Here is a 56,995-nt window from a genome sequence, read left to right on the forward strand (position 1 = left end):
GTCTCGCACACGACCCGGCACCGGGACGACCGTACGGTGGCCGGTGTGGATCTGGGACGTACCCCTACCGGGTGGGAAACGGCCGCCGGGCCGCCGATCACCATCCGCGGGGAGACGCACCCGTTCAGGACGGAAAGCCGTACCTTCCATGAAGGCGGACAAAGCTGGCCAGCGTGAGGACCTGCCGACGCTCAAGTCCGGTCACGGTGCGCTGGAACAGGATGACCTCCTCCCGCCCGCCCGGTCCGATGGGCTGTACGAGACGGCCGCCGAGCCGGAGCTGTTCGACCAGCGGCGGGGGGACCTCCGGGAACGCGGCCGACACCACGATGCCGTCGTACGGAGCGCGGTCCGGCACGCCGCGGCCGCCGTCTCCGACGAGCAGCTCGACATTGCCGATGCCCTGCCGGGCGAGGTTCCGGCGCGCCTGCCGGACCAGATCCGCCCACAGGTCGATGGTCACGACATCGGCGGCCAGGCGAGCGAGCAGCGCGGTCTGGAAACCGAGACCGGTGCCGATCTCAAGCACGTGTTCCGTCCCGCCGAGACCGAGACCTTCGATCATTCTTGCCGACAGCGAGGGCTGCGTGGTCACCAGTCCGTGCCCGATCGGGATGGGCTCGTCGTGGTAGGCGATCGCGACACGGTCCGCGGGGACGAATCCCGCTCGCGGCGTCGCGCGTACGGCCTCCAGCAGACGCTCGTCGCGGACGCCCATCGCCCGGACGGCCCGGATGAGATCTTCGGGAGAGGTGCCCGCGGTCATCATCTCGTCCATCGGAGCACGAGAGCGCCGTCCGGCTCCAGGTCGACCCGTGACCCGAGGTCACGGCCGACCCGGTCGAGAACCGCCCGCAGCCATTCGGAGTCCTCGGCCGAGGCGTGCCGGAGGCGCATCCGACGGGCCCGCATGGGCACCATCCGCAGGCCGGCCGTCCTGCCCGACTCCGGCTCCACCGACACGAAGTACAGCAGCCGAAGGTCGTCCCGGTACTCCTCGTAGCCGGTGATGCCCTCGTAGTCGTCGATGAGGTCACCGCAGCCGTACAGAACGAGCCTGCCCCGGTAGACCTCGACGGGCCGGGGGTGGTGCGAGGAGTGTCCGTGCACCACGTCGACACCGCCGTCGACCAGGCGGTGCGCGAAGCGCCGCTGCTCTGTGGCGACGTGGTAACCCCAGTTGGAGCCCCAGTGGATGGAGACGACCGCGACGTCACCGGGGCGCTTCACCCGCCGCACCCGGCCGGCCACCTCGGCCGCGGCGGTCTCCGACAGCTCCGGGACGAAATCGACACCCCCTCGATCCGGGGCCGCCGCCCATTCCGGCGGAATGCCGCTGGACTCCGTCCCGCAGGAGAGGATCAGGACCCGCCCGCCCCCCTTGACGGTGACGATCGCAGGTCGCCGCGCCTCGTCCACCTCCCGGCCCACCCCCACCGCCCGCAGTCCCGCGCCGGCCAGGGCGTCGAGCGTCTCCTCCAGACCTCGTCGGCCGAAGTCCATGACATGGTTGTTGGCCAGCACGCAGGCGTCGGGCCGGGCGACCAGCAGACAGGGAAGGTTGGCTGGACTCATCCGGTAGTTCACGGCCTTGCCCACCGCGAAATCATCGCTCCGGGTGACGCTCGTCTCCAGGTTCACCACCCGGACATCGGGCGCGACCTCCGCCAGCACCCCCAGGGCATCCCCCCACGGCCAGGAGAAGCCGACCGGCCGGGGAATCCGGCCGTTCACCGCCTCCGCGAGATCGACATATGTCCGAGCGTCCCGGACATGGCTCTCCCGCAGCGTCGGGTCACCGGGGTACGGAAGGATCTGATCGACGCCGCGGCCGAGCATGACGTCCCCGCAGAGGAACAACGTCACCGGATCGGTGCGCATACCTCCATGCTAGGTCGCCCACCTCGGAGAGCGAAGCCGCCGCTCAGATGGAGGCCTCCAGCACCCGGACCAGGTAGCGCCCCTCCTCCGTCACCGGCCCGACCTGGCCGATCAGCTCACGGAGCCCACGGTCGTCGATGTAACCCATCCGGTAGGCCACCTCCTCCAGGCAGGCGATCTGCACGCCCTGCCGCTTCTCCAGTACCTGCACGAAGACCCCTGCCTCCAGCAGGCTGTCCGGCGTGCCGGTGTCCAGCCAGGCCGTACCCCGGCCCAGGTTGACCAGCCGGGCGCGGCCTTCGGCGAGGAAGCGCCGGTTGAGGTCGGTGATCTCCAACTCGCCCCTCGCCGAAGGGGTCAGCTCCGCGGCATAGCGCAGCGCGACGTTGTCGTAGAGGTAGAGGCCGGTGACGGCGAGGTTGCTCTGAGGCCGGGCCGGTTTCTCCTCGATGTCGACCAGCCGGCCCTCCGCGCCGACGACCGCCACCCCGTACCGTTCGGGATCGGCGACCGGGTAGCCGAAGACCGTGCAGCCGTCGAGCTTGCCGACCTCGTCGCGGAGCACCGAGGGGAGTTCGTGGCCGTAGAAGACGTTGTCGCCGAGGATGAGGGCCAGCCGGTCGTCGCCCACGAACTCCCCGCCGACCACCAGGGCGTCGGCCAGCCCGCGGGGCGCGGTCTGGACGGCATAGCTCAGGCGCAGGCCCAGCCGGGAGCCGTCGCCGAGCAGCGCCCGGAATCCCGGCAGGTGCTCGGGGGTGCTGATCAGCAGGATCTCCCGGATTCCGGCCAGCATCAGCACCGAGAGCGGGTAGTAGACCATCGGCTTGTTGTAGACCGGCAGCAGGTGCTTGGAGGTGATCGTGGTCAGCGGCCGGAGCCGGCTGCCCGAGCCCCCGGCCAGCACGATGCCCTTCACGTGTGGGCCGCCGGGTCCGGCGCGGCCACCGAGGCACCGCACGCGAGCACGCGCACCTGACGGGAGCCGGTGAGACCGGCCCCGCCGGTCACCAGGATGCGCATTCGCCGCCCTCTTTCCGCAGTGCCGCGTTCGGTCAGTTGGAGGTGCGCATGCGTCTGCGGAACACCACGAGCGAGATGCCCAGCAGGAGCACTGCCATCCCGAGCAGCACGGCCACCTCGGTAAGGACCGAGCCCAGCCCCTTGCCCGGTTTGGTCAGCGTGATCAGCGCGTCCATCCCCCAGCCGTGCGGAACCAGGTAGCCGATCATGTTCAGGGTCTCGCCCGCGACCTCTCGCGGCCACAGGCAGCCGCCCAGCATGCCGAGCACGATGCCCAGCGGAGGCCCGATCGCGGGAGCCTGGGAGGGCGACCGCACCAGGCTGCCGACCAGCACCGCGGCACCGGTGGACACCAGGCAGAACGAGCCGACGACCGCCGCGACGCCCAGCGGGTCTCCCCAGGACACGTCGAACATCAGCGTGCTCACCACCATGATCAGGCAGGCCTGCACGATGGCGATGATGAGCCTGCTCAGCACCTCTCCGAGCAGCACCGAGCGCTCCCGCACCGGCCCGGCGAGGGACCGGCGGATCATGCCCAGCCTGCGGCTCTCGGCCAGGGCCGCGGCGACCGCCATGGAGTTGACGAAGGTGAACAGCAGCACGTTGGCGGGCGCGGTGTAGGCGAACCCACGGGGCGTGGAGCTCTCCGCGGCGCCGCTGGTGCTCACCGCCACCCGGGCCGAGGAGGCCTGGGCCTTGCGCACCAGAGCCTCGGCCTCGGCCGGGGACGCGCCCGCCGCCTCGGCCGCCCGCACGGCTTCGAGCACCGCGGCCACCTTGCCGACCGCGACGTCGATCATGCCGCGTGCCGCCATGCCGCTGCCGTTGGTCTGGGTCATGACCAGCTCCAGATCGGTGGAGCCTGGCGGGATCAGCAGACCCGCGGCGAGGACGCCGGTCCGCACCCCGGACCGCACCTGCTCCTCGGCGTCCATCCGCTCGATCGCGAGGTCGTGACTGGTCTCCAGCTGGCGCAGTACGGCCGTCGCCACCGGGTCGGAGTCCCTCGCGACCACCCCGATCGGTATCCGATCCTGTCCGGACCCGCTTCCGCCCAGGGCCATCCCGACGAAGAGGATGGTCACGAACGGCATGACCACCATGAAGAACAGGCCCACCTTGTCGCGGGAGTGACGGCGCAGGTTGGCCGCCACCAGAGCTCTGACCGGGCTCGGGCTCAACCGAGTAGTCCTTTCCGAAAGCCGAGGGCGGCGATGCCGCCGGCCACGAGTGCCATCCCGCAGAGTGCGGCGATCGGGCCGGCGACCGTCGCCAGGCCCCCGCCACCACCGGCGAGCTCGGTCAGTCCCGTCGACGTCCAGCCGTTCGGGGTGAGCAGCGCCACCTTCTGCAGGAGGTCCGGCAGGTTGTACATCGGCACCAGGCTGCCGCCCAGGAAGGCGAAGACGAAGGAGACGCCCATGATCAGCCCATCGGCCTGGGAGTCGGTCTTCGCCCTGCTGGCCACCAGCATGGTGATCGCGGCGGCGGCCAGCACGTGCGCGGTCCAGAGCGCGAACACCGCGAGCGGATCACCCCAGGTGGATCCGAACAGCAGCACCGAGGAGGCCCAGACGGCGCAGACGCTGACCAGTGCCAGCAGGAAGCCGACCACCCCCTTGCCCACGATCGGGATCCACGGCCGGATGGGCGCGGCACGCATCCGGTTGAGCGTGCCGAGGTTGCGCTCGGTGAGCAGGCTCCTGACCGAGGTGCCGACCACGAAGAAGGCGAAGAGCGCGGCCATGCCGGAGCCGTAGTAGACCGACAGGTCGACCTTTCCGCCCGCCATGGGGTCACTCTCCAGGGTCAGCGCCGGGCCGCTCGCGCCGTTGCGCTCGACGAACTCCTTGACCTTGTCCGCGGGGACGCCGGCGTCCAGGGACGCCTTGACCGCGAGGGTGCGGGCGTCCACCAGGGCGGAGATCCGGTCGACGATGCTGCTCGCGACCACTCCGGCCAGCGGCGTCTCCGGGGAGGTGAGTACGGTGACCTTCCCCCCTCGTCCGGCGCCGACGTCCTGGCTGAACCCCGAGGGGAACACGATCGCCGCGCCGATGTCCCCGTCGTCGAGGGTCTGTTGCGCGTCCTTCTCCGTCGCGAAGTCGCGCAGGGTCAGCATGCCGTCGAGTTCCTTGGCCGACAGCACCTCCCGGCGCACGCTGGAGGGGAACTCCCCGCCGTCGAGATCGACGAAGCCCACGGTGGCGCGCAGGGGCGGATCGTCCCCGCCGAGGGCGAACCCGAACAGCGAGGCCAGCACGATGGGGGCGAGCAGGGCGGTCAGCACCGCCGTACCGTCCATGAACCTGGCGCGCAGTTCGAGACGGCTCACCACGAAAAGAGCTCTCAGCATCGTCAGTCCCGCAGCTTGTTGCCGGTGAGGTGCAGGAACGCGGCCTCAAGGTCGGGTTCGATGACCTCGACGGCCGTCACGACGGCGATGCCCCGCACCGCGGCGATGAGGGTGGGCAGCAGGTGACTTCCCTCGTTGACGATCAGCCGGATGGACGAGGTACCCGCCCGCACCGCCTCGGTGACCCCCTCCACGGCGCGCAGCTTGTCGGTCGCGACGTCCAGGTCGCCGTCGAGGACGAGCTCGACCCGGTCCGCGCTGCCGAGGGTGGAGACGAGTTCCTTGCGGGTGCCCTCGGCGATGACCTTGCCGTGGTCGATGATCCCGACGCGCTTGCAGACCCGCTCGACCTCCTCCATGTAGTGCGAGGTGTACAGCAGGCTCATGCCGTCGGCCACCAGTTGCTCGACCCCGTCCAGGATGGCCTTGCGGCTCTGCGGGTCCACCCCGACCGTCGGCTCGTCCAGGATGAGCACCTCCGGCCGGTGCAGCAGGGCCGCGCCGATGTTGATCCGGCGCTTCATCCCGCCCGAGTAGGTGTCGATCTTTCCGTCCGCCCGGTCCGACAGGCCGACGAAGTCGAGCACCTCGTCGATCCGCTTCGCCAGCTCCCGCCGGGGCAGCCCGTAGAGCCTGCCGAAGAAGCGCAGGTTCTCCCTGCCGGTCAGGTCGGGGTAGAGCGCGATCTCCTGCGGGACGTACCCGATCTTCGCCTTCGCCGCGAGCGGATCGGCCGCGAGATCGTGGCCACAGACCTGTACGCTCCCCGTGTCCGGCTGCAGCAGGCCCACCAGCATGGAGATCGCGGTGGTCTTGCCCGCCCCGTTGGGACCGAGCAGGCCGTAGGCCTCCCCCTTCTCGATGAAGAAGCCGACGTCCTGTACGGCGAGGATGTCGCCGTACCTCTTGCTCAGCCCCGTACAGCTCAGGGTGGCCGTCATCGGCTTTCCTCGGCGGCGCAACCCTCGATCGTGTCGGGCGCGGTGGCGTTCGCCACGTTGCCGGCGAAACCCTGCCGGGTGAAGTCGGCGTCGACCTGGACGTCGAGCGGGGTGTTGCCGGTGATCCGGTTCCAGGAGATGTGGTTGTCCAGGGATTCGTCGCCTCCCCAGTCCTTGGACGATCCCAGCACGAACGCCCCGCCCATGACCGAGGGGCCGCTCGGGTGGTTGTCGTGGATCCGGTTTCCCACCACGGTGACGCGGTGGGCACCGATCAGCGCGAGGCCCACCCCGGAGATCGGCGGGCCCGCCTCACCGAGGCCGTTCGGGTTGCCCTCCCCGCTGAGCAGCCCGTTGCCGCGAAGCTCGTTCTCCGCCACCAGGCAGTCGTTCACCCCACCCGGCAGCTCGCCCTCGTAGGTCTGGTTGAGCAGGAGCAGCCCGGCGGAGTTGCCGTGGCAGGTGTTGCGCAGCATCCGCGCCTTCGAGGAGTTGTCGACGAAGATCCCGAAGGCGTTGGCGGAGGTCTCGTTCTCCGCGACCAGCGCGTTCGCCTCGGGGCAGAAGCTCAGCGCGATGCCCGCGTACTGGCTCCCCGAGGCCCGGCAGCGCAGCACCTCGACGCCGCTGCACTCGCGGACGTAGACGCCCCAGAAGTCGTTGTCCCGCGCCTCGACGTCCTCGACGACGAGCCCCTGGACCGTGTGCGCGTAGACGCCGGAGCCGGAGAAACCGCTCACCGCCAGCCCGCGTACGGTGACGTCGCGGATGCCGTCACCGTGCACGCTGATGCCGCTGACCACGTCCTCCGACGCGTCGTGCAGCTGCGGGATGCCCACCTTTGCCACCGCACCGGGTACCAGCCTGGTCAGCTCCGGCCCCTCACCGACCAGGGTGACCCCGCTGTGCTTGATCCACAGGCTCTCCGCGTAGTCGCCCTCGGCCAGGCGGATGGTCGCTCCCGGCCCCGCCTCGTCGAGCGCCCGCTGGATCGACTCTCCGGGCTTGACGAAGGTCTCCCCCTCCGCCTGGACAAGCGACATCACAATGCTCCCTTGGAATCGACGGTCACTATCGCCAGCGCGACGAGCAGTCCCGCGCTCAGGCCCCACCGGGCCGCGCCGGCCACCGGGGCGTCGTTCTCCCGCGGCGCCAGCCGGGCCAGGGCGGCGCGGCGGCTGGCGCCCCTGATGGTGTACGACGCGCCCGTGGTCAGTGTCAGCTCGGTGGACGCGCCCAGCGCGGACGCCGCCTCGGCCAGCAGCGGGGTGGCCCACCCCTGCTCCTCGCCCCGCTCCTCGAAGTCGTGCCAGTCGAATCCGGCCGGCCGGCCGCCCACCGCCTTGATGAAGCTCTCCTTGATCGCGAACGAGGCGGCGTCCGCGAGGGGCGAGCCGGCGTGCAGTGCCCGCTCGGCGGGCGTGGTGACCCGCCTGCGGTAGGCGGCGCCGCCGTCGGAGACGGTCCTGGCGATCCGGTCGGCCTCCACGATGTCCACGCCCACCAGGACCGCCGAGCGGGTCACGCGGACACCCCTGCCGTCCCGGCCGCCTCGACGAAGGGCGCCAGGAACCGGTCGAGGCAGGCCGAGTACTCGTCGGCGCGCTCGATCATCGGGATGTGCCCGCACTCCCTGACCAGGACCATCTCGTACCGCGGGTAGTCGGCCAGGGCCTTCACCCAGGCGTCGGCCGGGGTCATCCGGTCGTGCTCCCCCCACACGTACATCGACGGGCAGGTCACCTTGTCCATGGCCGGCAGCACCTTGTAGACGCGGGTGGCCTTGATGCTGCGGGCCATGCTCACCATCGCGGGCGGGTGCCGTAGCAGGGTGGCGGTCGCCTCCAGCTGCTCCTCGGTGAAGAGCGGCTCGCCGTGGAACAGGGCGCTCAGCATGCGGTCGCGGAACTCCTCGCCTGCGGGCTGCACGCTCGCCCTGCGGTCGAAGCTCAGGCCGACGTCGGGGTCGGGGGTCAGACCGGGGGCCCCGCTCACCACGATGCCGCGTACCCGCTCGGGAAAGCGGCCCGCCAGGTCGATCGCGACCAGGCCGCCGAGGGAGTTGGCGCAGATGATGACGTCCTTGACCCCCGCGGCGTCACAGACCTCGAGCAGCACGTCGCCGAGTCGTTCGATCGAACCGACGATCTTGCTGTCGAGCGCGCAGATGGGCTCGTTGGTGCGGAGCACCGGCCAGCCTGCGCTCTCCAGCCGCCGGTAGGGGTGATCCCAGATCCAGCCTCCGGCGAACAGGGCGGACATGAACACCACGGTTGGCCGCTCACCGTCGTCAAGCCGGTGCTCGGCGGTGAAGGGGGACCAGGGGGAGGGGGTGGACAAGATCGCACTCCAGTCACAATAGGGATTCGCGCTCGGGAATCCGGCCACAACCGCAGGCCGCGCCCTCGTCCGTGGAGAAGACGGTCTCGCAGTCGGGACAGCGAGCGTATTCGCGGACCGTGGCCGGCAGCCAGATGCTGGTGAGCGCCCGGGTGCACAGCCCACCCTTGAAGAAGCGCCGCATCGCCCGCTGGTGGGGCCGGCCGTGTACGGCGCGGACGGACTCCGGGCGGTCGAAGGCGCTCAGGGTGAACTTGCGCCTGCCGATGTCGAAGGTCGAGGCGCCGAGGAATCCCTTCGAGGCGCGCAGCGCCTTGACGACCTCCACGCTGAGCAGGTCGACCTCGGCCGCCTGCGCGCCGTCGCCGACCTCCAGCCAGGTCAGCGCCAGGGCGCCGGGACGTGCGGTACGCCCCAAGGTGGTCCGCGTGCTCACCCCGAACTCCCGCTCCTCGTCGGACTCGGGCACGAACCTGGCCTCGAATCCCAGCGCGGCGGCGACGGCCAGCCGGTCGAAGCACCGCTGCACGCGCACCGTCTCACCGTCCCTGACCAGCAGGTCGGTTCCGGTGACGTGGACGGGCCTGCCGACGGCGGGCATGGCCAGGTAGGGGGCGCGGTGGTCGGCCTCCAGCGTCCAGGAGAGCATGGCGCACTCCTCGGTGACGGCCAGGTGCTCGACATGGAGGCGCAGGTTGCCGAACCGGGCCAGTACCTCGCCGGCGTGGGCGGCCAGCGCCTCCCCGCTCAGCGGGCCCGCCGTGTCCGGATCGTCGAAGACGTCCACCGACGCGGCCACCGCCTCGGCGTCCCCGCTCTGCCAGGCCTTCAGGTGGCTTTCCGCGATCTGTCGCATGTCCATCAGATCCCCCCGAGGGGACCGTCGCCTTCAGGCGACGGGGGAATCAGGAGCGGGAGGGCCGTCAAGGCCCGAGTGTGTAGTGACCCGACAGGTCCGCGCATTCCGCGTCGCCTCTTTCTGAAATTCGATACGGTGGGAACAAAAGTTCGAGCGAGGGCGGTGGTGTGTGCGTAGGTCCTATAAGTTCCCGTTGCGCCCCACCGCCCGCCAGGTCGCCACGCTCACGGCATGTCTGGATGATCACCGCGTCCTGTACAACGCCGCGCTGGAGCACCGCCGCACCGCCTACCGCAAGGCGGGCGTGAGCGTCCGCTACGGCGACCAGTCCGCCGATCTCAAGCACATCCGCGCCGACGACGCGGACGGCCAGGGCCGGTGGTCGTTCTCCTCCCAGCAGGCCACCCTGCGCCGCCTGGACAAGGCGTTCGCCGCGTTCTTCGCCCGCCTCAAAGCCGGGCGCACACCGGGCTTCCCCCGTTTCAAGGGCAAAGGGTGGTTCGACACCGTCGAGTGGCCCAAGGACGGCGACGGCTGCCGGTGGGACTCCCAGCCCGAACACCCGAGCGCGACGTTCGTCCGCCTCCAGGGCATCGGGCACGTCCGCGTCCACCGGCACCGCCCGGTGCACGGCACCGTCAAAACGATCAGTGCGAAACGGGAAGGCGACCGCTGGTATGTGATCCTGTCGTGCGACGACGTGCCCGCTGAGACCCTGCCCGCCACCGGCGCGGTCGTCGGGATCGACATGGGAGTGGCGTCGCTGGTCACCACCAGCGACGGCGAGCACCTGGACAACCCGCGCCACCTGGCCGCGTCCGCCGACCGCCTCGCGGCCGCGCAACAAGACCTCGCCCGCACCCAGCGCGGCTCCAAGCGCCGCCGCAAGGCCATCGCCCGCGTTGCCGCCCTGCACGCCAAGGTCCGCCGCCGGCGCCTCGACGGTGCTCACAAGGCCGCCCTGCACCTGGTCCGCGATTACGACGTCATCGCCCACGAGGACCTGCGGATCACGAACATGACCCGCTCGGCGTCCGGCACCGTGGACGCTCCCGGCCGCAACGTCGCCGCCAAGTCCGGCCTCAATCGCGGCATTCTGGACGCGGGTTGGGGGGTGTTCCTGCGCATCCTCGCGGACAAGGCTGAAAGCGCCGGTCGAGAGCTGATCGCGGTGAACCCCGCCAACACCTCCCGCACCTGTGCCCGCTGTGGGCACTGCGCGAAGGAGAACCGCCTCAGCCAAGCCGGGTTCCGCTGTCAGCGGTGCGCTCATGCGGCGCACGCCGACGTGAACGCGGCGATCAACATTCTGAGGGCAGGGCTTGCCCTTCGCGAGGCTGTGGAAGCGGCTTAGCGAGAAGCCGCTCCCTTCAGGGAGCGGAGGAGTCACGTCAGGCCTCACCGTCGAACCTCATCGTCAAACCCCATCGGGGTGGTCGTCTTCGGGGAGCCGCGCCGAGAGCAGCGCGACCGCCAGCGCGCAGGCCGCGGTGTGGCTGATGGATATCCGGATCCGCTCCCTGTCCCCCGCCGCGTCGGCGAGGGCGCCGCTCAGCCGTACGCCGGGCGGGTGCCCGTGCAGACAGACCGCGCTCCGGGAGCACAGCGGGGTGGGCCGGGGCAGCACCTCCGCCTGGCCGAGACGCTCGGCGGTCTCCGCGACGTCCAGCAGGCGCAGCACCGCCCGCTTGGCCGCGAGGCGGCCCGCCCAGTGCTGGAGGGTGCGGCCCGTGCCCGACCGCAGACGTTCCGGGCGGGTGTAGACCTGCTCCAGCCGCATCTCGCCGAGGAGTTCCTTCGGCCGGGAGAGCCCGGCGAAGGAGACCATGGCGCAGCCCCACCGGCTCACGCGCCCCGCTCCTGGGCCAGCCGCCGCGGCGTGCCGGGGTCGGTCATGCTCAGGCAGCGGGCGCCGACGCCGCGCGACAGCCCGGCGAGCACCTTGCTGTCGCCCACCTCGACGCAGAGGGTGGTCGTGGTGGTCCGCAGCACCGTCTCGGTCCACCGCACCCGCTCGGTGAGCTGGGTGATCAGCGCCTCCCTGATCACGTCCAGATCCGTGGTGGGTTCGGCGGTGACGTTGGGCACGACCGGGACGCGGGGCGGCGCCATCGGCGCGGCACGCACCGCCTCCCGCCAGCCGGGTACCGCCGGGGCCATCAGCGGGGAGTGGAAGGCGTTGCTGACCTGGAGCGGCACGATCTTGCGGGCGCCGCTCGCCAGCTTGCCCAGCCGCTCGATCGCGGGCAGGGCGCCGGAGACCACCGTGTGGCCCGGCGCGTTCTCCAGGCCCACGACGAGCGGCTCGTCCGCGGTGGCGGCCTCGGCGGCCAGCGCCTCGACCTCCTCGACCGCCGGCCCCATGACCGCGCTCATCCCGCCCGTCACCCCGACCTCGGCCATCAGCCGGGAACGGATCTCCACCAGCCGGAGCGTGCCCGCCAGATCGAGCACGCCCGCCGCGTACAGCGCGCTGAGCTCGCCGACGCTGTGCCCCGCGACCAGGCCGGGTTCGTGCCCGTCGGCGCGCAGCACGGCCAGCGCCGCCAGGTTGCACACGGTCACCGCCGGCTGGGCGTGCTCGGTGGCGACCAGGCGGTCCAGCGGCCCCCTGGCGCAGAGCGGCGAGATCGGCTGCCCCAGCAGCTCGTCCGCCTGGGCGAACACCTGCGCGGCCACCGGCTTGCGGCGCAGCCAGGCGCCCATGCCGACACGGACCGTACCCTGTCCGGGAAACAGGAACCCGAGCATGAGATCCCCCTGTCCCCCGGCTAGAGCCGCCGCCTGCGGCGGTTGGCCGCCTCGGCCGGCTTCTCGGTGCCCAGGAAACCGATCAGCAGCTTGTTGACCTGCTCGGGGGCGTCGAGGGGGATCCAGTGGCCGGCGTCCTCGATCCGCTCGTAGCGCCAGGGGCCCTTGACGTACTTGGCGGAGCCGGTCATGCCCTCCTCCATCATGGCCTTGTCACCGGCCGACCAGATGCCCAGCGTGGGGGCCAGCACCGGCGGGAAGGGCCGCTCGGGACGGAGCTCGGACTCCGGCGAGCGGTTGGCCCGGTACCAGTTCAGACCGGCGGTCAGCGCGCCGGGGCGGGCCAGGTCGCGCAGGTAGCGGGTGTGGTCGCCCTCGCGCCCCATGATCTGCTTGAACAGCCGCCACCCGTTGCGGCGCAGCAGCGTCTCGCTCACCCCGGGGAACTGGTAGAAGAGCATGTACCAGGAGGCCGCCCGCTGCTCCAGCGTCGGGGTGGAGAACACCCCCGGGTGACCGACCGACAGCACGGCCAGGTGGTCGACCCTGCGGGGCATCAGGAACGAGTACATCCACGCGATGGCCGCACCCCAGTCGTGACCGACCAGGTGCGCCTTGCGGATACCCAGTGCCAGGGTCAGTTCGACGACGTCGTTGACGATCGTCTGCATGTCGTAGGCTTCGATCTCCTGCGGCTTGCCGGACTCGCCGAACCCTCTCAGGTCCGGGGCGATGACCCGGAAGCCCGCCTCGACCAGCGCCGGTATCTGGTGGCGCCACAGGTAGGAGGAGTCCGGGAACCCGTGCAGCAGGACCACCGGATCGCCCTCGCCCTGATCGACGAACGCGATGTCGACGCCGTTGACGTGCAGCGTCCTGTTGACCAACGATTCCATGCTCATGCGGTCTCCCTAAACAACCGTTCGGCGAAGAACTCACTGAAGCCGAACTCCGGCACATCCTCCGGGGGCACCATGTTCAACAGCCCCGTCACCTGCAGTGCGACGTTCTGCGACATCAACCGGCGGGCGCGCCTGCGCCGCTCGGTGGCCTCGGGCCCGAACTCCGCGTACAGCTTGCTGATGATGGCCGCGCCGAAGTTCAGGCGGTCCATCCGTGCCTTGCGCTCCTTCAGGTAGGGGTCGAAGGCCCCCACCGACCAGTCGTCGCTCTCCAGCAGGATGTCGGCGACGGTCCTGGCGTCGCGCATGCTGCACGACAGGCCGGTGCCCAGTACGGTGTCGCCGTTCCCCGCCTCGTCGCCGATCAGCACGACCCCGTCGGTCAGCGGCGGCCCGTCGGGGATGAGCGTCATCGACGGCCAGACAGCCAGCGGCCCGGCGGGGATCGCCTGGGTCACCGCCTTGCCCCGGTCGGGCAGGCAGTTGAGCTCGAAGGCGTTCAGGAAGTTCCGCACCGCGTCGGGTCCGCGGTAGCGGTGCTGGGTGCCGGTCGCGAGGTTGAGGTAGAGCCGCGCCCGGCCGAAGCCCTGCGGGAACACCATGAACATGACGTCGCCCTCGGTGCCCATCGCCTGCACGTCGGCGGGCCAGTCGTCCAGCCCCTCGACCATCATGCCGCCGCCCCAGTGGTGCACGGAGCCGCTCATCGAGACGCCGATCTGCCTGCCGACGTTGCCGACCCGGCCGGTGGCGCCGAGCACCATCCTGGTCCTGATCTCGTGCTCGGTGCCGTTGTCGAGGTAGCCGACCCTCGGCTCCACGCCGGGGGTGACCTTGATCTTGGCCGCGTCCATCACCAGCCTGGCGCCGTACTCCGCCGCCTGCGCCGCCATCAGCTCGCACACCGCGTGGTGCGGGAACGACTGCGGGCCGCCGACCTCGGGCATCGACCGGGTCATGTCGATGGCCTCGACCTCGTCCGCGGGAATGGCCTCGTCCCAGGTCATCCACTCGCGGATCTCCCAGGCGCCGCCCGCCGCGAAGCAGTCGGCGACGCCGAGCAGCTGTGCCTCCCGAACGCCCCAGGGCGCCAGCCACTCGCCGCGCACCAGGTCCTGGTAGACCTTCTGCTTCTCCAGCAAGACGACCGACAGACCACCCGCGGCCAGTTTGCTGGCCGCGGACGCGCCCGCGATTCCGCCACCGACGACGACGACATCGGCGTACTCAACGGTCATGTCTGCCATCCCTCCCAATACGTGCGTTCTCTGGCTCGGTACCGCTTCGCCGGTCGGAAGTCGGTACCGATCGTGTAGGCGACCGGCACCATGCACACCTGGGTGACCCCGGACGGGATGTTGAGCAGTTCGCCCACCTGCCGTTCGAAGGGCACGTGCATGCAGGTGATCGTGCTGCCGAGACCCCGGCTGCGCAGTGCCAGCTGGAAGGACCAGATCGCCGGGAAGATCGAGCCGTAGAAGGTGCTCGCCCGCATGGCGCCGAGCCGGACCTCGTGTCCGGTGTCCGCCGCGGGCTTGGCCGCCATCTGCCGCTCCCAGGCGGCGTCGATGGCCGCGATGTCCGGCGGCCGGCCGAGCACGCAGGGGATGACCAGGACGGGCACCCTCGCGATCCCCTCGGCCAGCGCGACCACCGAGGCGTTGTTCCGCCGTGCCGCCTCGCTGTTCCTTCTGCGGCCGGCGCTGGTCCATACGTCGTTGCGATGGAAGTTCCAGGAGACCCGCATCATCTCGGCGAGCTTCTCCTTGATGGCGGGCTCGGTGACCACCAGCCAGCGCCAGTGCTGCTGGTTGTTGGCGGTCGGGGCCTGGACGGCGACCTCCAGGGCCTCCTCCACGACCTCGCGCGGCACCGGCCGGTCAAGGTCGAGCCGCCGCCGGACGGACCGGGTGGTGGTGAGCAGCCGATCGGTCTCCGAGACGTCGAACGGCGGGCCGGCCTCCTCGCGTGGCACAGACCGGTCAAGGTCGAGCCGCCGCCGGACGGACCGGGTGGTGGTCAGCAGCCGATCGACCTCCGGGCCGGCCTCCGGGGCCGGTTTCATGGCATCGCCCCCAGCAGGACGGCGCCGCGCACCGAGTCGGCCGCCGCGGTCAGCACCAGCGCCTGCTCGACCGCCTCCGACAGGTGCGGCTTCCTGACGTAGGACTCCACCTCGCCGGCGTACGGGTGTTCCAGGCCGTGCAGCGCGGGGGCGATCCCGTCGCGGATCGCCAGGGCGGCCACGGCGAGGTTCATCGCGCCCGTGGCCGCCTGGCAGTCGCCGGTCTGTGCGACCGAGGTGGTGAGCAGGCCGTCCGGCACCAGTTCGAGCAGGACCGCCGCCTCGTCGGCGTCGTACCGGCCGCCGGTACCCGCGCCGACGACCAGACCGGCCTTCCCCACGGAGAGGCCTGCCAGGCTGCGCCTGATCGACTCCCGCTCGCCCTGCTCCCCGGTGCCGGCGTGGCCGCTGCCCAGGATCCGCGCGTACGCGCGTCCCCCGCGTGCGGCGCAGTGCTCGGCCGACTCCACCAGGATGGCCACGGCTGCGGACCCGGGAACGGACCCCGTGCGCTCCCGGTCGTAGGGGGTGACCACGGTGTCCCCGGCGGCCGTCGCCGTCGTCTCGTCCGCCGCCACCACCAGCACCACGTCCGCCTTGCCCGCCTTGATCATCTCAATGGCGCAGTCCAGCGCGATCGAGGCCGAGGCCTCGCCGTTGCAGATCGTGGTGGTCGGGCCGCGCAGGCCCAGGGTCTGGCAGACCGCGCCGCCGGTGGCGTTCAGCACGACGTTGGAGAAGCTCAGCACGGCCGGCTTGTTCGGGTCGACCGCGACGCTCTCGTCGAATCCGCCGGTGCTCTCCACCGAGCCCGCCGCGGTCGCGAAGATCAACCCGACGTTGTCCAGCGCCGCCCTGGGCAGCTTGATCCCGGCGTCCTCCCAGGCCAGCCGGGAGGCCGCGATCGCCATCCTGGACAGGTGGTTCATGTGCCGCCAGAGCGAGCGGGGCGCGAACGTCCGTCCCTCCAGCGAGGGCGCCCGGCCGACGGCCTGGCGGCCCTCCGCGAGCGCCTCGGCCAGCTCGGCGACTCCGGTGCCCAGCCCGCTGACCGGGCCCAGCCCGGTGATCACGGCCGGCCGGTCGGGCAACTCCTCGTACTCGCGCTCGCCACCCGGGGTGGTCAGCGCGAGCGCGACGTTGTTGCCGCCGAAGGCGTAGTTGTTGGAGACCACGGTCTCGATCGGCATCCGCCTGGCCACGTTGGGCACGAAGTCCAGGTCCGTCGTGGTGTCGGCGTCGAAACCGATGGTCGGCGGCGCCATGCCGTGCCGGAGCGCCAGCACGCTGGCGACCGCCTCGACCGCGCCGGCCGCGCCCAGGGTGTGACCGACGAAGGACTTGATGCTGCTGGTGGGCACCCGCGGCGCGCGGTCGCCGAAGACCGCCCGCATCACCTTGGCCTCCATCGCGTCGTTGGCCGGCGTGCCGGTGCCGTGACCGCTGACGTAGCTCACGTCGTCGGTACTCATGCCCGCGTCGGCCAGCGCCCGGCGTACCGCGCTCGCGCCGCCCCGGCCGGTGGGGTCGGGGGCGGTCGCGTGGTAGGCGTCCGCGGACAGCCCGTACCCGGCGACCTCGGCCAGCGGGGTCGCCCCCCTGGCCAGTGCCCGGTCCAGCGGCTCCAGCAGCAGGAACGCCGCGCCCTCGCCGAGGTTGAGACCGTCCGAGCGGCTGTAGGGCGCGCAGGGTCCGGTGCTGAGCGCCTGCAGCCCGGCGAATCCGGCGTAGGTCCCGAACAGCAGCGGGTCGACGCCACCGGCCAGCACCACGTCCGCCTCGCCGGTGAGGATCTTGTCCTTGGCCAGGCCGACGGCGTTGCCGCCGGCCGCGCACGCGGTCGACACCAGGATGCGCGGCCCGCGCATGCCCAGCCGCCCGGCCACCACGTCGCCGGTGCGGTGCATGGGCTGGTAGCGGCCCGCCGCGTCGGGGGTCGCCTGGCACTTGCCGAGCACCAGCCCGAACCGGTCGGCCTCCACGTCGCCCGCCGACAGCCCCGCCTGGCCGACGGCCTGGCGTGCCGCGACGAGGGCCAGCTGGGCGGTGCGGTCCAGGGCGGCATCGGATTCCGGCAGCTGCCCGGTGATCCACTCGGTGGGGACCTGACCCGCGTACCGGGCGGTGAACACGGCGAACGCCTCGTCGTCGACCGGGGTGACACCACCCTGGCCGGCCATGAGCCGTAGCCAGAACTCTTCCGGGTCACGGCCGATGGCGCAGATGACACCCAGACCTGTGATGACGACGGGGCGCGACGCCATGCTCACTCCTTCTCCGACGATCAACCGATCAGATGATCGGGATGCTCCAGCTCTTGGGCGTGATGTAGGGGCTGGTCAGCGTGGTGACCTCGGCGTCGCCGACGGTGAACCGCAGACCCGCCGCGGCGAACTCCGCGTCCACCCGCGCCAGGCCGAGTGTGGTGCCCAGCCCGAGGCTGTGCACCGCGTACACCACCTCGCCGATGTCCTGACCGGCGGCCAGGACCCGGGTGCCGGGCTCGGGGACCGACTCGCCACCGCCGAAGCCGAGGGTCCGGCGGCCGGTGGGGCCGTTGAACGCCTCCAGCACCGCCTCCCTGCCGATGAACGACTCCTTGGTGATGTCGACGAGCCAGTTGGCGCCGCCCTCGATGATGTCGACCCCGCCGGTCGCCTCATGCCGGATCACCGGCTGCCGGACCTCCAGCATGGCGATTTCCAGCGCCTCGTTACCGGCGGGCACCGCCTGCTCCAGCGACTGCCGCCACAGCTCGGCGGCCGACTCGGTGGGCACGATCATCTGGTAGCCGTACTCGCTGGTGAACCCGGTCCGCCCGAACACGATGTCCACGCCGTTCCAGGTCGTGTCCACCACGGCCTCGAACGGCAGCGAGGCCAGCTCGCCGTCGATCAGCCGGCCCACCACGCCCCAGGCGTAGGGGCCCTCCAGTCCCAGGATGGTCAGCTCGCCGGAGCGGTCGACGATGTCGACGCCCTCGTCGTTGTGCTTCTGCAGGTGTTCGAGCAGGCGCGGCCCGGCGCCGCAGGAGCTCTCCAGGAACATCCCGTTCTCCCGGCCCCACACGACCACCTGGTCGACGATCTGCCCCGACTCGTCCAGGACGAGGCTCATCATGCAGCGCTCGGAGGTCAGGTACTCGACGTCGCGGGCGAGGACCCGCTGCGCGAAGTCGACGGCGCCGTCACCGCTGATCTCGATCAGACCGAGCCCGCTCAGGTCGAGCAGCGCGGCCCGTTCCCTGATGGCCTTGTACTCCTCGGCCGGCGTCGAAAAGCGCAGTGGGACGGTCACGTCCAGCACCTCGCCGAAGACGGTCTCCTCCGGGTGCGCGTTCGCGAGCACGGAATCCATTTCTCACACCTCTCCATGAGTGCTGCCGGCCGCCGGGTCGGCGATCGTGATGATTCCTTCGGCGGCGATGTTCCCGTCCACCCGCGCCGAGACCCGGTACTCCCCGAAGCCTCTGCCGCCCGCGCTCCGCTCCGCGGTCAGGACCAGCTGGTCACCGGGGACGATCCGGCGGCGGAAGCGCATCGACCTGACCCCCGCCAAGTAACTGATCTTGCTTGTCCCGGTGAGCGAGAAGACCACTCCGGCGAGCTGGGCCATCGCCTCGATGACCACGACGCCCGGCAGGATCGCCTCGTCGGGGAAATGCCCCTGGAACCAGATCTCGGTTCCGGTGACGTTCTTGATCGCGGTGCCTTTGACGCCCGGCTCGACCTTGTCGACGCGGTCGAGCAGCAGCATCGGCCAGCGATGCGGGATCAGCTCCCTGATCTGGTCGTTGTTCAGGCTGAGCGACTCCCTGGACGACTGGGCAACGGTCATACCGCGGCTGCCGCTCGCAGTTCGGGCCTGATCGTCTCCGCGAGCCGGGACACCGAGCCGAAGACCGCCATCTCGCTGTCGTAGAGGGCCACCCCGAACTCCGCCTCGATCGCGACGTAGAGCTCAAGGATGTCCAGGCTGTCCAGCTCAAGGCCGCGGCCGAACAGGGGCTGGTCGTCGGTGATCCAGTTCGGCTCGATCTCCAGATCCAGCCGGTTCACGATCATCTTCTTGATCTGGTCACACGCCTGCTGACGCTGGGCGGCCCTGGCGCGCAGCTCGTCGATGGTCATCTTTCCTCCGTGCTCGTGCTGTCGAGGCTCGTGCTTTTGATGACAGGCTCAGCCCAGGCCGCCGCCGTGGGCGACCATCACCTCTCCGGTGACGTACGAGGCCTTGTCCGAGGCGAGGAAGCTCACGATCGACGCGATCTCCTCGGGCCTGCCCATCCGGCCCAGCCGGATGCGGGACTCGTACTGCTTCCTGATCTGGGCGGGAACGCTGCGGGTCATGTCGGTGGCGACGAAGCCAGGGGCCACCACGTTGACCCGGACGCCGTGTGGCGCCGCCTCGTAGGACAGTGCCTTGCTGAAGGCGATGATCGCCCCCTTGGACGCCACGTAGTTCGTCTGGCCCGGGAAGCCACCGTCGAGCCCGCTGACCGACGACAGCGTCACGATCGAGCCGCGCCGCTGGTGCTGCATGATCCGGAGAGCCTCCCGGCAGCTCAGGAAGGTGCCGGTGACGTTGACGTCCATCGGCTCGCGGAACTGCGCAAGGCTCATGGCGACGAGGTGCCGGTCACGGGTGATGCCCGCGCTGGTCACCAGCACGTCCAGCCGGCCGAAGTCGGAGCGCAGGCCGCGGAAGAGCTGCTGGACCTCCTCCTCCTTGGTGACGTCGGCCTGTACGGCCGTCGCACCGCCCCCCTCCTGCTCGATCTGGGCGACGAGGTCCTTGGCGTCCTGCTCGGCGCGCAGGTAGTTGACCACGACGTGAGCGCCTTCCCTGGCCAGATCGAGCGCCACCGCCCGCCCGATTCCGCGCGACCCGCCTGTTACCAGTGCCACCGAGCCTTCGGTAAAGAGCATCCTCGTCTCCAGGGTGTCAGTGGTGAGGTGAAAGGGAGCCGACCTGATCGTCCGCTTACAAGGGGAGAGGCTACTGAAGGCGGTTTTCAGCCCGATATCATTCGGATATCCGGCTATTGACGCTGATGACAGCGGTGCGGAACGCTGACGCCATGGAAGAGCTCGATGTCGAGGTGTTGATTGTCGGAGGCGGCCCGGTCGGCCTGTCCGCCTCGATCGAGCTTTCGAGGTACGGAATATCCTCGCTGCTCGTCGAAAGGCACCAGAAAACCTCCCTTTTTCCCAAGGCCCGGCTTATTTCCACCAGGACCATGGAACTGGTCCGCGCGTGGGGAATTCAGGACGAGGTCGAGCGCGCGGGACTGCCTCGTGAGGAGACCCTGGCGGTGGGCGTCGGAACGTCGCTGACCGACGACGACTTCCTGCGGGCGGTCGCGCCCCTGCACGAGGACGCCCCGCAGAGCCCGACCTACACCTACATCTGCGCCCAGGACCGTTTCGAGGTGATCCTGCGCGCGCTCGCCGAGGCGCAGCCGGGCGCCGACGTCCGGTTCGACACGACCATGACGGAGATGCGGAAGACTCCGGACGGCGTCGAGGCGGTGATCGAGTCCGCGGGGGTCCGCCGCGGAGTCCGCGCCCGCTACCTGGTGGCCGCCGACGGCGGCCGGAGCACCACGAGGGAGGCGCTCGGCATCGCCATGACCGGCCCTCCCCCGCTGGGCAACATGATCAGCGTCATGTTCGACGCCGACCTGGGGCCGCTGCTCCGTGATCGCCAGGCCGCGCTCTACTTCCTGCTCAGTGACCCGCCGTGCGCGGTGGAGGCGGTGGACAACCGGCGCCGATGGATGATCCAGACCGGGTACGACCCGGCGCACGGCGGCAGCCCCGACGACTTCACCGAGGAGGTCTGCGTCGCGGCTGTGCGGTCCGCGGCGGGCATCCCCGACCTGGCGGTGAACATCGTGGGCGTCATGCCCTGGCTCCAGCAGGCCGTGGTCGCCGACGAGTTCCGCAGCGGCCCGGTCTTCCTCGCCGGGGACGCCGCGCACGTGTCCACCCCGCAGGGCGGGTTCGGCATGAACTGCGGCATCCAGGACGCGCACAACCTCGGCTGGAAGCTCGCCGCCGTGCTCCGGGGCACCGCGGGGGCCGGCCTGCTCGACACCTACACGCCCGAGCGGCGCCCGATCTCCGACCGTACGGTCACCGAGAGCCTGAACAACGCGCTCATCACCTTCCAGATGATGGAGGGCCGCCTGACCATGCAGGAGTCGATCGACCAGCAGGCGGGCCGGCGCAGCTCGGAGGGCCTGGTGCTCGGCTTCCACTACGACTCCGCCGCCGTCGTCGCGGACGGGACGCCCGCCCCCGAACCCGCCGACCCCTACCGGACCTACCTGCCGACCGCCCGCCCCGGCCACCGCATGCCCCACGTCTGGCTGTCGCGGCGGGGCGGCCGGGTCTCCACCCTGGACCTGCTGGGCGGCTCGTTCACCCTGATGACGCCCGCGGGCACCGGCTGGGCGCAGGCCGCCAAGCAGGCGGCCCAGGACGCCGGGGTCGCCGTCACCGCCCTGGAGATCTCCGCCGACGGCTCGGCGGAGCTCACCTCACCGACGTGGGCGGAGGAGTTCGGCGTGGGCACCGCCGGAGCCGTCCTCGTCCGCCCCGACGGTCATGTCGGCTGGCGCTCCCCCGGCGCGGCGGCGTCGGCGAACGCGCTGACCGACGCCCTGGGCACCATCCTGGCGAGGTTGTAGCCGTCGTGGCCGGCGAGCTCGTCGGCCGATCCCCGGTAGGACCCCGAGCAGAGCCGCGCGGCCGCCATCCGCAGGGTCAGCGGGCATCCCGAGGAACTGGCCGCGAGCCTGGCCATCGCCTGCGGCTCGGCCTCCATCCTGGCGGCGCCGACCAGCATGACCGCCAGCGCCCTGGACTCCTCGAACCCCAGCGGCCGAACGAACTCCCGGTGCGCGCCCTGGCGGGCCACGAACTCGTCGAGCGGATCCCGGCTTGTGACGATCACCCGGCAGTGCGCGCCGCCCGGCAGCAGGGGGATGACCTGGGCGCTGTCGCGGGCGTTGTCCAGCACGACGAGCAGCCGCCGGCGCGCCGTCCTGCTGCGGTACAGGGCCAGCTTCTCGCTGAGGTCCTCCGGGATGGCGTGGCCGGCCACGCCGAGCGCCCGCAGGAAACGACCGGCCACGACACCGGGGGCCAGGGCCGCCGTGCCCTCGTCCCCCTGCAGGTCGGCGAAGAGCTGCCCGTCGGGGAACTGGGCGATCCTGCGGTGCGCCCACCGCAGGGTCAGCGCGGTCTTTCCGAAGCCGCCCAGCCCCGTCACGACCACCGTTCCCGGCCCGGTCGTCTCCGGGGAGAAGCGGAGCGCGTCGTCCAGGACGGCGAGTTCGGCGGTGCGCCCGGTGAACGGCAGGGTCTGCGGGGGGAGCTGGGAGGGGATGACGAACTCCTCGGCCCGCCGCACCCCCGACACCTCCATCAGCGCGGCCTCGTCCCGCAGGATCTGGTCGTGCAGCCGTCTCAGCTCCGGGCCGGGTTCGAGCCCGACCTGTTCCACCAGGTGCCGCCGGCCCTCCTGGTAGGTCCGCAGTGACTCGGCGCGGCGCCCGGAGCGGTACTGGGCCAGCATCAGCTGCGCCCGGGCGCGCTCCCTGAGCGGATGCTCCTCCACCACCGGAACCAGTTCCGCGATCACCTTGAGGTGGTTGCCGAGCTCCAGCTCCAGCTCCAGGCAGGCCTCGATCGCCTCCAGCCGTGACTCCCGCAGCCGGGCCGCGTCGTAGCGCATGCTGTGGATGTCCTCGAACGGGGTTCCCCGCCACAGGGAGAGCGCGTCCCGCAGGACGGTGATCGCGCCCTCCCGATCTCCCCCGGCGGCCTGCCGGCGCGCCCGTGCCACGAGGTCGTCGAAGCGGAGCCTGTCGATCTGCGCGGGGGCCGCCCTGAGCAGGTAGCCGGGGCTCGACGTCATGACGTCGTCCGCCCGGTCCCCCAGCGCCCTGCGCAGCCGCGACACGCAGATGGCGATCTGCCCGCGGGCGCTCCGCGGGGCGTGCCCGCCCCACACCGCCTCGATCAGCCGGTCCACCCCGACGACGCGGTTGGCGTTCAGCACCAGGCTGGCCAGGATCGCGCGCTCCCGGGGGCCGCCGATCCGAAGCTCCTCGCCCTTCCTGAACACCCCGAGCGGTCCCATGATCCGAAACTCGAGTGGTTCGCCCATCACTGGACCCGCATCAGGTACTTCTCAAGCTCGTCGGCGGCCCGAAGGGTGCCGCCCGAGGCGTGCAGATCCTTCTGCATCTCTCCCGTGCACCGCTGGATGACCTCGCTGCCCGCCACCTCCAGCACCGCCTGGAGCAGCAGTTCCCCGGTGACCTCCTCCGGCGGGATGGACCGGCCGAGGTTCAGCTCCTCGATCCGCCGGGCGGCCACCGCGTCGATGGACGAGGTCGGGACGACCACCATCGGGCAGCCGGAGTGCAGCGCCTCCATCACGGTGCCCATGCCCCCGTGGGTGACGGCCACCGAGGCGTGCTGGAGCACCTTGTGGTGCGGCATCCACCGATGCGCCTCGATGTTGGGGGGCAGCGGGCCCAGGTCCGCGGGGTCCATTCCGTCCGCGACCGTGATCACCACATGCCATGGAACGCCGGTGAAGGTCCGTACGCACATCTGGAAGAAGTCCGGATACTCGTTGAAGACCGCGCCGAACGAGACGAGCACGACCGGAAGCCCGCCGGCCGGCGGCTGCCACTCGCCCAGGAAGTTCCGCTCGCCCAGGCACGGCCCCACGAACGCGAACCGCTCGTCGAAGCTGTCACCGACGTACTGGAAGGACCGCGGCATGTTGATGATGCTGAAGTCCTGGATCTCCCACCACAGCTCCGCGGGCGGGACGTCCACCCCGTGCGCGCCCGACAGGGCGCTGATCCGGGCGAACATGTCGTCCACCCAGTTCGGCATGGACTGCTCGGCCCCGTCGGAGTTGTAGATCGCGTTCAGGTACGAGAAGTTCGCGTTCGACGCGAACATCGGGATCAGCTGGGTCGCGGGCCGGTTCCATTTCCTGGCCAGGATGCGCCCCGCGTAGAGGATGGAGGTGTCGTAGACGATCATGTCGGGGAGGTCGTCGGCCGGGTAGGACTCCAGGGCCGCCAGCATGTCCGCGCTCTCGTCGAGCAGGACCGAGAGCAGGTAGAGCGGGTCGCGCGCCAGGTTCAGGAAGTCCGAGTCCCGGTACTTCGAGTCGTAGCGCAGCGCGGTGGCGCCGGCCTCCTCCACGATGCCAACCATCATGTCTCCGGTCAGATAGGAGACGCGGTTTCCTCTGCGGACCAGCTCCGTCACCACGGCCAGGTTGGGGATCACGTGACCATGGTCGGGATGAACCAGGAAGAGGAAATGTTTCGCCATCTTGGAGAATCCTGTCTCTCTGGGATGTCTGACCTGGTAAGCAGTGATTTCGCGGCAAAAAAACTAGCCCATCGGCGACAAATTAGTCACTGCGACCTGTCGGCAATGCTAGTTAGGGCCCATTTGGGGCAACACCCCTAACCGTCTTCCGCGGACGCCCCCGCCCGGAATCGAGTTCACAGCGCGATAACGGGAAAAGAGCGCCACCCTACCCGGGTCACCATTCGCCCGCAACGAACGGCGACGGAGACTGGGGTACCGAATGGGGTGTTAGGGGTTACCCCTAGCCATTCCGAGACCACTGCCGGCCACCTCCCGGGGTGCCGGTTTCCACCTGGATACAGGGGATCCCCCGCTTCTCGCCGGTCATTATGCTGAGCCGAGCTTTCGAGAAAGGGACTGCGATGACCACGCGTGTCTGGGACTATCTGCGGGAATACGACAGCGAGCAGAAGGACATCATGGACGCCGTCGAGACGGTGTTCCGGTCAGGGCAACTGGTCCTCGGTGAGAGCGTCCGCTCCTTCGAGACGGAGTTCGCCGGCTACCACGGGGTGCGGCACTGCGTCGGCGTCGACAACGGCACCAACGCGATCAAGCTGGGGCTGCAGGCCATGGGGGTCGGCCCCGGCGACGAGGTGATCACGGTCTCCAACACCGCGGCGCCGACGGTGGTCGCGATCGACGCGATCGGTGCGACCCCGGTCTTCGTGGACGTGCACCGGGAGAACCAGCTGATGGACACCGCCCAGGTGGAGGCCGCCATCACCGAGCGGACCCGGTGCGTCCTGCCGGTTCACCTGTACGGCCAGTGCGTCGAGATGGAGCCGCTGGAACGGCTCGCGGCCAGGTACGACCTGATGATCTTCGAGGACTGCGCGCAGGCGCACGGCGCCCGCCACCACGGGCGCGCCGCGGGATCGATGGGGAAGGCGGCGGGGTTCTCCTTCTACCCGACCAAGGTGCTCGGCGCCTACGGGGACGGCGGCGCGACGCTCACCTCCGACGACGAGGTCGAGCGGAACCTGCGCAGGCTGCGCTACTACGGCATGGAGAAGACCTACTACGTCGTCGAGACCCCCGGCCACAACAGCAGGCTGGACGAGCTGCAGGCCGAGATCCTCCGCCGCAAGCTGCGCCGGCTCGACCGGTACATCGCCGACCGGCGCGCGGTGGCGGCCCGTTACGCCGACGGCCTCGGCGACACCGAACTCGTCCTGCCCGCGCTCGCCGAGGGCAACGACCACGTCTACTACGTCTACGTGGTGCGCCACCCCCGCCGCGACGACATCATCGAGGCGCTGAGGGCGTACGACATCCAGCTGAACATCAGCTACCCGTGGCCGGTCCACACCATGACCGGGTTCGCCCACCTCGGCTACGGCAGGGGCAGCCTGCCGGTCACCGAGGAACTGGCCGGTGAGATCTTCTCGCTGCCGATGTACCCGTCACTGCCCGGCGACGTCCAGGACAGGGTGATCAGCGCGCTGCGAGAGGTGCTGGCGGCGTTGTAGTCAGGGTGGTCAGGCAGAACAGCAGGCTGCGCGCCTGGATGTTGAGGTAGAAGCTGTGCCGCAGCAGCTCTCCGAGCTGGGACACGCTCAGCCAGCGGTACTCGGGGTGGTCGATCCCGGCGGCCTCGTCGGTGTGCACGATGAGATAGCGGTTGCGGGCGCGGTGGAAGCGCCCGCCCTCCTCCGACAGGATCGTCTCGAACCGGACTTGCCCGGGGCCGGCCCCCAGCACCTCGTCCAGGAAGGGCGGGCGGGCCCCGGCGGGCAGGTGGTCGTAGTTCTCCGGGGTGCACTGCACGGTCGGCCCCAGCTCCACCACGTCGGCGTAGCCCGGCTCGACCCGCGCGTGCACCAGGGCGTGCAGCACTCCGTCGATCTCGCCGACCAGGAACGCGATGACCCCGGTCCCGGAAGGTTCGATCATGGGCTGGTCCCAGCGGCCGACCTCGCGCCCGCCCGCCTCCACGCTCACCCCGACGACGTCGAAGTAGCGGCCGGTCTCGTGGGAGATCAGCTCGTCCGTACGCCGCCATCCCCGCACCTCGTTGAGGGGGATCAGGCTGACCTGCGGGTCGGTCCTGGTGCGCATGTCGGTGATCCAGCTCAGCACCTCCCCCATGGTGTGCGGGCCGGCCTCGCCCGGATCACAGGAGCGGACGAGCGCGGCACGGAACGCGTCGCCGGGCTCCGCGGAGAGCGCGGACGTCAGCGCCGACGTCAGCGCTGCCCCCGAGAACGGCATGCAGGCCAGCACGGTCCGCGCGTCCATGTTCACCAGGTCCGGCACCGACATCAGGGTGTGCAGCTGACCGAGGGTCAGCCAGCAGAAGCCCTCGGCGACCTCGATCTCCCCGGTGATCTCGACGATCATGTTCCGGTTGCGCTTCCGGTAGAACCAGGCGCCCTGCTCGGACTGGCGGATGTCCGCGACCACCTCGTGACCGGAGGTGTCGAGGAAGTGGTCGAGATAGGGGACCGGCCTGCCCCGGTGCACCCGGGTGTAGTTGCTCCGGGTGGCCTGCACGGTGGGAGAGAGCTGCAGGCCGTTGTGGTTGCCCGGTTCGTGCTTGGCCTGCATGAGGCAGTGCGGGATCCCGTCGATCTCCTTGACCAGGATGCCCAGGATGCCGATCTCCGGCTGGTTGATGATCGGCTGGGACCAGTGGGAGACCGTCCGGCCGGGAACGTGGACGTCCAGGCACTCGACGCTGAAGAACTTTCCGGTCCGATGCCGGATGTTCCCGGTGTGCCGCTCCACCTCCCAGCCGGACAGCCCGTGCAACGGCGCCTTCCGCACGTTCATGTACGTACGGCTCGCCGTCTCGGCCAGCCAGCGGTGGAAGTCGTCGAGTGTCGCGAACCACCCACCCGGGGAGAGCACGGATTCCGCGAGCCGCACCTGCAACGGTGAACGAGTCTGCCGCCGAGAGGGTACGGCCATACTGACTCCTTTGATACGAAATTTCATCTTCCGGCGGCGGCTCGGGAGCTCCGCCGAGCCTCGACCGGCTCCCGCACGCCGCCGTCACACCTGCCGGAAGGTCTCCTCGATCCGCAGGCACTCCTCGTAGTCGGGCAGCATGTCCAGCGCCCGCGCCTTCGCCAGGGTGGGCGCCTCCCGGTCCCGCTCCGACTGGATCAGTGCCGGGTCCCCGGGCAGCCGCAGCCCGATCTCCGGGTCGAGGGCCGAGAGCGCGAGCTCGTTCTCCTTCCGGTACCGCTGCGAGAGCAGGTAGGACATCACGGTGTCGTCCTCCAGCGCGACGAAGGCGTGGCCGAGCCCCGGCGGGAGGTACACCGAGCGGAAGCTCTCGCCGTTCAGCACCACCTGGTCCCACACCCCGAACGTCGGGGAGCCGACCCGGAGGTCGACGACGATGTCCAGCGCGCTTCCCCGCGCGCAGTGCACGTACTTGGCGGTCCCCGGCGGGGCGAGGGTGAAGTGGATCCCGCGGAGCACGCCGCGCGCCGAGGCGCTCTGGCTGGTCTGCGCGACCGGGAAGAGCGGGTGCCCGACCGCCTCGACGAACGCCGCCTCCTGGAACGGGGAGACGAAGAGACCCCGCTCGTCGGGGAACACCTCGGGAGTGAATTCGAAAGCGCCGGTGACGGCGAGCGCGCGGGATTTCATTACGGCTGCGCTGCCGGGGGGTGTTCGGTCACAACAGTCGCCAATCGGTCAAGGATGACGGACGGTCACGGAGCGCGGTCCAGCATGCTCGGACCTCCGGGGCGGGGTCAACAAGGTAGGGGTCGCCCGCGAGCAAGATAGGGGTCGCCCGGAGCGGGTCAGCGCGGCACCTCGTCACCGCGGATCAGCGAGGAGACGGTGCGCTCCAGCGCCTCGCGGAACGGCACCCGGGCCTGCCATCCGGTGACCGTGCGGAAGGCGACCGGGTCGGCGACGACGCTGTGGAAGTCCATCCCGGTGGCGTCCGGCGGCGCCGGCACCGAGACGACCGGGACCGCCGGGGCGCCCGTGCGGGCTGCCACGGTCTCCGCGATGGTCGTGAAGATGTCGTGGACGCTGCGACCACCGCCCGTACCCACCAGCCAGTGCCGGCCCGCGAGGGAGTCGGCGTGGTCGAGCGCGGCCAGGAAGGCGCCGGCCACGTCCTCGACGTAGAGCAGGTCGCGCTCGGCCTTCCCGTCGTTCCACACGGTCAGCGGCTCACCCGCCAGCGCGCGGCGCGCCATGGTGGTCACCACCCCCCGGTCGGTGGCGGTCGGGGAGACCCGGCCGCCGAACACCGTGCCGAGCCGGAGCGTGACCCCGCGCAGCAGGCCCTCCTTGGTGGCGGCCTTCAGCTCCCGCTCGGCGGCCAGCTTCTGCCGGTCGTAGGCGGTCACCGGGGCGTCCGGCTCGGTGCCGTCGACCCTGGCCTCCGCCCTCGGGCCGACCTGGGAGGTCGAGCCGGGGAAGAGGACCACGGGGGGCGGGCCGTCCCGGCGTTCCGCCCGCAGGGCCCAGACGATGTCGCGCACCACGCCGACGTTCACCCGTTCCCCCGGCGCCTCGTCCTCCGCCGCCCGCCAGGTCCCGTCGCCGCCGGTGTAGAGCAGCAGGTTGATCACCGCGTCCGCACCGGCGATCGCCTCGGCGACCTGGCCCGCGACGGTGAGGTCCGCGGTACGGACCTCGACCTCGGCCGGGTGGCCCGAGCCGACCACGGCGGGCCTCCGTGCCACCAGCCTCAGCCGGACGTCCCGCCGGGCCAGCTCCGCCACCAGGGCGGAGCCCACGAAACCGGAGGCGCCCAGGACCACGACCAACGGCCGGTCAGACAACGCGCACCTCGGGGGTGTAGAGGATCCACTTGCCGCCCGCCTCGCGGAACTCCTTCTCCTTCTCCATGATCTCCTGCGCGTGGTTCCAGGCGAAGAGCAGCGCGTACGACGGGTAGGGGTCGCGGAACGCCTCGGGGCTCCGTACCGGGATGTGCGCCCCCGGGGTGAGCCTGCCCTGCTTGCCGACGGTCGTGTCGCAGACGAAGGGGACCAGCTCGGGGCCGATGCCGCAGTAGTTCGTCACCGTCGCGCTCTTGGCGGTGGCGCCGTATCCGACGACCCGCTCGCCCCGTTCCCGCAGCTCGCCCAGGAGCGCCGTCAACCGCTCGCGGATGAGCTCGACCCTGGAGGCGAAGCCCGCGAGCGTCGCCGGCTCGGTGACCCCGGCCGCGCTCTCCTCGGCCAGCAGGTCGGTCACGGCCTGACTCACCGGTCTCGCCCCCGGGCGTGCCAGGGTGTAGCGGACCTCGCCGCCGTGCACGGAGAGCCTTTCCGCGTCGACGAGCTCGAATCCGAATCTCCGCGCCATCTCCTGGACCGAGCGGACCGTGAAGAAGAAGAAGTGCTCGTCGTAGATCTGGTCGAACGAGGTGCGCTCCAGGATGTCGGCGAGGTACGGGTCCTCGAACACGAAGATCCCGCTGTGCGCCAGCAGCGTGTCGACCCCGCGGAGGATCGACTCCATGTAGGGGATGTGGCACAGGGTGTTGGCGGCGTAGATGACGTCGGCAGGTCCCTCGCCGGCGAGGATGTCGGCGGCGGTCTCCACCTCGAAGAAGTCCTTGCGCACCTGGACGCCCCTGGCCGCGGCCAGGTCCGCCACCCCGCCGGACGGCTCCACCCCCAGGTGGCGGACGCCCGACTCGGCGATCACTCCGAGCATGGTGCCGTCGTTCGAGCCGAGCTCGACGATGAACGGGTCGGGGCCGGTGAGCTCGGTGGCCAGGAAACGCTTGGCGATCGCCTGGAAGTGCTCGCGCATGACGGCCGAGCCCGAGGAGAGGTACGGATAGCCCTCGTGGAACATGCGGTCACGCGGCACCTCCTCCATGAGCTGCACCATCGTGCACGATTCGCAGATCCCCACGGCGAGGGTGAAGAAGAACTCCCGATCGAACTCCTCCGGCGTCACGAACGCGTCGGAGAGAGGCTGCCTTCCGAAGTCGAGGAACTCGCGAACCGTGCCCGAGCAGATCCGGCACGACGACGTGACTGGCATAGGTGACTCCTGGGGTTGGGCGGACTGTTCACTTTGCGATTCCCCGCATGCCCGACTTGGCTCTCGACCCCGCCTCGGGTGGTCTGGCGGACACCCGCCGGTCGGGGGGCGCGAGTTCCGGGGGCAGATCGGCCCGGCTCTTCACTCCCAGCTTCCGGTAGACGCGGGTCAGATGCTGTTCGACGGTGCTCACCGTGATGTGCAGCGTCCGGCTTATCTCCCGGTTGGTGTGCCCGAGCGCGGCCAGCTCCGCCACCCTGCACTCCGAGTCGCTGAGCCCCAGCGGGTTCGGGTCCTCGGCGGGCTCCCCCGCGTCCGGCAGAACGGGACCGGTGGTCCAGCTCCTGCTGAGCCGCAGGGGCATCACTCCGGAGTGACAGATCTCGGCCTCCCGCATCGCCCGGCAGATCAGCGGCTTGGCCTCGTCGGCCTCCCCGAGTTGCTGCAGGGTCGCGCCCAGATCGGCCATCGCCCGGGACAGCAGCAGCCGGTCGCCCGCCGTCCGCAGGCACTCCACCGCCTCGCGCAGCAGCTCGGTACGCCGCGCGAGCCCGCTGGCGGCGGCCAGGATCAGCAGCGAGATGCCCCGGGTCCGCAGGTCGACGGGCTTGAGCCGCTCCATCTGCTCCGTCACCAGGTCGCGGGCCACCCCCCAGCGGCTGAGCCGGAGGTTCGCCTCGGCCAGATTGCTGCGCCAGGGGACCAGCATCGGCCGGTCGAGTTCCCAGTCCTGCATGAGCCTGCCGCAGGTCTGGAAGTCGCTGATCGCGGCGAGCACCCGATCGGTGGCCAGGTAGTAGTGACCGCGCGCGTGCAGGTAACGCAGGCCGATCAGGGTCGCGAACATCTCGTCGGGCACCCGCTGCTGCAGCAGCTCGGCCCCCTCCTCGTACTGCCCCATCGCCGTGCGGGCCAGCAGCAGCGTCGACCTCGGGTAGCCGATCAGGATGCCCCAGCTCTGCGCCTGCATCAGCTCCAGGGCGGCCTCCGCCCTGGCCGCGGCGACCACCACCTCCCCCTGCCGGAACGCGATCTCGGCCCGGACCGCGCCGAGCACGGCCTGCCAGGTGAGCGCGCCGCTGCGGACCGCCTCGTCGATCAGCTCGTCACACCGGTGAGTGGCCCGCTCCATCCTGCCCCCGTACATCAGGGTCAGGACGGCGATGGCCACCACCTCCAGGGTGGTCTCGCCGAGCCGGCTGCTCTGCAGGATGTTCTCGGCGCTCACCAGCGCCACCTCGCCGTCGCCGTGCGTCCAGATCGAGGTCATCCTGCGGGCCTCGTCGCCCCAGGCGGAGGCGGTGTCGAACCTTCCGTGCGGACCCCGCGACGTCCCGTAGAACCACTGGTAGGTGAGGTGCAGCTCGGCGGCGGTCTGCACGTTCAGCAGGTCGGGGGTCTCGGTCAGCGCCTCCATCGCCCTCGATGCCGTCTGCACGTCGCCGTTCCACAGCGAGTGCCGCACCACGGCCGCCGCGTCCTGGCCGAACAGACATCCCTTCTCCAGGGCCTCCCGCAGCAGCGGCAGATGCAGCGCGGCCGCCGAGGGGTTGACCCGCCACAGCGCCCGGACCAACACCTTCGTGATCGCCAGTCGCTCGCCCTCGTCGCGGACCGAGCGCAGGGCCAGTTCCAGGCACTGCACGGCCACGGCCACCTCGTTGCCGGCCAGCGCCTGCTCGGCCGCGTCCCGCAGCACCCCGGTCGCCCAGTCCTCCGGCGCCCGGTCCGCGGCGACGAAATGCCCCGCGATCTTCGTGGTGGACATGCCGCGCTGGTACAGCAGCCCGGCCGCGCGGACGTGCAGGCACGAACGCTCCTCGGCACCGATGCCGTCCAGCACCGCCGCGGCGGCCACCGGGTGCCGGAACCAGCCGTCGGCCAGCAGGCCCGCCTCGGTCAGGACCTTCACCGCCCGCTCGGCGGCCTTCGGATTGATCTTCGCCAGGCCGCCGGTCAGCCCGGCGGAGCTCGGCTCCCCCAGGACCGCCAGGGCCCGGGCCACCCGGAGCAGCTCCGGCTCCCACCGGTGCAGACACGCCATCACCGCCTGGGCGTACGCCGCCCCGGCGGCGACCGGGTCGCCGGGGTCGGTGCGATGGTCCTCGATCAGGGCGTTGACCAGCACCGGGTTTCCACCGCTCAGCCGGTGGAGCGCGGCGGCGGCGGCCGGACCCATCGTCGGGGGCAGCACCTCGGCGATGTCGCCGACCGACAGCGGGGTCAGCCAGATCCGGCGGTGGAACCCCCGGGTGACCTCGGCGGAGAAGGACGGGACCGTGGACTGCGGCAGATCCCACTCGTTCATGATCAGCAGAATGCGGGCGGAGCTTATCCTGCGGCACAGATAGAGCAGCAGCCGGAGTGAGAGGCCGTCCACCAGATGGACGGCGTCGACGCCGACGACCACCGGGCGCTCCCTGGACAGCTCCAGCAGGACATCGCCTATCTCGCGGACGACCTCGGCCTCCGCGTGCCGGGTGGCGCCGGGCGTCAGGGTGTGCCGCCGGATCAGCCGTGACACCTGGTCCGAGACCTCCGGCGGCAGCCCCGCGCCGTGGAACAACTGGTCGATCATGCCCGCCTGCAGGGTGTTCTCCCCCAGGGACCCGGTGGCGCTGAGCAGCAACGCTCCGGAGGTGGCCGCGACCCGGGAGAACTCGTGCAGCAACTCGGTCTTCCCGCTTGCCAGTCCCCCGCTGACCAGCACCAACCGGCCGTTTCCCGCGCCACTCTCGGCGAGCAACCCCGTCAGGACATCAAGTACGCTGCGATGCTGCGATGCCAGCATTTACTACATCCTCGTTTAGTCTGGCGACCCGGGTCCTACACGGCGGCAGAGTGAAACACTCCGCACTTCGCGGAATTCTCAGACGAGGGTCGTTCTCGACGGGGCTGTGGTGAGAGGGCGGCCTGCTATTCGTGGAGAACCGACGGTTTTATCGGGTCCGGCGTCACGGCAAGTCCGTCGACCCAACGGCAAAAGCATCGACAATCCCGAATTCCTTCACGTTCCGAACCGGTCAGCGAGCATCTCGTTCAGACATCATTCCTAGCTCACCGAGACCCGCCGTGTCAGCGGGCAACCGCGGGTAACCGCCCGCCTGGCGCCGCGACACCCGGAGCCCCATGCCACGGCCAGGCCAGTGGTCCGTCCGGTACGACGAGATTCGTGATCATGAAACGCGATCTTATAGTCGATAGGTCACAATTGGATAAATTTATTGACAACAACCTGTGGAACTGTGCCTACATCTTGCTGTCCCACGGGTAACGCCCCCGTGCTGACCTGGGCATTCGACGGCACCGCCATTAACCCTCCGTAATGATCATGCAGCCGATCAACTCCGGAGGGCCTCCGCGTACCGGGGTTCGGGACCCCGGAAGAGCTGCGCAAGTGATCTAGGCGCGAGCCGGTTCGGTGCGCGATACTCGTGCGGACGTGGGTGCGGCGCCCTGCGGACCGTGAATCGCCGAGCTCCAGGAAAGAGCAGACAGATGAGTCATAAATATGGCCAGAGCAGTCAGTGGGCGCACATTAACGAGACCAATCTCGCACTGGACGAGACCCCCGACCTGAGCCGTTTCAAATCCAGCCGGGTGAACTACAAGCTCGCGCTCTGGAATCCGGAGGTCAACGGCCGGAGATATCTGAAGACGCTCATCTACAATCTTGGCCTCCAGTTGTCGCCGGAGAACTGGGAGCGCCTGCTCCGAATCGGGAACCGCCAGCTGGGAGAGCCCATCACGGTCACCCTGAAGGGCGAGCCGATCTGCCTGGACTATCTGCAGGCGGTTCTTGAGCTCGATTTCATGGCACGGTCCGTGAAAATGGACGGCGCACGGATCCTGGAGATCGGCGCCGGGTACGGCCGGTCCTGCCACGCCATTCTGTCGAACCACGATGTCGCGGAATATCACATCATCGACCTGGAGAACTGCCTGAAGCTCTCCCGTGAGTACCTGCGCGCCGTGCTGAGCGGCGAGCAGTTCGAGAGGATCAGGTTCCTGGGGATCGACGAGGTGGAGGATCTCTCCGGCGGCGAGCCCTTCGACCTGTGCGTCAACATCGACTCGTTCGCCGAGATGCCCGCGGACACGGTCAGGAACTACCTCTCCCTCATCGACGGTGTCGCCACCCGCTTCTACACGAAGAACCCGGTCGGCAAGTACCTGGACCCGGACCTGGACGGGCACTACGAGGGGCAGGCCGTGGTCCAGCAGGCCCTCGAATCCGGCCTGCTCCGCGAGATCATCGACGTGCACGACAGCGAGGCGGTCCGGGCGCAGTCCGAGCGTTTCGTCGAGGTGTACCAGCCCGGCGACGACTGGCGGCTCGTCGCGGACGGCTGGGGAACCCCGTGGAGCTACTACTGGCAGGCCCTGTACACGAAGTCATGATCGGCCCTCCCGGCATCCCCCACCAATCACTCCCATAACACCAGAATGATGGAAATCAGGACTACCACCGACAAAGCGTGATCGATAGCCTCTTTCGACACTTCGTGTGCCAGAAGGAGACATATCAGTGCGCACACTTCCCGCCCTCATGCTGGCGGCCCTCACCGCCGGCTCGATCGGCGTGGCCGGGTTCACCCCCGCCGCGGCGGCGGAACCCGGCCTCGCGTCTCTCACCGCGACGGTCGAGGACGAACTCCTCGGCAAGCTCACCACCATCCCCGGGCTGACCGTGGTCTCGGAGACCCGGCCGACCGGCTACCGGTTCTTCGTCCTGCGCCTCACCCAGCCGATCGACCACCGCCATCCGGGCAAGGGCACGTACCAGCAGCGATTCACCCTGCTGCACCGGTCCGCCGACGCGCCGGTCGTGCTGTACACCGGCGGGTACGGCCTGCCGGTCAACCCCGGCGCCTCCCAGACCGAGCCGACCCGGCTGCTCGGCGCCAACCAGGTCTCGGTGGAGCACCGGTTCTTCCGGAACTCCCGCCCGGACCCGGCGGACTGGGAAAAGCTCGACCTCTGGCAGGAGGCCAGTGACGAGCACCGGATCGTCGAGGCGCTCAAGACGGTCTACTCGGGGAAGTGGATCCAGACCGGCGCGAGCAAGGGCGGCATGACCTCGGTCTACCATCGGCGGTTCTACCCCGGTGACGTGGACGGCGTGGTGGCCTACGTCGCGCCGAACGACCGGGTCAACCCGGCCGACCACGCCTACGACGACTTCTTCGCGAACGTGGCCGACCAGGCCTGCCGTACCGCGTTGGACAACGTGCAGGCCGAGGCGCTCAAACGGCGCGAGCGGCTGGTTCCCCGGCTGGAGGCGACCGCCGCCCGCGACGGGCTCACCTTCGGCGACTCCCTGGGCACCGCGGACCGGTCGTTCGAGATGACGGTCCTCGACACGGTCTGGGCGTTCTGGCAGTACTCCAGGGTGTCCGACTGCGCGGACGTGCCGGCCGCGACCGCCTCCGACGACGAGATCTACGCGTGGATCGACAACGTGGCGGGCTTCTCCTTCTACACCGACCAGGGCATGTCGTACTACGTCCCGTACTACTACCAGGCCGCGAAGCAGCTCGGCTGGCCCGACCTGAAGTTCGCGCACCTGCGCGGCGTGGCCAGATACCCCAAGCTGTACCAGCCCAACTCGGTGCTCCCCGCCGGCCTGCGCACCGGGCACGACCCGAAGCCGATGCTCGACGTGGACCACTGGGTACGCAAGGACGCGAGCCAGATGATGTTCGTCTACGGCGAGAACGACCCGTGGAGCGCGGAGCGGTTCACGCCCAGCCGGAAGGACTCCCATCTGTACGTCGCCCCCGGCGCCAACCACGGCGCGAACATCTCCCAGCTGAGCCCGGCCGAGCGCGACGCGGCGACGGCGACGCTCAGGCGCTGGGCCGGGGTGTCCGACAACGTCACCGTCAACAACCGCGCGGTGCCGCCCCTCCCCGAAGACGACATGCTCCCCCCGCGCGGGGAGCGCTGATCTCCCCTCCCGGTACGGCCGGCCTGCCGCCGTACCGGGACCGGGGGCGTGGCGCTCCCGCCACGCCCCCGGGCGAACAGCTGAATATCCCGGTTTTGAGATGAAATGCCCGGGGCATCCCCGCACGACCGTGCGGGGACGCCCCGACCGCCCCCTGGAGGTTCCCCCCGCCATGCGTATCACCAGGCCGCTCACCGCCTTGGCGGCCATCTCGATGACCGCCGCCCTGCTCACCGTTCCGGCGGCACCCGCCGTCGCCGCCGCCGGCAGCGCCACCGTGGTGCCGCTCCAGGTCACCGGCGCCCCGGCCAAGCGGTTCAATCTGATCATCATGGGTGACGGCTACACCGAGAGCGAGCAGTCCGCGTTCGCCGCCGACACCGACCAGCAGCTCAACGTGATGTGGTCCATCGAGCCGTACAAGTCCTACCGCAACTACTTCAACGTCTACCGGGTGGACATCGTCTCCGGCGAGTCCGGTATCGGCTGTGACCCCGACCTGGCCTCGGGGAAGAGGAACACCCCGCTGAGCATGGCCTTCTGGGGCGGCTGCAACCCCGCCAGCGTCCAGCGGCTGATCACCATGAGCAACTCGGCCGCCAACTCGTACGCCAACCTGGTGGCCGGGACCAGCGGCGCCAACCGGCAGATCCTGGCCCTGGGCAACAGCGGGACCTACGGCGGAGCGGGCGGCGCCTACGCCACCTCCTCGGGCCACAACTCGATGTCGGCCCTCATCGCGCCGCACGAGATCGGCCACTCGCTGGGCGGCCTGCAGGACGAGTACACCTACTACACGCGCGGCGTGGAGGGCGGCGTCTACACCGGGGCCGAGCCCGGCTCCGTACACCACACCCTGCTGACCGAGCAGCAGATCGCCGACCAGCGAAAGAAGTGGTGGCGCTGGCTGGGCGAGCCCAGCGAGGCGGGCGGCACCATCGGCCGCCACGAGGGCGGCCTGTACTTCGGCAAAGGCGTCTGGCGACCCAGCGAGCACTCCATCATGCGGACGCTGGGGTACTACTACGACCAGGTCAGCCGCGAGGTCATGACCCAGAAGATCTCCGCCAAGGTCGGCCTCATCCAGGACGGCACGCCCACCGCGTCGCCGGTCGGCGCCGACCGGGTGCTCTGGGTGGAGCCGCTGCACCCCAACAGCCACTCGCTGACCACCACCTGGAGCGTCGACGGCACCGAACTGCCGGCTGAGGGCACCGCGCTCGACCTCCGCACGCTGAACCTGCCGGCCGGCACGCACACGGTGAAGGCGACCGTCACCGACCCGACCGGCTTCGTGCGGGACCCGGCCATCCGCTCCGGCGCCCTCACCGCCACCCGCACCTGGACCGTGGACACGACCGTGACCACCGTCCCCGCCGAGGTCGGCGCCGGTCTGCTCTCCTCCACCCCCACCGACCAGGCCGTCGGCCACGACGAGGTGGTCTACGTCGAGACCACCCACCCCGACGACGCCGTCCCCGCCGTCACCTGGACGCTGGACGGCACGCGGCTCGGCAACGGCGACGGGGACCTGGACCTGGGCGCGCTCACGCTCACCCCCGGCAACCACACCCTCACCGCCACCTCCGGCGGCGACACCCGGTCCTGGACCGTCGACAACACACCGCCCACCACCGGCTACGAACTCTCCGAGCCGCTGGTCGCCTCCGGCGACGTCCACGTCTACAACGGTCCCTTCACCATGAGGCTCACCGGCGACGACGACCAGGACGGCTACGTGGTGAGCGAGTCCCGGGTGGACGGCGACGGCTGGTTCAACTACTTCGGCTGGCCGACCTCCGCCGACCTGCCGTGGACGTTCAGCGAGAGCGGCACCGTCATCGACAGCCTCACGTTCGGCAGGCTGCCGCGCGGCAGGCACACCGTCGAGTACCGCTCGATCGACCCCAGCGGCAACCACGGCACGGCCAGGAGCTTCACCGTCACCACCCTCGCGGCGCCGCCCGCCTGCACCACCACGGTCACCGGCACCAGGAACGGGACCCTCGTTGCCCGCTCCGGCGTCACCTGCCTGAACGACGCCCGGATCAACGGCGGGGTGACCGTCTCCCCCGGTGCCTCCCTGGTGGTCAACGGCGGCACGATCAACGGGGCGGTCACCGCGACCGCCGCCGCCGAGGTGCACCTGCTCAAGGCGCGGATCAACGGTGCGGTCGCCGTCTCCGGCACCACCGGCCGGCTGATCGTCGCCGGCTCCGACCTCAGGGGCGCGGCGGTGCTGAACGACAACACCACCGTCGACGCGCTCGTGATGGCGGGCACCAGCGTCCGCGGCGCGCTCGCCTGCGGCGGCAACACGCCCGCGCCGTCCAACGCCGGGGTGTCCAACCAGATCACCGGCAGCGGCCAGTGCGCCGGCCTCGTCGACCCGCGCCCCAACCCCCGAGGCAAGGCCTACGAGGCCGTGGTCTCCAGCACCGTCCCCGAAAAGGGCATGTACCAGCACGACCACAACTGATCCGCATGACCGGCGGGACGTCCCCACAGGGGCGTCCCGCCCTCGTGTTCCAGGGGATCGCCCAGGACTCCCCGCGGTCGAGCAGGCCTTCCGGCCACGCCCCGTACGACCGCCGGTAGACGGCCATCCGTTGGATCTGCGGCGATGATGGCACGATAGGTGTCCCGTGCGTGCTCAACGGCCTCCTGGCCGGCCTGGCCGCCACCCCGCGCACACCGTCCCGGTGGAAAGGGCAGGCCGGGACATGACACGGACGGCGAGAGCGATCGAGGAAAAGCGGCTCGGCTCGGTCATGGCGATATGAGTACGGGGGTTCATGGTGCGGACGCATTTCGATCCGGAGGAGGCCGAGGAGTTCGAGTCGGCGAAGGACCTGCTGGTCCGCCGCTGCCTCACCTGGGCCGACGAGCACGGCCTGCGGGCCGAGGAGGCGATGCTGGCGGCGGCCCTGGACGCGCGGCACCGCAGCCGCGACGGGCGGCTGGCCTGCTGGGACGCGCGACAGGTCCGGCGTTTCCTGCTGGAATGGATTCCCCGGCACCTCGTGGCCGAGCCGGATGTCCTCGCCACCGCCCCGGAAAGCCTGCTGACGCTCCTGCGCTACCTCGCCGCGTCCGGCCTGCGTGACCCTCGGGGCGCCTCCCCGGCGGAGCTGGAGGCGGTCGTGGCCGAGGCCGGGGCGGAGTATCCGGCGGCGCTGGCCGACCCGGCCCGGCAGGGCATCGGGAAGTTCTGGGCGCGGACCGCCCTCGACAACGGCATCGTCCTCGACGACGAAGGGGCCGCGGCCCGGTTCCGGAGCGACGTCGACGCGGGCCGGATACGGTTCGACGCCGACGTGCTCGACAGGCTTCTCGCCGACGAGTTCGCCGGTGCCGGCCCCAACGACGAGCGAGCCTTCCCGCAGAGTCCCGTCGCGCTTCCCCCCACCGCCGAACTCGCCGCCGAGACCGCCCGGAGCGAGGTCGTACGGCGGCTGACCGCCCTGACCCGCTGGGTCGGGACGGACGGGCGGCCCCTCACCAAGACCGGAAACCTGCGGCTGGCCGGCGCCCGCGAGCTGGCGGCGCTGCTGGGCACCGGGGAACAGAATCTGCGGATGCGCAGCTCCGCCCAGATGCCCCAGGTGAGCCTCCTGCTGGCGTGGGCGAAGAAGACGGGCCTGGTACGAGCGCACGAGGGCCGCCGCCTGGTCCCGGTGGCCGAGGCCGCCCCCGTCCTGCGTGACCCGGAGGCGCTGTGGCGGCGCGCGTTCGAGGCGGTCTTCGAGCTGGGCACCGCGATCTGCAGGCCCACTTTGGGGAGGGCCGGCTCCGCGATGCTCGTCACGGCGTTCGACGTGCTGCTGCCCGACGTGCTGAACACGATGTACGGCATGCCGATCCCGATCCCCGTGGCCCGGCTGCAGGAGACCACGTGGCTGGCCTGCCAGGAGTACTTCCTGCTCGACACCAAGAAGGGCCGCTCCCGTCAGGACGTCTGGCGCCGTGAGGTCGAGAGGGATCTGCTCGCGGTGTTCGACGTCCTTTCCCGCCTCGGTGTCGTCGAGCCGAGCCACGGCGTGCCCGACGAGCTGTACTCCGGCGACCTGCGTCCCGGCGGGTTCGGCGAGGACGACCTGCCATTGCCTCCCAAGGCATGCGCCCGGCTCCTGTCGCGCCTGGCGGAGCCGGGCCCGCTGGTACGGCTGACACCCCTGGGCACCCGAGCCGTGCGGGAGCGGCTGCTCGCCGACGGGCGGGACGCCCCGCTGGTCGGGGAACTGGCGGACGCCACGGCAGCCGAACTGCTGGGGGTGCTCGCCCAGCACTACACGCAGGAGACGGCGGCGGCCGAGCTGACCGGCTGGCTGACGGCGCACGGAGGTGACGTCGAGCCGCTGCTGGACGCCATCCGCGCCTGCCCCTTCCGTAACCGCGCCTTCGCCATGTTCTCCACCCTGGCGGGGACGCTCCCCGACGGGCGGTCGATACAGGCGAGGCTCCGGAGTGATCCGGTGCTGGGGCCCGTCGTGCTGAGCGCCCTCCTGAAGACGGAAGAGCTGCGCCCCGAGGATCTCAGCACCGACGAGCACTCCCTGCTACGCGCCGAGGGATTGATCATCCTGCTGGAGCTGAGCGGCCCCGAGGGCGTCATGGAGCAACTCCACGGGTCGTTGGGCGGGGACGCGCCCGAGTTCGTCGCGGAGGCGCTGGATTCGGGGCACCCCACGCGAGCGGCCCTGGAGGAGCTGCGCGCACTGGTGTACGAGCCGATGCTGGCCTAGGTGGTCGTCACGCCACCGCCGGAACCAGCGGGAGCCCGTAGTCGGCCGCGCGGTGCGCGATCTCGAACCCGGCGCGGGTGTAGACGCCCAGAGCCCCGGTCGGATTGTCGGCGTCCACCCCCAGCCCGGCCTTGTCGTACCCCTGCGCCCGGAACTCGCGCAGCGCGTGCGCGAGCAGCGCGCTCGCCACCCCCCGGCCCCGCCACTCGCGCAGGGTGCCGATGATCTGGATCCACGCCTCGCGGACCCCGGTCGCCTCGGTGTCGGCCTCGAAGTAGTGGGTGAGCAGAATGCCCACGCTCTCCCCCGACGCGTCCAGCGCGACGAAGGACCCCTCCGGCCGGAACACCTTCAGCCCGACGATGGTGTTCCGCCAGGACTCCGGGGTGTGCTGGACGCTCCCCCAGTGGTCGACGAAGGCGCGGTTACGCACCTGGAGGACCGCGTCCTCCAGGTCATCGCGGTAGGTGACGATCCGAAGCCCGTCCGGCGGCGAGACCTCCGGCAGCTCGGCGCCCAGGTCGAGGGCCATCCCGTAGAACCACCGGGCCGGCTGCATCCCGGCCCCGGTGACCAGCGCCCGCAGACCCTCGTTGCGGGCGTCCACCTCGACATGGAGTTCGAGCGGCTGCCCGGGGAACCGCCGCTCGTGCAGCGTCGGCGTGTTGCCGATCGCCCACTCCAGCAGGTGACCCCCCAGCCCCCGGCGCCGATGCTCCGGATGCACCCCGCCCCACAGGCTCATCCGATGCACCGGCTGAGCCGCCGCCCGGCCCATGGTCACCCCGTACGCGACCAGCCGGCCGGACTCCCAGGCCCCCAGCGTGCCCTCGACGGGATCGAGCAGCGGGTTGGCGAGCTCCTCGGCGAGGTCGTCCGCGTCGCTTCTCCCCCCGACCTGGTCGACCGCGTCGATCGCCACCAGCAACTCCGCCCACGCTCCGACATCGTCCTTGCCCAGCGGGGCCCACTCGACGGTCATAGTCATCAAGCGTAGAAGCAGACCGCCCCCGACAGCGACCGGTTTCCCCCCGAGCCGGAGGTGCGGGCCGGTCCTTGACGAGCGAGTGGCCATGCGCCACCGGCCGTGGGCACTCGACTGCCGTCACCTCGCGCTCACGCCCTACGCTCGGCCTGGGCTGACAGCGAAGGACGCCGCGATATCCGATGGCCCGTTCGTGTTCGAACATGACACTGTATGACGATGTCCGAGAAGGTGAACGCCCGCAGAGTCGTCCGAGCGGCCTCATGAGCTTCGGCACCTACGCGCGCCGGGTCCGAAATCAGGATCTGCCCTACGGGCTGCGCTACACCTCCCTCAGATGCGCGGTCGAGCGTTACATGCCCGTTGGACACCACGCGACCTGGGACTACATCACCGGCCGCGCCGGACGGGTACGGACGGACGAGGCCGCCCTGCTCCGCGCGCTGGACATCCTGGAGACCAGCCGGGAAGCCTGGCTGGCGGAGATGGCGGCGTTCGCGCTGCGCCGTACGACCGAGAAACGTGATCGCCGCACCGTATCCGCCGACGAGCACCGATACCGGCACGGCTGGCGCTGGCCGGGTCCTGACGCGCACGAGGCGACGCACCAGACGGTCCAGACCCTGTGGGCCCGGCGCCGGCGGCTGCCCTTCCCGGAGGTACCGTCCCTGGTCACGCTGGACTCGACCGTCGCGGACTGCGTGCAGACCTACCTGCGCCGGGGCGGAGCCCTGCATCCCGACCATCGGGACGTGCTGCGGTCCTGCCTGGCCGACCTGCGTGCCGTACGGTTCGATTACCGTTCGCCCATCTCCGGGGCGTTCGGCTATTTCCTCCGGCTGCGCAAGATGGCCGAACTCGTGGCACACGACGCGCTGCCGCTCATACGCCGGGCATGGCACGGCGACGCGGAGCGGATCGCGGACGTCTTCCTGGCCGCGCGTGGCCGGATGACCTACCTGCCGCGCCTGCACACCGAGAAGGAGACCCGGGCCTGGATCGCCGGGGTCGTGGTCGCCCGCCACGAGACCTGGGTGGCCGAACTACACGGCCAGGTCGCCGGGTTCGCCGCCCTGGACGACCGGTGGCTGGAACACCTGTACGTCGCGCCGGAGGCCCAGGGCCACGGCATCGGCTCAGCCCTGCTCGCCCAGGCCGGGAAGGTACGGCCCCGCCTGCTCAACCTGCACGTGTTCCAGCAGAACACCGGCGCCCGCCGCTTCTACGAACGGCACGGCTTCGCCCTGGTGGCACTGCGAGACGGCGACGACAACGAGGAGAACCTCCCCGACGCCCACTATCGGCGGCCGGCCGGTGCCGAGCCGGCACCGGATTCTCGTCGGTGATCCAGCCGGTGTCCACGCTGCACATGTACACCCCTGCCGCGCCAGGTCGGCGGCGCCGGTACGGGTCGGCATGTTCAGCCCGGCCCTGGCCATGTCGGTGTGCGGGTGACGGCCGGTCTTGTTCGTCACCGTGGACCGGCCCTCCACCGCCGACACGTTCACATGACTCCGTTTCAGATGACAACGGGGCACGGCCGTTACGGAGTGGCCTTGTCGGGGCGTTCGGAGACGCGGATGGCGTTGACGATGGGGTCACCGATCCGCTTGGCGAACCGTAGGTTGAGCTGGCCGTCGGTGACCTTCACCGTGTACTGCCGGGTGACGGCGGTGTAGGTGCCGGACTCCAGGGCCAGGTCCAGCGCGGGGATCGCGAGCTCGCCCTCGACGAGGACGTCGAAGACGCGCCTGCCCGCGGCGGTGTTCCGGGTGTCGGCGAAGCCCAGTTCGACGGTGTAGGTGCCACTGGGCACCTGGTCGAACCGGTACTCCAGCATCGACTCGCGGGCGCTCCTGAACAGCGTCTGCTCGGTGGTGCCCTTGATCGTCTTACTGGCCGTGCTCGTCTTCGTGCCGGTGCCGACGTAGCCGTAGCCGCCGGTGCCGTACTTCCGGTCGGCGCTCCAGCGGTCCCCGACGGCGTCGACGACGTCCTTGGTCCCGCCCACCTCGACGGCGACCTGGAGCTTGGGCACCACAACCGCCACGGTGATCTCAAACTGCGGGTTACGGCCGCTCGCCGAGCGCACCAGCAGCTTGCCGGTGCGGACGGTTCCCGGCTGGACCCCCGAACTGGAGGCGGTGACCTTCAACGTCACCGCCTGGCCCGAGTCGAGCCGGCCTGCGGCGGGCGTCACGGCCAGCCAGTCCTGGGCGGGATCGGTCACCACGGTGTAGTCCGTGGCGCCCCCCAGATTGGCCAGCTCGACCGTGCCGGTCCTGGTGGCCCCGGCCGGCATCACCAGGGTCAGCTCGCCGACCGAGGCCGTCACCTGGCCGGTGGCCAGGGCCGTGTCGACCCGGGTCAGGGTTCCGGCGGTGACGGTGACCTCCTGGGTGAAGGTCCCGTAGTTCTCCTTGGAGACCTCGACCGGGTGGTCCCCCACCAGGACCTGCCCGAGGAACGTGCCGTCGGTCCCGGTGGTGAAGGTCGCCACGTCGCCCACCTTCACCGTCGCGCCCGCCAGCGGCTTGCCGTCGTTGGCGTCGGTGACGGTGCCGACCAGCATCCCGTGCCGGCTCGCGATGAAGGTCAGGCTCTGACCGTCGGCGAGGGCGGCGCTGTTGGTGGAGTACTGCAGCGCGTCGGTGCCCCCGGCGTTCTCGATGCCCACCGTGGCACTGGTCCCGGCGGCTCGCTCGCTGCCGATCCCCTTGTAGCGGAACCCGATGGAACCGTCCTCGCCGAGCAGCGCCGAGAACGAGATACGCAGGCCGGAGTCGGAGTAGAACCGGGCGTCGCGCCATTCGATGACGAAGGTGCGCTTCGGCGCGGTCCCGACGGTGGCGGTGTAGACCCCGGACTGGGCGTCCAGCACCAGGTCGTCCCAGTAGGGGTAGATCGCCGCGTTGGGCGCGGCGGTGGAGGGCAGCGATCCGTTGCTCGCCACGGTGCTGCTGGCGGCGAAGTTCAGGAACCCGTTGCTGCTGATCCAGCCGGCACTCTGGCCGGCGCCATAGAAGGGGAAGGTGAACGGCAGCGTGATCGGCTGGGCCGCGTCGTCGCCGGTGAGCGTCTGCTTGGCGGTGCCCGCGACGTACGCCTCGGTCCCGCCGGTGCAGGTGTAGCCGAAGGAGTCGGTGCGGCGCGGCAGTTCGATGTCCTTGGTCAGGTCGCCGTTCAGCGTGATCGACACGGTGAGGCCGCTCGCGCACCGGGAGAGCGGGGTGGTCTTGAGCTCGTGGTCACCGTTCGGCAGCGTGAGCTCGTACCGCCCTGCGGCGTCGGTGACCGCGCTGACCGGGGTGCCCACCGCGACGACGGTGGCGCCCACCTCGGGCGTTCCCGCAGCGGTGACCGTTCCGGACACCGTGCCCCAGGGCTGCCGGGTCAGCGTCACGTCCTTGGTGGTCGTCTGGTCGGCCACGACGGTGGCCGTCGCGGTGGCGTCGCCGTATCCGAACTTCCTGACGGTGATCTGGTAGTCGCCCTCCAGCAGGCGGGGCAGTGTGTACGTCCCGTCCTGCGCGGTGGTGACCGTACGGCCCAGCGGCCCGGTGACGGTGAGGGTCGCCGAGGCCACCGGCGAGCCGCCGGCGGTGACGGTGCCCTGCAGCGCGCCGAGCGCCCCGACGGGAGCGGCCTGGACCGCCGCGAACGTGTCGAGCCGGCCCTCCCCCCAGATGTTGTTGTCCGCGGCGGTGCCGCCGCACCGTGTGTCGTCGACGTCGATCGCGGTCCGGTCGAGCAGTTGCCGGGTGGAGGCGATGTCGCCCTGCAGGGCGGGAGAGGCCGACCACATCAGCGCCACGGTGGCCGCCACGTGCGGGCTGGCCATCGAGGTGCCGGAGAAGACGTCGTACCCGCCGGGGATGGACGAGCGCACGTTGACGCCGGGCGCGGCGAGATTGGGCTTGATCTCGCCGTTCTCGCCGGTGCCCCGGGTGGAGAAGCTCGCGATGGCGTTGCCGACGTCGAACGCGCCGGCGCTGTAGCTGGAGCCGTACTGTCCCGGCGAACCGCTGGAGTTGCAGCCCGCGGCGGTGACGTTGCCGTTGGAGAAGGCGGGGAAGATGCCCGCCGCGACCCACGCCTCGACGGTCTCCTTGTACCAGGGGTCGAATCCGGCGCCGCCCCAGGAGTTGTTGACGATGTCGGGTGCGAGGTCGGGGCGCGGGTTGGCGCCGTTCAGGTCGGTGGGCGCGAGCACCCACTGCCCGGCGGCCAGGAGCGAGGCGTCGGAGCAGCTGTTGCTCTCGCAGCCCTTGGCGGCGATCCACTTCGCGCCGGGAGCGACGCCGATGGTGTTGGCGCCCTCACCACCGACCATGGTCCCCATGGTGTGGGTGCCGTGGTCGTTGTTGTCGCACGGCGCGTCGCTCGGGCATATCCCCGCCGGGTCGAACCAGTTGTAGTTGTGGTCGACGCCGCCGTCGGCCTTCTTGCCGCGATACCGGGCGGCCAGCGCGGGATGGTCGAACTGCACACCACTGTCGATGTTGGCCACGACGACGCCCTCGCCGCGGGTGCCCAGCTCGCTCCAGACCCTGGGCGCGTTGACCCGGTCGATGTTCCACTCGACCGCGTCGACCTTCGCCACTTCCCTGCCCGGCAGCGGCTCGGGCAGTTTGACGACGCGGCTGGGCTCGATCCGCTCCACTTCGGGCAGGTCGGCGATCTCCGCGGCCAGTTTGGCGTCGCCGGTCACCTGGACGGCGTTGGCGATCCAGAACGGGGTGAAGTCGGCGTGCTGGGCGGTGAGGAGCTTACGCAGGCCTGCTTGCGACGTCGCGGCGAGCTCGGTCTTTGCCTGGAATACCTGCTTGGCCTTATCGATCTTGGTCTTCGCCCTGCGGGCGGCACTGAGGTCCGCGTCACTCTTCATACGGACCCAGAAGGTGGCCTTGTCGTCTGCGGAAAGGTCCGCCAGGACCGACTCGTCGATCTTCTGGGGTTCGGGCGCGGCCTGGGCCACCCCCTGAGGGAGCATGAGCGTGAGGGCGGCGACGGTCCCGGTCAGGACCACCCGCCAGTGCCGGGGGGTGTTTGACACACGATCTCCTTCACGCCGGGCGGGGTCGTCCCGCCGGGGAAAGCGACATGGCATGTGCATGATCTTTACAAACCATGTCAAGAATCGTGAATCGATCTTGTCGTTTTTTCAAGTACTTGACACGTTAAAAGGGGATATGTCAGAAGAATTAACGCGGGAGGCCGGTGCCCAGATATCGGCCGCCGAGGCGCGGCCGGTCTCCGGGCCGAGCGCCCGGATGGACCGGATCCCGCCGGAGGCGCCGCGGGCGGCGAACATGATCACCCAAGATCATGAAACGTCGGGGGCCGACCGACGGTGAACACTCGGGCACCGTGACTCCTGGGAGCTACTCGTCCAGGTGCGTCCGGGGGGCGGAAGGTTGCCGCACGGCCGTGTAGCGGCGCAGGTCATCGCCAGTGAGCGGAGCCCCGGGAAGGGTGAGCTCCGATCCGGCGCGCAGGCCGCTCAGCATGATCTCCAGCACGCGGGCCATGGCTTGTCCGCCGGGCATGTCCGGCGGTGTGTAGATCTGCAGGGTCATCAGCAGGGCGATGTCGCCGGGGCCGATGTCATCGCGCAGGGTTCCGTCCGCCTGCGCCTGTTCGGTCATCCGCAGGACGACGGCGATCACCCGCTGCCGCATCTCGTGCAGGTCGCGGCCGGTTCGGATCTGCTGGTGCAGGTGCGGCTCGAGCTTCGCCGGCAGTGCACCCAGCCGCAGTTCGGCGCAGATGCGCAGGAAGCGGCACAGTGCGTGCCAGGCGTCGGGCTCTTCACGCCAGGCGGTCTCCGCCAGGTCGACCAGGCGTAGCAGGCTCTCCTCGCCGACGGCGCGGAGCAGTGCGTCCCGGTCGGGGAAGCGGCGGTACAGCGTGCCGATGCCGACGCCCGCCCGGCGTGCCACCTCCTCCAGGGGTACGTCGACGCCCTGCTCCAGGAACAGCTTCTGGGCGGCTGCGACGATCAGGTCCCGGTTGCGGCGCGCGTCGGCGCGCAGCCCCGTCGTCTCCTGAGGTTTCTTCGTCTCCACTGCCACCTCAACCAGTAATTGGACGGTTTTCCTCCGCTTAGGATACCGTGCATCAAAGTGGAGGAAATTCATCCGTTTAGTGAGGTGTCATGAGCGAGCGCACAGTGCTGATCTCCGGGGCCGGCGTCGGCGGGCCGACCCTGGCCTACTGGCTGGCCCGGTACGGCTTCCGCGTCACCGTCGTCGAACGCGCCCGGGGGTTACGCTCCAGCGGGAACCCGGTGGACGTCAGAGGACGCGCCGTGGACGTCGCCGAACGGATGGGCCTGCTGTCCCGGCTGCGCGAGGCCGCCACCGGCACGACGGGAGTCAGCCTCGTCAACGCCTCGGGCAGGCGGGTCGGCCGGATCGACATGCGCGCCATGCAGCAGGCGGGCGAGGTCGAGCTGCCACGCGGCGATCTGGCGTCGATCCTGTACCAGGCGAGCCGCGACCACGCCGAGTTCCTCTTCGACGACTCCATCGCGACCCTCGATCAGGACGAGCACGGAGTCGAGGTCACCTTCGACCGCGCCGGCCCCCGCCGCTTCGACCTGGTGATCGGGGCCGACGGCCTGCACTCGACGACGCGCCGGCTGGCGTTCGCAGCAGAGGGCGAACTCGTGCACCACATGGGCCTCTACGTCGCCACGACACCGCTCGGCGGCCGGTCCGGACCCGGCCGGGACATCCTCATGCACAACACGCCCGGCAAGACGGTCGCCGTCAGCCCCACCCCCAGCGGCGATCTGGCGTTCTTCCTCTACCGCAGCCCGGCCGAACCCGGCTTCGACCACCGCGACACCGAGCAGCACAAGCGGCTGCTGACCCGCGCGTTCGCGGACGTGTCCTGGCGGGCGCCCGAACTGCTGGAGCGGGTGCGCACCGCCGAGGACCTCTACTTCGACTCGGTCAGCCAGGTGCGCCTACCCCGCTGGTGGAACGGCCGGGTCGCGCTCCTCGGCGATGCCGCGTCCTGCGTGTCACTGTTCGGAGACGGCTCCACCCTGGCCATGGCGGGGGCGTTCACCCTCGCCGAGGAACTGGCCGCCGCCCCGGACGACCTCCAGGCGGCCTTCCGCCGATACGAGATCACGCACCGACGCCTGGTGGATCCCAAGCAGCGCAACATCGGACAGGCTTCGGCGCTCCTCGTCCCCGCGACCCGACGCGGCATCCTGGCGAGGAACCTGGCCGTCCGCCTGTGGCCCGCCGTGGCCGTCGCCGCACGGCTGAGGCGTACCCTCAGCAGGCCTCCGGCAGCACCGCGACACCTCCGATCCAGATGATCGTCACCCCTGCACGCGAACTCGTACGCCGGCTCAGTCCCAGTCGTGGTCCCCCGGAAGCAGCACCATGTTGTGGGCACCCAGGATGTCCACCATCTCGTTGAACTTCTCGTCCGGCCAGGGGGCTGGATCCCGCTCCGTCTCGCCGTATGCCAGGAAGAAGGACTCGGGTCCGGCGGGTGTGTAGAAGACGAGGAGTCTGGCCGGCTCCGAGCCACTGTTCCTGAAACCGTGGCGCGTGCCTTTGGGGATGTACACGAAATCGCCCGGACCGGCCAGGATCCTCTCGTTCCCGTTGATGAACTCGAATTCCCCGGAGAGGATGTAGAAGGCTTCGTCTTCCTTCAAGTGGATGTGCGGGACGTTGCCGTGGTCGGGCTCGATGAGACCGTCCATGAAGGCGAACGCGCCGTCGGCCTGTTCTCCGGTGACCTTGACCGCGAACGTCTCATGTCCGGTGAGCCGGACGACGCCCCCGTCCTTGCGGACGGCGCGATCCGAGCCGCCTACGACCTCACACCGACCCCGGCCCTGAGCGAGGCCATTGAGGTGCTCCAGGCCGGACGCTCCCGTAGCTGAAGCTCGGCCCGAACGCAGCTGAGGCTCGGTCCGGGCGCGAATAACTCCGCACTCCCCAGACTCGGTCACGTCTCTCCTGGATGTCCATCGGGGCGTGACAGTCTCTGCCAGAGCCCCAGTACGGCCGGACCGCGTTCACCTCCAGGGAGATGGCGTGCGGGTGATCAAGCCCGGCGTTGGCACGGGTGAGATCCGTGTGACAAGAGACGGCCACTCCGTAATCCGTCGCCTCGCCTGTCTCCCCTGAGACCAGCGGGCCGGCTCGGTGGCGCTTTCAGCCAAGGTAGAGCCGTTCGACAAAGGCACCCCGCTCGGTTCGCTTGGCCTCCGCGGCCTTCTCGATGTCCGCCCACTCGTGCCCGTGCACCTTCGCGATGGCCCGCAGCACTTCGAGCACGTCGGCGATCTCCCCCGCCACCTCGGTCACCGCGGCCTCGCGCAGCTCCGCCGCCTCCTCGGACAGCTTCTCCAGCAGCGCCGCGCGGTAGTCGTCCTCCCCGAGCACGGTCACCACCGGCTCCCCGCCATGCTCCCGAATGATCTCCGGAATCCTGTCCCGCACGAGTTTCCCCACCACAGAGCACTCCTTCGCGCACGTACGGCTTCCTTCGGAAAACCCAGAGACTACCGGGCTCCTCCGTCGTGCGCGTTTCCCTGCACGAGCGGTGAAAATGGCCTGTATTTCGGCAAATACACACCAAGGGCGGCGGATGGATTTCTCTCACTGGGAACAGAGCCCACGCTCCTCATGGCGCATGGCCGTACTGGTAGGGGCGAACACCCGCACCTACAAGTTCGCCCTCGGCTCCGCGCTCCTGTACGCCGCCGCCGAAGACCGGTCGGAGATCCTGCTCCGGGACCTGGCGGTGCCGTACGCGATGGAGCTGGTACGGCATCTCGGCCAGGCACCGCAGATGCGCCAGCGCGCGGAGCGGGGAGAGTCGGACTTCCTCTCCGTGGCCGAACGGGAGGCCGCCGAATCACTCAGGCTTGGAAGTCCCACCGAAGAACTACTGGTGGCGGCCATCAAGTCCATGCCCGAGATGGTGATGCAGAAGTTCCACAACCTGCCCAGCGGAGGAGCGAAGGTGCCGCACCGCTTCTACGAGGTGACCGGCCGCTCCCCCGAACAGGTCGTCCGGTTGAGCAGGGAACTCCGCGACATCGCCCAGTCGGAGCAGGCCCCGACCCTGCGGGGCGAGCTGTCAGCCCGCTGGAGCATCGTGGAGACGTCCTTCGCCATCGGGATCGGCCAGAGCCTGATCCATGAGGGTGTCGTCGCGGACCTGACCACCCTGCAGATCACCGACAAACAGCGTCGCCGATCGGTCACCGGCGTCACGGACGCGGTCATCGGCTTCCAACGCGGCCTCTGCCTGATCTGCGCGGACCCCATCGCGCTGGGCATCGACAGCATCGCCGTCGACCACGTGTTCCCCTTCTCGTTCAGGAGGCTCCTTCCCTCCGGCGGCAAGGGGATGGCACCCGACCTGGACGCGATCTGGAACCTGGCTCCCACCCACGCGGGGTGCAACGGCCAGAAGAGCAACCGGCTCCCCACGGAGCAGGAGATGTTCAGACTCGCGCAGCGGAACGAGGCCATCATGCAGTCGCCATATCCGCTCAAGAAGACCCTGGCCCTGACCCTGGAGCACAGCGGGTACAAAAACCCCCAGCCAGGCGCTTGGTTCACATTCATTCGGCACGTACGTGGCCTCTTTTGACGCATCACCTTCTGCGGAGCCGAGACCGGCGGCATGAGTCCTGGTCATCGCCACCGGTCCCGGGGTCAAGAGGGCAGGTGATGGTCAGGGAAGGCCGGTGCCCACGGTTGCGTGGGAAGGTAGGCACCGGCCTTCGGGGGCGGTCCGTCGTCCGGCACGGGGGCACTCGGACACGGACCGGTCTTGGTGGGCAGCGCGAACCCGACGGCCTTGCCGGGGGTCCCGGTGGCGCACATCCGGGTCACGTACGCCCGGCAGCGCCCCTTGGACAGTGCGTGCAGCAGCCCGCGCCCGCGCTGATCGGGTTCGTCACCGCAGGCACGCAGCCGATCGAGGATGGCGGGGATACCGTCGAGGTCCCGGTCTGCGTCGATGACCTCGCACCAGGACGACTCACCGTCCACGAAGACGACACGCAACTCGAAGGGCTGCCAGCCGTGCTCCTCGGCGTTGGCCGCCAACTCGGCGACGGCACTCTCGGCGTCGCTGAGCTCCTCGCCATCGAAGCCCGCGTTCTGGAGCACCTGCCTGACAACGGCTCTGGCCCGATGAGCGGCGGAGCCGGGCCGCAGGGTCTTCACCAGTACGCGGTAGTCGTGGAGCCTGATCGAGGGGGCCACGCCGTACCTCCCGGGTCTCGTCGGCGGGCTGTTGTCCAACCACACCCTGATTCGCCTGGCCGAACTCATCCGCACCCGGCACGCCGAACGTCGCTCCCGGTGGCGGAAGTTAGACTCGGCGCAGCAGGCGCTACTGGTCCTGGCCCATTTGCGCAATGGCGACACCTACGCCCGCCTGGCCGCCGGTTTCGCCGTGGGGACCACCACGGCCTGGCGCTATGTTCGCGAAGCCGTCGATCTCCTGGCCGACCTGGCCGACGACGTGCACGCCGCCGTCGAGCGCGCATCCTGGCTGGTCTACACCATCCTGGACGGCACTCTCATTCCGATTGACCGCCTCGCCGACGAGCGGCCGTATTACAGCGGCAAACACAAGCGACATGGAATGAACGTGCAACTGCTGGCCGACCCCATGGGCCGACTGGTGTGGGCCTCGCCCGCGTTGCCGGGCGCCGTGCACGACGTGAGCGCCGCTCGGAAGGTCGGCCTAATCGACGCCTTGACCAGCGCCGACGTGAAGACCTTTGCGGACAAGGGTTATCAAGGCGCGGGCGCCACGATTCGGACGCCGTTCAAGCGACATCGCCATCGGCCCTGGTTGTCGCGCAGGCAGCGGGATGTCAACCGCGCCCACGCTCGTATCCGGGCCATCGGTGAGCGTGGCGTCGCGACCTTGAAGGGCTGGAAGGTGCTGACCAAGCTGTGCTGTTGCCCGCATCGAGCGACAGCGTTCGTGCAGGCGATCCTTGTGCTGCAGCTCGTGGAAGAAGGCCACTACTCAGGATGAAATGGTTCTTATTGTGTCGGTGGGCGCTGCAAGCATGACGGGATGATCGCGACTCCTGACGACTACTCCTGGTTCTCCCCCGAGCGCTTCCCCGGCCTGGCGGACGCCTACTGCTTCACCTACGTCCGCGGCCTGACGCTTGAGGAAGTGGTGATCCGGCTCGGCGTCCGGGTTGAAGACTGCTCTCGCGTGACGCTTGATGGGCTGATCCGGTGGCAAACCTTCGGTGCCGTCGCCGTTGGAGACTGGGTACTCCTCGTTGAGGCCAACGGCGGGCTCGGCGTCACCGAAGAGATCATCATGCCGCTGTCGGCGGGCACCCGTCTCGTCTCCCACTTCTACCTCGACGTCGATGACATGGACTACTTCTACTGGATCGACGACGGGAAGATCCGGTTCGAGTTCGCGCACGACGAAGGCTATTCCCACCGGATCGAAGACGGGAGGATCCAGTTCATGGCCAGGCCCCACGAAAGCTACTCAGAGGAGATGCCGGACGAACTCGCAGAGATTCTGGAGCGGATCGACTCCCCCGTCTACTCGATCGCCGCCCCCCACAAAGGGCCGGCGTTCCTCATGGCCGAGTGCCTCACCGGGATCACGATGACGCCGCAACTGCTGGAGAAGTCCACCTATCTGTGCGGAGTCGTTCCCGGATCGAGGTGAGCAGGATCCATCGTCTACAGCTCCCGCGGGTTGGTAGGCGGACAGTGGATCACTTCGCTGCACGCTCCTGCAGGTTTCACGGGGGCACTGTTCTCCGCAGGCCTGCCGCACCAGGCCATCAGGATGAAAAAGCCTCACTGCGCAAACTCGACGACCAGCACGGTGGCGGCGCGCTCAGCCTGCGCTACATCACCAGCGAACTACGCAACGTCCTCGACCTGGTCCAATGCGCCGACTACGAACCCGCCGTCGGACACCAGCTCCTGACCATCGTCGCCGACCTCGCCCAGCTCGTCGGCTGGGTCCACTTCGACGCCCAGCGCCCCGGTGCCGCCGAACGCTACCTGTTGCTCAGCGAACGCATCGCCCGAGGACTGGGCGAGCTGGGCCGCGCCGCCAACGCCATCGGCATGCTCGCCTACATCTCCGCCTTCACCGGCCGCGTCGCCACCGCCGCAGCCTCCGCCGGAGACCTCTCCACCTTCCGCCAGGCCGCAGAGAAGGCCCGGCAACTGCTGGACTCAGCCGAGGTCGCCCCGACCTACCTCTACTACCTGGAGCCCGACCAGCTGACCGCCGAGACCGGGCAGGCCCTCGTCGTCCTGGGCGAGCAGATGACCGTCTACCGCAAACCTCTGCTCAACGAGGCCATCGGCCTACTCTCCCCGATCTCCGCAGTCGGCGCCCGCCCCGACTACCCACGCTCCGCCCTGCTGCACGGCACCTTCCTCACCCACGCCCACCTGCTACGCGGTGACATGGAAGCGGCAGTCGACGCGGGCCGGGCCGCGCTCACCCGGCTGGACGAGGTCCAATCGGTCCGCGCACTCACCTACCTACGCCGCCTGCGCCCGGCCTTCGCCCACCGCAGCCGCTCCCCGAAGGTCGCGGCCTTCCTCCCCCACCTCGACACCGCCCTGGCCCAGATATGATCGCCACCCGCTTCCTCATCCGACCCCGCCCCTACGACCACCCGGACGCCATCCGCCTGGTCCGCGCACTCTTCGACGACCAGCAACAGCGCTACGGCTACGCCGACCCCTTCGAAGCCGACCCCGCCTCCTACGCCCCGCCCCTCGGCCTGTTCCTTGTCGGCTACCTCAACACCGTCCCGGTGACCTGCGGCGGCTACCGCACCTTCGACGAACCCACCCACACCATCGAGATCAAGAAGATGTACACCGTCCCCCGCCTTCGCGGCCTGGGCCTGGGTGAACGCCTCCTGACCACCCTCGAACACCACGCCGCGCGAGGTGGGGCACAGCGCTCCATCCTGGAAACCAGAGTCCGCAACACCGCCGCCCTCGCCCTCTACACCGGCATCGGCTACCAACCAAAGGCTCGTCCTGCACTGCACGCACGGCGAAGACAAGCCGTGGGCCGTGTATGCCGAGGCGCCCGTCATCCCTCCCGAGGAGGAGAAGGCATAGGGCCTTCGGCATCAACCCCAGCCAGACCAGTTTGAAGCTGTGTTTCCCGCATACTCAGCAAGTGGGACGCGTGCGTCTTCGCTGACCGGCTTAGTGATCGAGCAGAGACGGATAGGTTCCCGATGCAGGGGGGTAGCGTTCGGCGCATGAGCGAGAGATCGCACGCTTCCCCCTTCACCGCTGAGAGCACCCAGGCCACCCTTTTGCGGGCCTGCACCCGGGTCGGGCTTGATCCGTCGAATGCCCGGTTGGTCCGGCTCGGGGAGAACGCGGTCTACCGCCTGGCCTCACCCGTCATCGCGCGTATCGGCCGGACGACGGCGTACGCGGATGACGCCAGAAAGGAGGTCGCGGTAGCCGGCTGGCTGGCCACCGAAGGTTTCCCCTCCGTCCGTACGCTCTCCCTCGATCAGCCGCTCATCGTGGACGGGCGCGTTGCCACGTTCTGGGAGTCGATCTCCGAGGAGGAGAACTACGCCTCGCCCGCCGAACTGGGCACCCTGCTCGCCACGCTCCACACGATGGAAGCACCGGCGGGACTACGGCTCCCCCCGCTGGAACCCTTCGCGCGGGCAGAACATCGGATCGCGGGCAACGACTGGTTCAGCCCCGAGGACGCCTCGTTCCTGCACGAGCGACTGGCCGAACTCCGCGAGGGGTACGCGGCGCTGAGTTTCGGGCTTCCCCAGGGCGTGATCCATGGCGACGCGAGCGTGGGCAACGTCATCCGCGACCGTACCGGCCGCCCGACGCTGCTCGATCTGGACGGTTTCGCGCTGGGACCTCGTGAGTGGGATCTCGTCCTCACCGCGATCTACTACGAACGCTTCGGCTGGCACACCGCCGGGGAGTACGACGCCTTCACCCAGGCTTACGGCTTCGACGTGATGCGCTGGCCCGGCTACCGGGTCCTGGGCGATGTCCGGGAGTTCCTCATGGTCACCTGGCTCAGCCAGCAGGCCGGCCAGGACGAGCGGGCTGCCGCAGAGGTGCGCAAGCGGATCCGGGCGTTGAGGACCAACGCCGACCGAGGCGATTGGGAGCCCTACTGAGCCGCCATCACCTGCTGCCACAGGGAGAAATCCGCGGCCTGCTCGTAGAAATCGCCGAGTTCCGCGGAAGTGACCGTTGGCGTGAGCCGCACTGAGAACTCACGAAGGTAGCTCGCGCAGCGGGCCGAGCGTAACTGCTCACCGGCTCTCAGCGCGTCCAGGGCGACCAGGCACGCCTGTTCTACCTCCCCCGCGCCGAGGTGCGCGTCCGCGAGAACCATCGTGGCGAAGAAGTCGCTGCGCAGACACTCGCCGTCCTTGCCGGTCCTGACGCACGGGGTCACGTATTGGCTGGCCGCCACCGGGCGTCCTAGGTCGCGAAAGCAGTGTCCGAACTCGGCGGCAAGTTCGGCCTCGTCGAAGTAGCCGATCCAGTCCGGGTCGTCGTCAGGGTTTCGCCGCTCGAATTCCCGTGCAGCCTGAGTCAGAGCACGATCACAGGCGGGGGCATCGCCCAGGCGTGCCAGCGCTCGGGCTTCCATCGTGTGGAAGTGCGCTGTCAGCGTCGGGGTAGCCGCCCCTGCTGTTCCTTGGCGTGCTGCTCGGGCCAGGTTGACGGCTTCGCGGTATCGGCCGACGAAGGTGGCCTGGTGACTCATGGCATCGAG

The 56,995-nt window shown here is 70.0% G+C and carries 50 protein-coding genes (1 of these 50 cut by a window edge); 16 read left to right on the forward strand and 34 right to left on the reverse strand.

Annotated elements, in window-relative coordinates; all coding sequences use genetic code 11:
* Positions 1-124 precede the first annotated feature (124 nt).
* The 10 genes from IG98_RS0124035 to IG98_RS0124085 all read right to left on the reverse strand — a co-directional run bounded on the left by IG98_RS0124035 (position 125) and on the right by IG98_RS0124085 (position 9,406).
* The gene (locus IG98_RS0124035; RefSeq protein ID WP_245651685.1) at positions 125-778 is read right to left on the reverse strand and encodes a protein-L-isoaspartate O-methyltransferase family protein; all 654 of its coding nucleotides are present in this window, start codon (positions 776-778) and stop codon (positions 125-127) included.
* Positions 766-1,881, reverse strand: coding sequence for a CapA family protein (locus tag IG98_RS0124040; protein WP_030916318.1), 1,116 nt, complete (start codon positions 1,879-1,881; stop codon positions 766-768). The genes IG98_RS0124035 and IG98_RS0124040 overlap by 13 nt, the downstream gene beginning before the upstream one ends.
* Positions 1,882-1,924: 43 nt before the next feature.
* Positions 1,925-2,800 (reverse strand): glucose-1-phosphate thymidylyltransferase RfbA, encoded by an 876-nt coding sequence (gene rfbA, locus IG98_RS0124045; RefSeq protein WP_030916321.1) that lies wholly within the window; start codon positions 2,798-2,800, stop codon positions 1,925-1,927.
* A gap of 136 nt (positions 2,801-2,936) precedes the next feature.
* Entirely contained in the window at positions 2,937-4,088 is a 1,152-nt protein-coding gene (locus IG98_RS0124055) for an ABC transporter permease (protein ID WP_030916324.1), read from the reverse strand.
* A complete protein-coding gene (locus IG98_RS0124060; protein ID WP_030916328.1) occupies positions 4,085-5,263 on the reverse strand; it encodes an ABC transporter permease in 1,179 nt (392 codons plus the stop codon). The genes IG98_RS0124055 and IG98_RS0124060 overlap by 4 nt, the downstream gene beginning before the upstream one ends.
* Positions 5,264-5,265: 2 nt before the next feature.
* Complete coding sequence (locus IG98_RS0124065) at positions 5,266-6,204, reverse strand: ABC transporter ATP-binding protein (protein WP_030916331.1); 939 nt, start codon at positions 6,202-6,204, stop codon at positions 5,266-5,268.
* A complete protein-coding gene (locus tag IG98_RS0124070; protein ID WP_030916333.1) occupies positions 6,201-7,247 on the reverse strand; it encodes a right-handed parallel beta-helix repeat-containing protein in 1,047 nt (348 codons plus the stop codon). Before IG98_RS0124070 ends, IG98_RS0124065 begins: the two co-directional genes overlap by 4 nt.
* Entirely contained in the window at positions 7,247-7,729 is a 483-nt protein-coding gene (locus IG98_RS0124075) for a 4'-phosphopantetheinyl transferase superfamily protein (RefSeq protein WP_030916336.1), read from the reverse strand. The genes IG98_RS0124070 and IG98_RS0124075 overlap by 1 nt, the downstream gene beginning before the upstream one ends.
* Positions 7,726-8,544 carry an alpha/beta fold hydrolase gene (locus IG98_RS0124080; protein WP_245651686.1) on the reverse strand — a complete coding sequence of 273 codons (819 nt, stop codon included), beginning with the start codon at positions 8,542-8,544 and terminating at the stop codon, positions 7,726-7,728. The genes IG98_RS0124075 and IG98_RS0124080 overlap by 4 nt, the downstream gene beginning before the upstream one ends.
* Before the next feature lie 13 nt (positions 8,545-8,557).
* Positions 8,558-9,406 (reverse strand): ester cyclase, encoded by an 849-nt coding sequence (locus IG98_RS0124085; protein ID WP_030916341.1) that lies wholly within the window; start codon positions 9,404-9,406, stop codon positions 8,558-8,560.
* A gap of 166 nt (positions 9,407-9,572) precedes the next feature.
* On the opposite strand from IG98_RS0124085, the gene IG98_RS0124090 reads away from it, so the two are divergent.
* Positions 9,573-10,757 carry an RNA-guided endonuclease InsQ/TnpB family protein gene (locus IG98_RS0124090; RefSeq protein WP_030916343.1) on the forward strand — a complete coding sequence of 395 codons (1,185 nt, stop codon included), beginning with the start codon at positions 9,573-9,575 and terminating at the stop codon, positions 10,755-10,757.
* Positions 10,758-10,820: 63 nt separating this feature from the next.
* On the opposite strand, the gene IG98_RS0124095 is transcribed toward IG98_RS0124090, so the two are convergent.
* From IG98_RS0124095 to fabG, 10 genes are read right to left on the reverse strand one after another with little or no spacing between them, the layout of a single operon-like run.
* Positions 10,821-11,252 carry a holo-ACP synthase gene (locus IG98_RS0124095; protein ID WP_245651687.1) on the reverse strand — a complete coding sequence of 144 codons (432 nt, stop codon included), beginning with the start codon at positions 11,250-11,252 and terminating at the stop codon, positions 10,821-10,823.
* A complete protein-coding gene (locus IG98_RS0124100; RefSeq protein WP_030916348.1) occupies positions 11,249-12,154 on the reverse strand; it encodes an ACP S-malonyltransferase in 906 nt (301 codons plus the stop codon). The genes IG98_RS0124095 and IG98_RS0124100 overlap by 4 nt, the downstream gene beginning before the upstream one ends.
* A gap of 20 nt (positions 12,155-12,174) precedes the next feature.
* Positions 12,175-13,056 carry an alpha/beta fold hydrolase gene (locus tag IG98_RS0124105; RefSeq protein ID WP_030916350.1) on the reverse strand — a complete coding sequence of 294 codons (882 nt, stop codon included), beginning with the start codon at positions 13,054-13,056 and terminating at the stop codon, positions 12,175-12,177.
* Positions 13,053-14,294: an FAD-dependent oxidoreductase gene (locus IG98_RS0124110; protein ID WP_030916353.1), complete on the reverse strand. Its 1,242-nt coding sequence runs from the start codon at positions 14,292-14,294 to the stop codon at positions 13,053-13,055. The genes IG98_RS0124105 and IG98_RS0124110 overlap by 4 nt, the downstream gene beginning before the upstream one ends.
* Complete coding sequence (locus tag IG98_RS0124115) at positions 14,291-15,121, reverse strand: nitroreductase family protein (RefSeq protein WP_084195600.1); 831 nt, start codon at positions 15,119-15,121, stop codon at positions 14,291-14,293. The genes IG98_RS0124110 and IG98_RS0124115 overlap by 4 nt, the downstream gene beginning before the upstream one ends.
* Positions 15,118-17,385 carry a beta-ketoacyl-[acyl-carrier-protein] synthase family protein gene (locus tag IG98_RS0124120; RefSeq protein ID WP_030916359.1) on the reverse strand — a complete coding sequence of 756 codons (2,268 nt, stop codon included), beginning with the start codon at positions 17,383-17,385 and terminating at the stop codon, positions 15,118-15,120. The genes IG98_RS0124115 and IG98_RS0124120 overlap by 4 nt, the downstream gene beginning before the upstream one ends.
* Before the next feature lie 28 nt (positions 17,386-17,413).
* Positions 17,414-18,478, reverse strand: coding sequence for an aminomethyl transferase family protein (locus IG98_RS0124125; RefSeq protein ID WP_030916362.1), 1,065 nt, complete (start codon positions 18,476-18,478; stop codon positions 17,414-17,416).
* A 3-nt stretch (positions 18,479-18,481) separates the two neighbouring features.
* The gene (fabZ, locus tag IG98_RS0124130) at positions 18,482-18,958 is read right to left on the reverse strand and encodes a 3-hydroxyacyl-ACP dehydratase FabZ (RefSeq protein WP_030916365.1); all 477 of its coding nucleotides are present in this window, start codon (positions 18,956-18,958) and stop codon (positions 18,482-18,484) included.
* Positions 18,955-19,251 (reverse strand): acyl carrier protein, encoded by a 297-nt coding sequence (locus IG98_RS0124135; protein WP_030916369.1) that lies wholly within the window; start codon positions 19,249-19,251, stop codon positions 18,955-18,957. The genes fabZ and IG98_RS0124135 overlap by 4 nt, the downstream gene beginning before the upstream one ends.
* Before the next feature lie 48 nt (positions 19,252-19,299).
* Complete coding sequence (fabG, locus tag IG98_RS0124140; RefSeq protein WP_030916371.1) at positions 19,300-20,049, reverse strand: 3-oxoacyl-ACP reductase FabG; 750 nt, start codon at positions 20,047-20,049, stop codon at positions 19,300-19,302.
* Between the two features lie 152 nt (positions 20,050-20,201).
* Here fabG and IG98_RS0124145 point away from each other — a divergent pair, with 152 nt between their 5' ends.
* Positions 20,202-21,815: an FAD-dependent monooxygenase gene (locus tag IG98_RS0124145; protein ID WP_030916374.1), complete on the forward strand. Its 1,614-nt coding sequence runs from the start codon at positions 20,202-20,204 to the stop codon at positions 21,813-21,815.
* Here the strand turns inward: IG98_RS0124145 and IG98_RS0124150 are convergent.
* Positions 21,731-23,299, reverse strand: coding sequence for an AfsR/SARP family transcriptional regulator (locus IG98_RS0124150; protein WP_063766272.1), 1,569 nt, complete (start codon positions 23,297-23,299; stop codon positions 21,731-21,733). The two genes, IG98_RS0124145 and IG98_RS0124150, sit on opposite strands and share 85 nt — an antisense overlap.
* Complete coding sequence (locus IG98_RS0124155; RefSeq protein WP_030916379.1) at positions 23,299-24,492, reverse strand: macrolide family glycosyltransferase; 1,194 nt, start codon at positions 24,490-24,492, stop codon at positions 23,299-23,301. Before IG98_RS0124155 ends, IG98_RS0124150 begins: the two co-directional genes overlap by 1 nt.
* A 404-nt stretch (positions 24,493-24,896) precedes the next feature.
* On the opposite strand from IG98_RS0124155, the gene IG98_RS0124160 reads away from it, so the two are divergent.
* Positions 24,897-26,006: a DegT/DnrJ/EryC1/StrS family aminotransferase gene (locus IG98_RS0124160; protein ID WP_030916381.1), complete on the forward strand. Its 1,110-nt coding sequence runs from the start codon at positions 24,897-24,899 to the stop codon at positions 26,004-26,006.
* Here IG98_RS0124160 and IG98_RS0124165 read toward each other — a convergent pair.
* From IG98_RS0124165 to IG98_RS0124185, 5 genes are all read right to left on the reverse strand, one after another.
* Positions 25,972-27,447 (reverse strand): NDP-hexose 2,3-dehydratase family protein, encoded by a 1,476-nt coding sequence (locus IG98_RS0124165; protein WP_030916383.1) that lies wholly within the window; start codon positions 27,445-27,447, stop codon positions 25,972-25,974. The genes IG98_RS0124160 and IG98_RS0124165 overlap by 35 nt on opposite strands.
* Positions 27,448-27,531: 84 nt before the next feature.
* The gene (locus tag IG98_RS0124170; protein ID WP_030916384.1) at positions 27,532-28,137 is read right to left on the reverse strand and encodes a dTDP-4-dehydrorhamnose 3,5-epimerase family protein; all 606 of its coding nucleotides are present in this window, start codon (positions 28,135-28,137) and stop codon (positions 27,532-27,534) included.
* Positions 28,138-28,295: 158 nt separating this feature from the next.
* The gene (locus IG98_RS0124175) at positions 28,296-29,294 is read right to left on the reverse strand and encodes an NAD-dependent epimerase/dehydratase family protein (protein ID WP_030916386.1); all 999 of its coding nucleotides are present in this window, start codon (positions 29,292-29,294) and stop codon (positions 28,296-28,298) included.
* Positions 29,287-30,513, reverse strand: coding sequence for a class I SAM-dependent methyltransferase (locus tag IG98_RS0124180; protein WP_030916389.1), 1,227 nt, complete (start codon positions 30,511-30,513; stop codon positions 29,287-29,289). Before IG98_RS0124180 ends, IG98_RS0124175 begins: the two co-directional genes overlap by 8 nt.
* A 28-nt stretch (positions 30,514-30,541) precedes the next feature.
* Positions 30,542-33,304: a LuxR C-terminal-related transcriptional regulator gene (locus IG98_RS0124185; RefSeq protein WP_051752778.1), complete on the reverse strand. Its 2,763-nt coding sequence runs from the start codon at positions 33,302-33,304 to the stop codon at positions 30,542-30,544.
* A 707-nt stretch (positions 33,305-34,011) separates the two neighbouring features.
* Here IG98_RS0124185 and IG98_RS0124190 point away from each other — a divergent pair.
* From IG98_RS0124190 to IG98_RS0124205, 4 genes are all read left to right on the forward strand, one after another.
* Positions 34,012-34,914: a putative sugar O-methyltransferase gene (locus IG98_RS0124190; protein ID WP_030916394.1), complete on the forward strand. Its 903-nt coding sequence runs from the start codon at positions 34,012-34,014 to the stop codon at positions 34,912-34,914.
* Positions 34,915-35,041: 127 nt separating this feature from the next.
* Positions 35,042-36,463 (forward strand): S28 family serine protease, encoded by a 1,422-nt coding sequence (locus IG98_RS0124195; protein ID WP_051752780.1) that lies wholly within the window; start codon positions 35,042-35,044, stop codon positions 36,461-36,463.
* 172 nt (positions 36,464-36,635) lie between these two features.
* Positions 36,636-38,942 carry a M64 family metallopeptidase gene (locus tag IG98_RS0124200; protein WP_063766273.1) on the forward strand — a complete coding sequence of 769 codons (2,307 nt, stop codon included), beginning with the start codon at positions 36,636-36,638 and terminating at the stop codon, positions 38,940-38,942.
* Between the two features lie 316 nt (positions 38,943-39,258).
* A complete protein-coding gene (locus tag IG98_RS0124205) occupies positions 39,259-41,208 on the forward strand; it encodes a hypothetical protein (RefSeq protein WP_051752782.1) in 1,950 nt (649 codons plus the stop codon).
* Between the two features lie 7 nt (positions 41,209-41,215).
* Here the strand turns inward: IG98_RS0124205 and IG98_RS0124210 are convergent, their stop codons facing one another.
* Positions 41,216-42,190 carry a GNAT family N-acetyltransferase gene (locus IG98_RS0124210; RefSeq protein WP_051752784.1) on the reverse strand — a complete coding sequence of 325 codons (975 nt, stop codon included), beginning with the start codon at positions 42,188-42,190 and terminating at the stop codon, positions 41,216-41,218.
* Between the two features lie 266 nt (positions 42,191-42,456).
* Between IG98_RS0124210 and IG98_RS53495 the strand changes: the two genes are divergently transcribed.
* Complete coding sequence (locus tag IG98_RS53495) at positions 42,457-43,539, forward strand: GNAT family N-acetyltransferase (RefSeq protein ID WP_245651688.1); 1,083 nt, start codon at positions 42,457-42,459, stop codon at positions 43,537-43,539.
* 197 nt (positions 43,540-43,736) lie between these two features.
* On the opposite strand, the gene IG98_RS0124220 is transcribed toward IG98_RS53495, so the two are convergent.
* Positions 43,737-47,249, reverse strand: coding sequence for a S8 family serine peptidase (locus tag IG98_RS0124220; RefSeq protein ID WP_030916409.1), 3,513 nt, complete (start codon positions 47,247-47,249; stop codon positions 43,737-43,739).
* A 58-nt stretch (positions 47,250-47,307) separates the two neighbouring features.
* Between IG98_RS0124220 and IG98_RS50760 the strand changes: the two genes are divergently transcribed.
* Positions 47,308-47,550, forward strand: coding sequence for a hypothetical protein (locus IG98_RS50760; RefSeq protein WP_157594482.1), 243 nt, complete (start codon positions 47,308-47,310; stop codon positions 47,548-47,550).
* Between the two features lie 27 nt (positions 47,551-47,577).
* Here IG98_RS50760 and IG98_RS0124225 read toward each other — a convergent pair whose 3' ends face one another.
* Positions 47,578-48,267 carry a TetR/AcrR family transcriptional regulator gene (locus IG98_RS0124225; protein WP_245651689.1) on the reverse strand — a complete coding sequence of 230 codons (690 nt, stop codon included), beginning with the start codon at positions 48,265-48,267 and terminating at the stop codon, positions 47,578-47,580.
* Between the two features lie 83 nt (positions 48,268-48,350).
* Here IG98_RS0124225 and IG98_RS0124230 point away from each other — a divergent pair, with 83 nt between their 5' ends.
* Positions 48,351-49,529: an FAD-dependent monooxygenase gene (locus tag IG98_RS0124230; RefSeq protein WP_037971111.1), complete on the forward strand. Its 1,179-nt coding sequence runs from the start codon at positions 48,351-48,353 to the stop codon at positions 49,527-49,529.
* Positions 49,530-49,562: 33 nt separating this feature from the next.
* Here the strand turns inward: IG98_RS0124230 and IG98_RS0124235 are convergent, their stop codons facing one another.
* The gene (locus IG98_RS0124235; RefSeq protein ID WP_211264079.1) at positions 49,563-50,177 is read right to left on the reverse strand and encodes a cupin domain-containing protein; all 615 of its coding nucleotides are present in this window, start codon (positions 50,175-50,177) and stop codon (positions 49,563-49,565) included.
* A gap of 205 nt (positions 50,178-50,382) precedes the next feature.
* A complete protein-coding gene (locus IG98_RS0124240; RefSeq protein ID WP_030916418.1) occupies positions 50,383-50,682 on the reverse strand; it encodes a nucleoside triphosphate pyrophosphohydrolase in 300 nt (99 codons plus the stop codon).
* Between the two features lie 181 nt (positions 50,683-50,863).
* On the opposite strand from IG98_RS0124240, the gene IG98_RS0124245 reads away from it, so the two are divergent.
* On the forward strand, positions 50,864-51,832 hold the full coding sequence (locus tag IG98_RS0124245; RefSeq protein ID WP_211264080.1) for an HNH endonuclease family protein: 969 nt from the start codon (positions 50,864-50,866) through the stop codon (positions 51,830-51,832).
* Positions 51,833-51,897: 65 nt separating this feature from the next.
* Here IG98_RS0124245 and IG98_RS47240 read toward each other — a convergent pair whose 3' ends face one another.
* The gene (locus IG98_RS47240) at positions 51,898-52,452 is read right to left on the reverse strand and encodes an ATP-binding protein (protein ID WP_051752788.1); all 555 of its coding nucleotides are present in this window, start codon (positions 52,450-52,452) and stop codon (positions 51,898-51,900) included.
* A 28-nt stretch (positions 52,453-52,480) separates the two neighbouring features.
* On the opposite strand from IG98_RS47240, the gene IG98_RS0124255 reads away from it, so the two are divergent.
* From IG98_RS0124255 to IG98_RS0124275, 5 genes are all read left to right on the forward strand, one after another.
* Positions 52,481-53,239: an IS5/IS1182 family transposase gene (locus IG98_RS0124255; protein ID WP_030916427.1), complete on the forward strand. Its 759-nt coding sequence runs from the start codon at positions 52,481-52,483 to the stop codon at positions 53,237-53,239.
* Positions 53,240-53,281: 42 nt separating this feature from the next.
* Positions 53,282-53,905, forward strand: a complete 624-nt coding sequence (locus tag IG98_RS0124260; protein WP_030916429.1) for a DUF6461 domain-containing protein — start codon at positions 53,282-53,284, stop codon at positions 53,903-53,905.
* A gap of 44 nt (positions 53,906-53,949) precedes the next feature.
* Positions 53,950-54,837, forward strand: a complete 888-nt coding sequence (locus tag IG98_RS45225) for a hypothetical protein (RefSeq protein WP_051752790.1) — start codon at positions 53,950-53,952, stop codon at positions 54,835-54,837.
* The gene (locus IG98_RS0124270; protein ID WP_051752791.1) at positions 54,834-55,370 is read left to right on the forward strand and encodes a GNAT family N-acetyltransferase; all 537 of its coding nucleotides are present in this window, start codon (positions 54,834-54,836) and stop codon (positions 55,368-55,370) included. Before IG98_RS45225 ends, IG98_RS0124270 begins: the two co-directional genes overlap by 4 nt.
* Before the next feature lie 111 nt (positions 55,371-55,481).
* Positions 55,482-56,387 carry a phosphotransferase enzyme family protein gene (locus IG98_RS0124275; RefSeq protein WP_030916436.1) on the forward strand — a complete coding sequence of 302 codons (906 nt, stop codon included), beginning with the start codon at positions 55,482-55,484 and terminating at the stop codon, positions 56,385-56,387.
* Here the strand turns inward: IG98_RS0124275 and IG98_RS0124280 are convergent.
* Positions 56,381-56,995, reverse strand: the end of a protein-coding gene (locus IG98_RS0124280) for an NsdA family TPR-like regulatory protein (RefSeq protein WP_030916439.1). It continues 765 nt past the right edge of the window; only the last 615 of its 1,380 coding nucleotides appear in the window; its start codon lies beyond the right edge, outside the window; its stop codon occupies positions 56,381-56,383. The two genes, IG98_RS0124275 and IG98_RS0124280, sit on opposite strands and share 7 nt — an antisense overlap.

This window comes from Streptosporangium amethystogenes, assembly GCF_000721075.1.
Lineage (GTDB): Bacteria > Actinomycetota > Actinomycetes > Streptosporangiales > Streptosporangiaceae > Streptosporangium > Streptosporangium amethystogenes.

What these genes read in the sequence shown, in the direction of transcription:
- IG98_RS0124155 (WP_030916379.1), bottom strand. Translation starts at nt 24,492, where the DNA reads ATGGCGAAACATTTCCTCTTCCTGGTTCATCCCGACCATGGTCACGTG.
- IG98_RS0124085 (WP_030916341.1), bottom strand. Translation starts at nt 9,406, where the DNA reads ATGGACATGCGACAGATCGCGGAAAGCCACCTGAAGGCCTGGCAGAGC.
- IG98_RS0124165 (WP_030916383.1), bottom strand. Translation starts at nt 27,447, where the DNA reads ATGGCCGTACCCTCTCGGCGGCAGACTCGTTCACCGTTGCAGGTGCGG.
- IG98_RS0124260 (WP_030916429.1), top strand. Translation starts at nt 53,282, where the DNA reads ATGATCGCGACTCCTGACGACTACTCCTGGTTCTCCCCCGAGCGCTTC.
- IG98_RS0124190 (WP_030916394.1), top strand. Translation starts at nt 34,012, where the DNA reads ATGAGTCATAAATATGGCCAGAGCAGTCAGTGGGCGCACATTAACGAG.
- IG98_RS0124065 (WP_030916331.1), bottom strand. Translation starts at nt 6,204, where the DNA reads ATGACGGCCACCCTGAGCTGTACGGGGCTGAGCAAGAGGTACGGCGAC.
- IG98_RS0124070 (WP_030916333.1), bottom strand. Translation starts at nt 7,247, where the DNA reads ATGTCGCTTGTCCAGGCGGAGGGGGAGACCTTCGTCAAGCCCGGAGAG.
- fabG (WP_030916371.1), bottom strand. Translation starts at nt 20,049, where the DNA reads ATGCTCTTTACCGAAGGCTCGGTGGCACTGGTAACAGGCGGGTCGCGC.
- IG98_RS0124125 (WP_030916362.1), bottom strand. Translation starts at nt 18,478, where the DNA reads ATGGATTCCGTGCTCGCGAACGCGCACCCGGAGGAGACCGTCTTCGGC.
- IG98_RS0124115 (WP_084195600.1), bottom strand. Translation starts at nt 15,121, where the DNA reads ATGAAACCGGCCCCGGAGGCCGGCCCGGAGGTCGATCGGCTGCTGACC.
- IG98_RS0124105 (WP_030916350.1), bottom strand. Translation starts at nt 13,056, where the DNA reads ATGAGCATGGAATCGTTGGTCAACAGGACGCTGCACGTCAACGGCGTC.
- IG98_RS0124245 (WP_211264080.1), top strand. Translation starts at nt 50,864, where the DNA reads ATGGCCGTACTGGTAGGGGCGAACACCCGCACCTACAAGTTCGCCCTC.
- IG98_RS0124275 (WP_030916436.1), top strand. Translation starts at nt 55,482, where the DNA reads ATGAGCGAGAGATCGCACGCTTCCCCCTTCACCGCTGAGAGCACCCAG.
- IG98_RS0124200 (WP_063766273.1), top strand. Translation starts at nt 36,636, where the DNA reads ATGCGTATCACCAGGCCGCTCACCGCCTTGGCGGCCATCTCGATGACC.
- IG98_RS0124160 (WP_030916381.1), top strand. Translation starts at nt 24,897, where the DNA reads ATGACCACGCGTGTCTGGGACTATCTGCGGGAATACGACAGCGAGCAG.
- IG98_RS0124270 (WP_051752791.1), top strand. Translation starts at nt 54,834, where the DNA reads ATGATCGCCACCCGCTTCCTCATCCGACCCCGCCCCTACGACCACCCG.
- IG98_RS50760 (WP_157594482.1), top strand. Translation starts at nt 47,308, where the DNA reads ATGATCTTTACAAACCATGTCAAGAATCGTGAATCGATCTTGTCGTTT.
- IG98_RS0124180 (WP_030916389.1), bottom strand. Translation starts at nt 30,513, where the DNA reads ATGCCAGTCACGTCGTCGTGCCGGATCTGCTCGGGCACGGTTCGCGAG.
- IG98_RS53495 (WP_245651688.1), top strand. Translation starts at nt 42,457, where the DNA reads ATGAGCTTCGGCACCTACGCGCGCCGGGTCCGAAATCAGGATCTGCCC.
- IG98_RS0124110 (WP_030916353.1), bottom strand. Translation starts at nt 14,294, where the DNA reads ATGACCGTTGAGTACGCCGATGTCGTCGTCGTCGGTGGCGGAATCGCG.
- IG98_RS0124170 (WP_030916384.1), bottom strand. Translation starts at nt 28,137, where the DNA reads ATGAAATCCCGCGCGCTCGCCGTCACCGGCGCTTTCGAATTCACTCCC.
- IG98_RS0124040 (WP_030916318.1), bottom strand. Translation starts at nt 1,881, where the DNA reads ATGCGCACCGATCCGGTGACGTTGTTCCTCTGCGGGGACGTCATGCTC.
- IG98_RS0124120 (WP_030916359.1), bottom strand. Translation starts at nt 17,385, where the DNA reads ATGGCGTCGCGCCCCGTCGTCATCACAGGTCTGGGTGTCATCTGCGCC.
- IG98_RS0124210 (WP_051752784.1), bottom strand. Translation starts at nt 42,190, where the DNA reads ATGACCGTCGAGTGGGCCCCGCTGGGCAAGGACGATGTCGGAGCGTGG.
- IG98_RS0124100 (WP_030916348.1), bottom strand. Translation starts at nt 12,154, where the DNA reads ATGCTCGGGTTCCTGTTTCCCGGACAGGGTACGGTCCGTGTCGGCATG.
- IG98_RS0124205 (WP_051752782.1), top strand. Translation starts at nt 39,259, where the DNA reads ATGGTGCGGACGCATTTCGATCCGGAGGAGGCCGAGGAGTTCGAGTCG.
- fabZ (WP_030916365.1), bottom strand. Translation starts at nt 18,958, where the DNA reads ATGACCGTTGCCCAGTCGTCCAGGGAGTCGCTCAGCCTGAACAACGAC.
- IG98_RS0124035 (WP_245651685.1), bottom strand. Translation starts at nt 778, where the DNA reads ATGGACGAGATGATGACCGCGGGCACCTCTCCCGAAGATCTCATCCGG.
- IG98_RS0124230 (WP_037971111.1), top strand. Translation starts at nt 48,351, where the DNA reads ATGAGCGAGCGCACAGTGCTGATCTCCGGGGCCGGCGTCGGCGGGCCG.
- IG98_RS0124185 (WP_051752778.1), bottom strand. Translation starts at nt 33,304, where the DNA reads ATGCTGGCATCGCAGCATCGCAGCGTACTTGATGTCCTGACGGGGTTG.
- IG98_RS0124145 (WP_030916374.1), top strand. Translation starts at nt 20,202, where the DNA reads ATGGAAGAGCTCGATGTCGAGGTGTTGATTGTCGGAGGCGGCCCGGTC.
- IG98_RS0124135 (WP_030916369.1), bottom strand. Translation starts at nt 19,251, where the DNA reads ATGACCATCGACGAGCTGCGCGCCAGGGCCGCCCAGCGTCAGCAGGCG.
- IG98_RS0124060 (WP_030916328.1), bottom strand. Translation starts at nt 5,263, where the DNA reads ATGCTGAGAGCTCTTTTCGTGGTGAGCCGTCTCGAACTGCGCGCCAGG.
- IG98_RS0124150 (WP_063766272.1), bottom strand. Translation starts at nt 23,299, where the DNA reads ATGGGCGAACCACTCGAGTTTCGGATCATGGGACCGCTCGGGGTGTTC.